The organism is Bradyrhizobium genomosp. I (2014), assembly GCF_000261685.1.
Classification (GTDB): Bacteria; Pseudomonadota; Alphaproteobacteria; order Rhizobiales; family Xanthobacteraceae; genus Bradyrhizobium.
The window spans coordinates 1-57,671 of sequence record NZ_AJQE01000192.1 but is presented as its reverse complement, the minus strand read 5'-3'; the positions used below and the strand labels follow the sequence as shown (position 1 = coordinate 57,671).

48 protein-coding genes and 1 pseudogene (1 of these 49 running past the window's edge) are annotated in these 57,671 nt (G+C 65.8%); 27 read left to right on the top strand and 22 right to left on the bottom strand.

Annotation, left to right across the window (positions count from 1 at the left end):
- Positions 1-1,668: the 5' portion of a caspase family protein gene (locus IC50_RS18595; protein WP_035707863.1), read on the bottom strand. The gene continues 54 nt to the left of window position 1, outside the view; the window shows 1,668 of its 1,722 coding nt (coding positions 1-1,668); it begins with the start codon at positions 1,666-1,668; its stop codon lies beyond the left edge, outside the window.
- A 165-nt stretch (positions 1,669-1,833) separates the two neighbouring features.
- On the opposite strand from IC50_RS18595, the gene IC50_RS18590 reads away from it, so the two are divergent.
- Complete coding sequence (locus IC50_RS18590) at positions 1,834-2,277, top strand: RbsD/FucU family protein (RefSeq protein ID WP_035707860.1); 444 nt, start codon at positions 1,834-1,836, stop codon at positions 2,275-2,277.
- A gap of 138 nt (positions 2,278-2,415) precedes the next feature.
- The gene (locus tag IC50_RS18585) at positions 2,416-2,775 is read left to right on the top strand and encodes a hypothetical protein (protein WP_035707858.1); all 360 of its coding nucleotides are present in this window, start codon (positions 2,416-2,418) and stop codon (positions 2,773-2,775) included.
- Positions 2,776-2,892: 117 nt separating this feature from the next.
- Here the strand turns inward: IC50_RS18585 and IC50_RS18580 are convergent, their stop codons facing one another.
- Entirely contained in the window at positions 2,893-4,260 is a 1,368-nt protein-coding gene (locus tag IC50_RS18580; RefSeq protein ID WP_035707855.1) for a hypothetical protein, read from the bottom strand.
- A gap of 75 nt (positions 4,261-4,335) precedes the next feature.
- Here IC50_RS18580 and IC50_RS18575 point away from each other — a divergent pair, with 75 nt between their 5' ends.
- Positions 4,336-5,532 (top strand): MFS transporter, encoded by a 1,197-nt coding sequence (locus tag IC50_RS18575; RefSeq protein WP_035707853.1) that lies wholly within the window; start codon positions 4,336-4,338, stop codon positions 5,530-5,532.
- On the opposite strand, the gene dgcA is transcribed toward IC50_RS18575, so the two are convergent.
- Positions 5,502-6,497 (bottom strand): N-acetyl-D-Glu racemase DgcA, encoded by a 996-nt coding sequence (gene dgcA / locus IC50_RS18570; protein ID WP_035707849.1) that lies wholly within the window; start codon positions 6,495-6,497, stop codon positions 5,502-5,504. The genes IC50_RS18575 and dgcA overlap by 31 nt on opposite strands.
- Positions 6,498-6,631: 134 nt before the next feature.
- Between dgcA and IC50_RS18565 the strand changes: the two genes are divergently transcribed.
- From IC50_RS18565 to IC50_RS18555, 3 genes are read left to right on the top strand one after another with little or no spacing between them, the layout of a single operon-like run.
- A complete protein-coding gene (locus IC50_RS18565) occupies positions 6,632-7,765 on the top strand; it encodes an MlaE family ABC transporter permease (RefSeq protein ID WP_035707847.1) in 1,134 nt (377 codons plus the stop codon).
- 2 nt (positions 7,766-7,767) lie between these two features.
- The gene (locus IC50_RS18560; protein ID WP_035707844.1) at positions 7,768-8,550 is read left to right on the top strand and encodes an ABC transporter ATP-binding protein; all 783 of its coding nucleotides are present in this window, start codon (positions 7,768-7,770) and stop codon (positions 8,548-8,550) included.
- Positions 8,551-8,579: 29 nt separating this feature from the next.
- The gene (locus tag IC50_RS18555; RefSeq protein WP_035707833.1) at positions 8,580-9,452 is read left to right on the top strand and encodes an MlaD family protein; all 873 of its coding nucleotides are present in this window, start codon (positions 8,580-8,582) and stop codon (positions 9,450-9,452) included.
- Positions 9,453-9,694: 242 nt separating this feature from the next.
- Here IC50_RS18555 and IC50_RS18550 read toward each other — a convergent pair whose 3' ends face one another.
- The gene (locus IC50_RS18550; protein ID WP_035707824.1) at positions 9,695-15,337 is read right to left on the bottom strand and encodes a negative regulator of septation ring formation; all 5,643 of its coding nucleotides are present in this window, start codon (positions 15,335-15,337) and stop codon (positions 9,695-9,697) included.
- Positions 15,338-15,763: 426 nt separating this feature from the next.
- Here IC50_RS18550 and IC50_RS18545 point away from each other — a divergent pair, with 426 nt between their 5' ends.
- Together IC50_RS18545 and IC50_RS18540 are read left to right on the top strand one after the other, a co-directional pair.
- On the top strand, positions 15,764-16,108 hold the full coding sequence (locus IC50_RS18545; RefSeq protein WP_035707904.1) for an Hpt domain-containing protein: 345 nt from the start codon (positions 15,764-15,766) through the stop codon (positions 16,106-16,108).
- A gap of 165 nt (positions 16,109-16,273) precedes the next feature.
- The gene (locus IC50_RS18540) at positions 16,274-16,594 is read left to right on the top strand and encodes a 2Fe-2S iron-sulfur cluster-binding protein (protein WP_035707822.1); all 321 of its coding nucleotides are present in this window, start codon (positions 16,274-16,276) and stop codon (positions 16,592-16,594) included.
- A 14-nt stretch (positions 16,595-16,608) separates the two neighbouring features.
- On the opposite strand, the gene IC50_RS18535 is transcribed toward IC50_RS18540, so the two are convergent.
- Complete coding sequence (locus tag IC50_RS18535; protein ID WP_035707819.1) at positions 16,609-17,076, bottom strand: acyl-CoA thioesterase; 468 nt, start codon at positions 17,074-17,076, stop codon at positions 16,609-16,611.
- A 184-nt stretch (positions 17,077-17,260) separates the two neighbouring features.
- Between IC50_RS18535 and IC50_RS18530 the strand changes: the two genes are divergently transcribed.
- The 3 genes from IC50_RS18530 (at position 17,261) to IC50_RS18520 (ending at position 19,643) form a co-directional block, all read left to right on the top strand.
- Positions 17,261-18,289, top strand: coding sequence for an NAD(P)/FAD-dependent oxidoreductase (locus IC50_RS18530; protein WP_035707815.1), 1,029 nt, complete (start codon positions 17,261-17,263; stop codon positions 18,287-18,289).
- A 105-nt stretch (positions 18,290-18,394) separates the two neighbouring features.
- A complete protein-coding gene (locus IC50_RS18525) occupies positions 18,395-18,985 on the top strand; it encodes a DUF2147 domain-containing protein (protein WP_035707812.1) in 591 nt (196 codons plus the stop codon).
- 301 nt (positions 18,986-19,286) lie between these two features.
- Positions 19,287-19,643, top strand: coding sequence for a hypothetical protein (locus IC50_RS18520; protein ID WP_035707809.1), 357 nt, complete (start codon positions 19,287-19,289; stop codon positions 19,641-19,643).
- Positions 19,644-19,923: 280 nt separating this feature from the next.
- Here the strand turns inward: IC50_RS18520 and garD are convergent, their stop codons facing one another.
- The 7 genes from garD to IC50_RS18485 form a co-directional block, all read right to left on the bottom strand.
- Positions 19,924-21,465 (bottom strand): galactarate dehydratase, encoded by a 1,542-nt coding sequence (gene garD, locus IC50_RS18515; RefSeq protein ID WP_035707808.1) that lies wholly within the window; start codon positions 21,463-21,465, stop codon positions 19,924-19,926.
- Between the two features lie 142 nt (positions 21,466-21,607).
- Positions 21,608-23,056 carry an aldehyde dehydrogenase family protein gene (locus IC50_RS18510; RefSeq protein ID WP_035707805.1) on the bottom strand — a complete coding sequence of 483 codons (1,449 nt, stop codon included), beginning with the start codon at positions 23,054-23,056 and terminating at the stop codon, positions 21,608-21,610.
- 18 nt (positions 23,057-23,074) lie between these two features.
- Positions 23,075-24,448, bottom strand: coding sequence for a glucarate dehydratase (gene gudD, locus IC50_RS18505; RefSeq protein ID WP_035707801.1), 1,374 nt, complete (start codon positions 24,446-24,448; stop codon positions 23,075-23,077).
- Between the two features lie 26 nt (positions 24,449-24,474).
- Positions 24,475-25,419: a 5-dehydro-4-deoxyglucarate dehydratase gene (gene kdgD / locus IC50_RS18500; RefSeq protein ID WP_035707793.1), complete on the bottom strand. Its 945-nt coding sequence runs from the start codon at positions 25,417-25,419 to the stop codon at positions 24,475-24,477.
- A gap of 127 nt (positions 25,420-25,546) precedes the next feature.
- On the bottom strand, positions 25,547-26,452 hold the full coding sequence (locus IC50_RS18495; protein WP_035707791.1) for a LysR substrate-binding domain-containing protein: 906 nt from the start codon (positions 26,450-26,452) through the stop codon (positions 25,547-25,549).
- A gap of 342 nt (positions 26,453-26,794) precedes the next feature.
- Positions 26,795-28,747, bottom strand: a complete 1,953-nt coding sequence (locus IC50_RS18490) for a hypothetical protein (protein WP_035707903.1) — start codon at positions 28,745-28,747, stop codon at positions 26,795-26,797.
- Positions 28,748-28,831: 84 nt separating this feature from the next.
- Positions 28,832-29,914 (bottom strand): lysylphosphatidylglycerol synthase transmembrane domain-containing protein, encoded by a 1,083-nt coding sequence (locus IC50_RS18485; RefSeq protein WP_035707784.1) that lies wholly within the window; start codon positions 29,912-29,914, stop codon positions 28,832-28,834.
- A gap of 423 nt (positions 29,915-30,337) precedes the next feature.
- On the opposite strand from IC50_RS18485, the gene IC50_RS18480 reads away from it, so the two are divergent.
- The 3 genes and pseudogenes from IC50_RS18480 to IC50_RS18470 all read left to right on the top strand — a co-directional run bounded on the left by IC50_RS18480 (position 30,338) and on the right by IC50_RS18470 (position 34,439).
- Positions 30,338-30,844, top strand: a complete 507-nt coding sequence (locus IC50_RS18480; protein WP_035707902.1) for a YciE/YciF ferroxidase family protein — start codon at positions 30,338-30,340, stop codon at positions 30,842-30,844.
- Positions 30,845-30,970: 126 nt separating this feature from the next.
- Positions 30,971-31,983 (top strand): annotated as a pseudogene (locus IC50_RS18475) (MFS transporter); the annotation flags it as partial.
- Between the two features lie 56 nt (positions 31,984-32,039).
- The gene (locus IC50_RS18470; RefSeq protein WP_035707781.1) at positions 32,040-34,439 is read left to right on the top strand and encodes a bifunctional diguanylate cyclase/phosphodiesterase; all 2,400 of its coding nucleotides are present in this window, start codon (positions 32,040-32,042) and stop codon (positions 34,437-34,439) included.
- A 3-nt stretch (positions 34,440-34,442) separates the two neighbouring features.
- Here IC50_RS18470 and IC50_RS18465 read toward each other — a convergent pair whose 3' ends face one another.
- Positions 34,443-34,877 carry a hypothetical protein gene (locus IC50_RS18465; RefSeq protein ID WP_035707779.1) on the bottom strand — a complete coding sequence of 145 codons (435 nt, stop codon included), beginning with the start codon at positions 34,875-34,877 and terminating at the stop codon, positions 34,443-34,445.
- Between the two features lie 47 nt (positions 34,878-34,924).
- On the opposite strand from IC50_RS18465, the gene IC50_RS18460 reads away from it, so the two are divergent.
- Complete coding sequence (locus IC50_RS18460) at positions 34,925-35,524, top strand: hypothetical protein (RefSeq protein ID WP_440588141.1); 600 nt, start codon at positions 34,925-34,927, stop codon at positions 35,522-35,524.
- 12 nt (positions 35,525-35,536) lie between these two features.
- Here the strand turns inward: IC50_RS18460 and IC50_RS18455 are convergent, their stop codons facing one another.
- Positions 35,537-36,880: an aminotransferase-like domain-containing protein gene (locus IC50_RS18455; protein WP_035707775.1), complete on the bottom strand. Its 1,344-nt coding sequence runs from the start codon at positions 36,878-36,880 to the stop codon at positions 35,537-35,539.
- A 187-nt stretch (positions 36,881-37,067) separates the two neighbouring features.
- Between IC50_RS18455 and IC50_RS18450 the strand changes: the two genes are divergently transcribed.
- Positions 37,068-37,304, top strand: a complete 237-nt coding sequence (locus tag IC50_RS18450; protein ID WP_035707772.1) for a DUF1127 domain-containing protein — start codon at positions 37,068-37,070, stop codon at positions 37,302-37,304.
- 1,223 nt (positions 37,305-38,527) lie between these two features.
- On the opposite strand, the gene IC50_RS18445 is transcribed toward IC50_RS18450, so the two are convergent.
- The 3 genes from IC50_RS18445 to IC50_RS18435 form a co-directional block, all read right to left on the bottom strand.
- Positions 38,528-38,743, bottom strand: coding sequence for a hypothetical protein (locus tag IC50_RS18445; protein ID WP_035707897.1), 216 nt, complete (start codon positions 38,741-38,743; stop codon positions 38,528-38,530).
- A gap of 83 nt (positions 38,744-38,826) precedes the next feature.
- Positions 38,827-39,237, bottom strand: a complete 411-nt coding sequence (locus tag IC50_RS18440) for a hypothetical protein (RefSeq protein WP_244429607.1) — start codon at positions 39,235-39,237, stop codon at positions 38,827-38,829.
- 321 nt (positions 39,238-39,558) lie between these two features.
- Complete coding sequence (locus IC50_RS18435; RefSeq protein ID WP_244429606.1) at positions 39,559-40,035, bottom strand: hypothetical protein; 477 nt, start codon at positions 40,033-40,035, stop codon at positions 39,559-39,561.
- A 129-nt stretch (positions 40,036-40,164) separates the two neighbouring features.
- Between IC50_RS18435 and IC50_RS40260 the strand changes: the two genes are divergently transcribed.
- Positions 40,165-40,374, top strand: coding sequence for a hypothetical protein (locus IC50_RS40260; RefSeq protein WP_085973833.1), 210 nt, complete (start codon positions 40,165-40,167; stop codon positions 40,372-40,374).
- A gap of 104 nt (positions 40,375-40,478) precedes the next feature.
- Positions 40,479-40,856 (top strand): hypothetical protein, encoded by a 378-nt coding sequence (locus IC50_RS18430; RefSeq protein ID WP_035707766.1) that lies wholly within the window; start codon positions 40,479-40,481, stop codon positions 40,854-40,856.
- 325 nt (positions 40,857-41,181) lie between these two features.
- Here IC50_RS18430 and IC50_RS18425 read toward each other — a convergent pair whose 3' ends face one another.
- The 3 genes from IC50_RS18425 to IC50_RS18415 form a co-directional block, all read right to left on the bottom strand.
- Positions 41,182-41,577 carry a hypothetical protein gene (locus IC50_RS18425; protein ID WP_244429605.1) on the bottom strand — a complete coding sequence of 132 codons (396 nt, stop codon included), beginning with the start codon at positions 41,575-41,577 and terminating at the stop codon, positions 41,182-41,184.
- 370 nt (positions 41,578-41,947) lie between these two features.
- Positions 41,948-42,373 (bottom strand): universal stress protein, encoded by a 426-nt coding sequence (locus IC50_RS18420; protein ID WP_035707892.1) that lies wholly within the window; start codon positions 42,371-42,373, stop codon positions 41,948-41,950.
- A gap of 55 nt (positions 42,374-42,428) precedes the next feature.
- Complete coding sequence (locus IC50_RS18415; protein WP_035707764.1) at positions 42,429-42,965, bottom strand: SixA phosphatase family protein; 537 nt, start codon at positions 42,963-42,965, stop codon at positions 42,429-42,431.
- 93 nt (positions 42,966-43,058) lie between these two features.
- On the opposite strand from IC50_RS18415, the gene IC50_RS18410 reads away from it, so the two are divergent.
- The 9 genes from IC50_RS18410 to IC50_RS18370 all read left to right on the top strand — a co-directional run bounded on the left by IC50_RS18410 (position 43,059) and on the right by IC50_RS18370 (position 56,735).
- Entirely contained in the window at positions 43,059-44,540 is a 1,482-nt protein-coding gene (locus IC50_RS18410; RefSeq protein WP_035707761.1) for an NAD(P)/FAD-dependent oxidoreductase, read from the top strand.
- Between the two features lie 87 nt (positions 44,541-44,627).
- Positions 44,628-45,140 (top strand): peptide-methionine (R)-S-oxide reductase MsrB, encoded by a 513-nt coding sequence (gene msrB, locus IC50_RS18405; RefSeq protein ID WP_035707758.1) that lies wholly within the window; start codon positions 44,628-44,630, stop codon positions 45,138-45,140.
- A 269-nt stretch (positions 45,141-45,409) separates the two neighbouring features.
- Complete coding sequence (locus IC50_RS18400; RefSeq protein WP_035707755.1) at positions 45,410-47,662, top strand: flagellar hook-basal body complex protein; 2,253 nt, start codon at positions 45,410-45,412, stop codon at positions 47,660-47,662.
- A 34-nt stretch (positions 47,663-47,696) separates the two neighbouring features.
- Positions 47,697-49,580: a flagellar hook-associated protein FlgK gene (gene flgK / locus IC50_RS18395; RefSeq protein ID WP_035707752.1), complete on the top strand. Its 1,884-nt coding sequence runs from the start codon at positions 47,697-47,699 to the stop codon at positions 49,578-49,580.
- 21 nt (positions 49,581-49,601) lie between these two features.
- Positions 49,602-51,485, top strand: coding sequence for a flagellar protein (locus tag IC50_RS18390; RefSeq protein WP_035707750.1), 1,884 nt, complete (start codon positions 49,602-49,604; stop codon positions 51,483-51,485).
- A 71-nt stretch (positions 51,486-51,556) separates the two neighbouring features.
- Complete coding sequence (locus IC50_RS18385) at positions 51,557-52,339, top strand: hypothetical protein (protein WP_035707747.1); 783 nt, start codon at positions 51,557-51,559, stop codon at positions 52,337-52,339.
- A 10-nt stretch (positions 52,340-52,349) separates the two neighbouring features.
- Complete coding sequence (locus tag IC50_RS18380; protein WP_193374133.1) at positions 52,350-53,978, top strand: hypothetical protein; 1,629 nt, start codon at positions 52,350-52,352, stop codon at positions 53,976-53,978.
- Between the two features lies 1 nt (position 53,979).
- A complete protein-coding gene (locus tag IC50_RS18375) occupies positions 53,980-55,233 on the top strand; it encodes an ATP-grasp domain-containing protein (RefSeq protein WP_035707739.1) in 1,254 nt (417 codons plus the stop codon).
- Positions 55,230-56,735 carry a pyridoxal phosphate-dependent decarboxylase family protein gene (locus tag IC50_RS18370; RefSeq protein ID WP_035707736.1) on the top strand — a complete coding sequence of 502 codons (1,506 nt, stop codon included), beginning with the start codon at positions 55,230-55,232 and terminating at the stop codon, positions 56,733-56,735. The genes IC50_RS18375 and IC50_RS18370 overlap by 4 nt, the downstream gene beginning before the upstream one ends.
- Positions 56,736-56,825: 90 nt before the next feature.
- On the opposite strand, the gene flbT is transcribed toward IC50_RS18370, so the two are convergent.
- Both flbT and IC50_RS42795 read right to left on the bottom strand, forming a co-directional pair.
- Positions 56,826-57,266 (bottom strand): flagellar biosynthesis repressor FlbT, encoded by a 441-nt coding sequence (gene flbT / locus IC50_RS18365; RefSeq protein ID WP_035707889.1) that lies wholly within the window; start codon positions 57,264-57,266, stop codon positions 56,826-56,828.
- 211 nt (positions 57,267-57,477) lie between these two features.
- Positions 57,478-57,671: hypothetical protein (locus IC50_RS42795; protein WP_210161542.1), on the bottom strand; the 194-nt coding region annotated here is incomplete at its 5' end.

The window sequence follows — 57,671 nt, the reverse complement described above, 5'->3', positions numbered from 1 at the left end:
GTTCATCGACTGCCGGAAGTTGTTGTTGCTGTTGACCATGCGGTTCGGCATCGCATTGAACTGCGGACGGTTGTTCAGCACTTTGTTCTGCACTTGCATCTTGTTCACCGGATTGCTGTTGGGCTTTACGATGCCGGTGTTGCCGTTGTTGATGCGGATCGGGTGGTTCTGCGTCTGAACATTGATCGGCTTCACGTCGACCTTCGTGCCGCCTTTGCCGACATTCACCGGCATGCTCACAATCTTGCCCGGCTTGGCGTTGCCGCTATTCTGCGTGGTGTTGGTTGCAGGCAAGGTCACGATCTTGCCGATCCCGCCATTGCCGTTGGTCGTGTTGGTCGGCGCGGGCAGGGTGACGATCTTGCCCGGGGTCTGCGACGGCGTGCCGTTCTGCGGGTTCGGCAGGTTGCCGCCGATCTGCGCGCCGCCATTACCCTGCTGCAAGGGCATGTATTTGGGCTGGCCGAGATTGCCGATCTTGAAGGTCGGCGCAATGTTCTGCGGCGCCAGGAACTTGGTCGCCTGCATCAGGGGGATCTGCTTCGGCTGCGCCTGCAGCTTCAGCGCGACCTGTGCATAGGGGCTGTTGCCGTAGCTGTCATAGAAGCTCTTGTAGGCAAGCGGCGAGTTCGTGAGCACCGCCTTGTGCCAGGCCTGCGAGACCAGCAGGTTCTTGAGCAGCCAGCGGACGTGGTCGCACAGCGGGTCGTGCGGGTACATCTGGATGAACTCCTGATAGTATTCCGGCCGGCCCTCGGACACGACGTAGTCATAGGCCTGACGCGTCGAGCGGCTGGGCAGGTTGGAGGCCATCTGCACCACTGGTGCATTCACCGGCGTGCGGTTGGCCGCGACTGCGGTGTCGCCGAAGAAGGTGAAGTCGCTCGTGAGCGAGGAGCTCTCCCACGGAATCTGCGCACCGCTGGTGCTCTGGTTCACCTGCAGGCGGACGCGCTTGAACAGCTGCTCGATCGGCACGTTGGGCTCGCGCGCGATGTTCAGGAACGCCTGCGTGTAGGGGCTGTGGCCGCCCGTGCCGTCGAGCGCTTCGGCGCCCGGCGCGGTCGAGTAACCGACGATCGAGCCGTTCGGCGCATCGACGATGGCGAGGCCCCGGCCGGCATCGTTGACTTGGGGGAACGGGTTGTTGCGGCAGGCATCGAGGATGACGATGCGCATGCGGCTCGGAATCGTCTCCAGCGTGGACATCACGTCGACGAGGCGCACCGAATTGTTGACGAGCTCTGTCGGGCTGGACACTTTCGCGTCCACGGGAATGAGATAGTTCTCGCCGGCGAGCTGCACGCCGTGACCGGCGTAATAGACCATCGCCACCGTGTTGGGACCGCGTGAGGCGACCTTTGCGGAAAAGTCCTGGACGACGCGGAGCATGTCGTTCTGCGTCAGGTCGGTCGCGGCGACCACTTCGAAACCGGCGGAGTTCAGGAACTGCGCCATCGATTGCGCGTCATCGTCGGGGTTCGCAAGTTGCGGCGCGTTCCGGTAGTTCGCATTGCCGATCACAAGCGCCACCCGCTGCTCCGGGCCCTGCAGGGCGGTGGGAGCCGGCGCGACCGGGGCGACTTGCGCGGAAACGGGCCCGCAGGCGAAGCCGAACAGGCTTCCCACGAGGCTAGCTGTCATCAGGAAAGGCTTCAGGCGGAACATGGCGTGCTCCTTTGGCACTCATCTCGATGCGAGATTGGTTGCGCTGAAGCTTGGCCGCGTTCGAGTTTGCGGTCCGTGATCCCTATCACCATGGCGGCGTACGTGATCTGAATCACGCTTGGAACCTGCTATGGTTTAGCGATCGATAAGGGGAGCTTCCGTCACATGCTGAAATCGATCGATCCGATCCTGACGCCCGACCTGCTCTGGCTGCTCGCCTCGATGGGCCATGGCGACGATCTCGTCTTCGTCGACGCCAATCATCCCGCGGCCCGGATCGCGCAGAGCACCTCCTCGCAGCGCCTGATCCAGCTGCCGGGCATGAGCATGGAGACCGCCGTCCGCGCCATCATGTCGGTCTATCCGCTCGACGATTTCGATCCCGATCCGGTGCGTGTGATGATGCCGGTGGACGATCCCGACCGCGTGCCCGAGGTGCAGCATGCGGTGCTGGCGGAGGTCGCGCGCGCCGCCGGTCACCCCGTCACACCTGGCAAGTTGTCACGAGCGGATTTCTATCGCGCGGCGGCGGCAGGTTTTGGCGTCGTGCAGGTCGGCGACAGCCGAGGCTATGGCTGCTTCCTGCTCCGCAAGGGCGTGATCAGCTAGCGGGGCTGCGTTCGATCGACGCACGGCTTGGTGCAAAGCGGATGCGATCATCGCGTGCGATGATCCTGCCCATGGCTACGTTCATCCAGCGATCGAATTTGAATGGCGTTCTCGCGGCCGATTGTCTAGGGTCAACGCATGTCGCGCCTTGTGTGTCTATCTGTTGCTATCATCCTGTCGCTGCTGCCGGCCGTCGCGCCCGCTGAGGCCGCGCAAAAGCGTCCCAAGCCGGTCTGGAAGGGCTACGGCTTCCTGCCGGGCTATCGACAGCCGCTGAGCAACGCCATTCCGCTCTACAAGCAGAAGGACGCGATGCGGCGCCTTGCGCGCAACGACCGGCGCCATTGGTACATCGACCCGGTTCCTCAATACTACCGTTGGGATGGCGAGTGGCATTATTTCGGCCGCCCCGGCTTCGGCGGCGGCCGCTACAATGGCGGCAGTTTCGGTCCGTGCTGGACGCGGACGCCGATCGGGCCAATCTGGAATTGCGGGTGAGCTGCTGATCGCGTCGTCATTGCGAGCGTAGCGAAGCAATCCAGACTGTCACCGCGGACAGATTCTGGATTGCTTCGCTACGCTCGCAATGACGATGTGGCGAGAGCGCGCGCTCGCCTACGAGAAGAACGCGATCTTCTCGGCCTGGGTCATGCGGCGGATCGGCGCGAGTGGGTCGTTGGCCGGCGCGCGGGGCTTCTGCAGGATGCCGCTGGCGAGGATGGTGGCGCCGAGCGAGGGCTCGGGCAAGGACGTGGACAGGGGTGAGGGCATGGGCAGCGTCGCGGTCGACGCTGCGGCGAATGTTGCGGTGGCCGCCATGGCCGGGGCCTGCTGCTCCATCACCTCGGCGGCGGCCTCGGCAATGGCATCGGTGAGGCGCGCGAGCGAGTCCATCGCGATCGGTGCGTCCGCGGCGGACTCTTCCGCAACGGCCGCGACGACCGGCTCGGGTGCAACCGGCTCCGGAAGATCGGCGGCAACAGGCGCTGCGACATCCGAGGCCATCGGTTCGGGCGTCGGCGCGGCCAGCTCGATCGGCTCGATGATCTCGTCGAACTCCGGATCAGGCGCGGCCATCTCCAGCGCGATGGCATCGAGTATGGCTTCGTCCTCGGCTTCCGCCGCGGCATCGGGCGAGAACGTGTCGGCGGCTTCCGCGAAGGCGGCGGGCCCGGCGGGCGGCTCCTCAAGAGCAACGTCTTCAGCTGCGACCTGGTCGGGCGCGATGTCGCGTTCGGCAGCCGTCTCCGGCACGGCGGCAGCGTCGACGGTCTGCCCGGCCATGGCGAGCGTTGCAGTGGTGCCGGCCTCCCCAGCGACTGCTTGGGGCTCGGGAGTTGCTGCGATGTCCTGCGGCGTGTCCGCAAGAGCCACGGGGGCTTCGCTGGCCGTCTCGGCGGCCCGCGCTGGCGCAGCATCGGCGGACGGCGCGGCCTGCGGCGTTGCGCCGCCGCCAAGCTGCTCGACCCGGTCCCTCAGCAGATCGAACGCGGCCTTGAGCTCGACGCGGGGGTCGATGGTCGAAATCTGTCCGCAGGCGGCCTCGATCGAGGCGAGCTGCGAATCAATGAGGTCGCAGATTCGCCCGTCGGCGCCGATCTCGCGCCAGCGCCAGGAGATCTCCTTGATGATGCGCACCCCGCGCGGGATCGGCGCGAGGCTCGCCTCGATCGCCGCGGGATCGAACGCCGCGATCGCGATCGTCTCGGCCTCGCGGATGGCGCGGCGGATATCGACCAGCGCTTCGGGCAGGCGGTCCTCGACGACGGGTTGTCGCTGTGCCGCAAGGGTTTCTTCGATTCTGGCGACCGCATCCAGCACCATGCTCGTGTCGGCATTGCGGTTGCGTTTGGCGTATTCGCCGAGGAACCAGCGGCCGCGCGCGGTCTCCATGAAGGCTTCGCGGATCGCGTCGTAATCCTGCTCGTTCGGCTCGGCCGCGCGGGCAGACATGGGCGAGAGGGCGAATGCTTCGTTGGCCATGACAATCTCGTCGCGCAAATCACCGCGCGTTACTGTAACGATCACCACGATATCGACCGAATCGCAATTGGTTTGATGCAGACCGAATCACAAATCCCCATCGCGGCAGCCGAGAAGCGGCGATTCGCGGTGAACCTCGCCCTGTTCTATTCGGCGGTCTTCGCGGTCCTGGGCACGCATCTGCCGTTCTTTCCGCTCTGGCTGAAGGCGATCGGCGTCGACGCGGCCTGGATCGGCCTCATCAATGCGCTGCCGGCGATCACGCGGTTCACAACGCTGCCGCAGGTCACCGCGTTTGCCGAGAAGCGACATGCGATTCGCGCCGCCATGATGGTGTCGGTGCTGGCGACCGCGATCGGCTTCACGGCGGTTGGATTGCAGCAGCAACCTCTGGCGTTGTTCCTGATCTATGCGCTGACTTGCATGATGTGGACACCGACGATGCCGCTGACCGACGCCTATGCGCTGCGCGGCGTCGCCCGTTACGGGCTCGACTATGGACCCCTGAGGCTGTGGGGCTCGGCGGCCTTTGCCGCGGGCTCGCTCGCTTGCGGCTATCTCGTCGACGTCATCGCGGCGCGCGATCTGATCTGGGTCATCGTCGCCTGGGCCGTCGTTGCGGTTCTCGCCAGCGCGCTGCTTCAGCCGCTCGACGATGTCAGGCACAGGACGACGGAGAGGCGTGCCCACACAGCGCTGCTGCGCGATGCCGGCTTCTGGGCGATCATCGCCTCGGCCGCGCTGATCCAGGGCAGCCACGTCGCCTACTACACCTTCTCGGCCATCAACTGGCAGCTCCATGGGATCAGTGGACTGACCATCGCGGAGCTGTGGACGCTGGGCGTGATCGCCGAGATTGTCGTGTTCGCGCTGTCTCCGCGCTTCTCGCTGCACCCGTCCACGATGATCGCGATCGGAGGGCTCAGCGCCGTGGTGCGCTGGATCGTCACCGCGCACGAGCCGCCGCTCGCGCTGCTCGCGATCGCGCAACTGGGGCATGGTCTCAGCTTCGGCATGACCATCGTCGGCACCATGAATCTCTTGGTGCAGCGCGTACCGGCGCATCAGATCGCGCGGGGTCAGGGTTACTATGCCGCCTGCAACGGGCTCCTGGGCGCGGCGACCTCGATCGCGTCAGGTGCGATCTACGCCCGCACCGGCGACGGCCTGTATTACGTCATGGCCGCGATGGCCGGCCTCGGCGCGCTCGTCATCTGGACGGCGCGGCATCGCCTCACGGCTCATCCCCACAACGCGGAATCGGGCGGATAGACCAGGCTGCCATCATAGCGCAGTCCATGGTCGCGATCGCGCGCCAGCAGCAGCGGGCCGTCGAGATCGACGAAGCGCGCCTGCGGCGTCACCAGCATGGCGGGCGCCATCGACAGCGATGTCGCGACCATGCAGCCGATCATGATCTCGAAACCGAGCGCTTGAGCAGCGTCGGCCATGGCGAGGGCTTCGGTGAGACCGCCGGTCTTGTCGAGCTTGATGTTCACGGCGTCGTAGCGTTCGCGCAACGGCGCGAGCGAGGAGCGGTCGTGCACGCTCTCGTCGGCGCAGACGGCGAGCGGGCGCTCGATCCGCGCCAGCGCTTCGTCCTTGCCTGATGGCAGCGGCTGCTCCACCAGGGTGACGCCGGCCGCGGCGCATGCGGCGAGGTTGTGCTCCAGGTTGGCCTCGGTCCAGGCCTCGTTGGCGTCGACGATCAGCTCGGATTTTGGGGCGGCCTTGCGCACCGCCGCGATTCGCTCCGGATCGCCGTCGCCGCCGAGCTTGATCTTGAGCAGCGGCCGGTGCGCCGCTTTGGCGGTCGCTGCGGCCATGCCCTCCGGGGTCCCTAACGAGATTGTGTAGGCGGTGATGCGCTCGCCGGGCGCCGGGCGGTTCAGCAGGTTCCAGGCCCGCTGGCCGGCTGCCTTGGCCTCGAGGTCGATCAGGGCGCAATCCAGGGCGTTGCGGGCCGCACCGGGCGGCATGGCGGCCTGGAGGGCCTGCCGCGTCAGTCCCTCCGCGAGGGCCTGCTGCATGGCCTGGATGGCCGCAAGCGTGGCTTCCGGCGTCTCGCCGTAGCGGGGATAGGGCACGCACTCGCCGCGGCCGGTCAGGCCGTTGCGGCTGACCTCCGCCACGACCGTGACGGCCTCGGTCTTGGCCCCCCGGCTGATGGTAAAGCTGCCGGCAATCGGGAAGCGCTCGATTCGCGCCGCCAAAGTTGCAAATTTCATGGAAGTCATTTCGAACTCTGGCGAAATCTGAACCTGCTAGTTACCTCTAGCAACTAACGTTAACCCCTTGGGGATACCTTCTCTGGGTAAGGGCGCGTGCGCAACTATCTGATTTTCTCCGCCCCGGCACGGGAGCGGACATCTTGAGCAGCGATCCGAAGCTGGAACGGATTGCGAAGGGCAACGCGCTGGCACTCTGCGCCACCGGGACCTGGACCGCGAGCTTTGCGCCGGTCCTGGAGCGGATGGTGGCTGACGCCGAGAAGCTCGCAGGCACCCCGCAAAGGATCTTCATCGACGTCTCCGAGGTCGCCAAGCTCGACACGTTCGGCGCCTGGCTGATCGAACGGCTGCGCCGTAGCCTGACCCAAGGCGCCGTCGAAGCGCAGATCGCGGGCCTCTCCGCCAATTATTCCAGCCTCGTGGACGAGGTGCGGCGGGTGAGGGCGACCCCCGAGCTCGACAGCAGCACGATCACCATCTCCGGCATGCTGGAGCAGATCGGCCGGACCGTGGCCGGCGTGGCCGGGACCGTGGCCGGCCTCGTCGACATGCTCGGCGCGGTGCTCGCGGCGGCATTTCGCGTCCTGATCCACCCGCGCTCGTTCCGCCTGACCTCGACCGTGCATCACATGGAGCAGGTCTGCTGGCGCGCGGTGCCGATCATCGTGCTGATCACCTTCCTGATCGGCTGCATCATCGCCCAACAAGGCATCTTCCATTTCCGCCGCTTCGGCGCCGACATCTTCGTCGTCGACATGCTCGGCGTCCTGGTGCTGCGCGAGATCGGCGTATTGCTGGTCGCGATCATGGTCGCGGGCCGTTCCGGCAGCGCCTACACCGCCGAGCTCGGCTCGATGAAGATGCGTGAGGAGATCGACGCGCTGCGCACCATGGGCTTCGATCCGATCGAGGTCCTGGTGCTGCCGCGCATGCTGGCCCTGGTGCTGGCGCTGCCGATCCTGGCTTTCCTCGGCGCCATGGCCGCGCTCTATGGCGGCGGGCTCGTCGCCTGGCTTTATGGCGGCGTCGAGCCGGAGGCCTTCCTGCTGCGCTTGCGCGACGCCATCTCGATCGATCATTTCATCGTCGGCATGGTGAAGGCGCCCGTCATGGCCGCCGTGATCGGCATCGTCGCCTGCGTCGAAGGGCTCGCCGTGCAGGGCAGCGCGGAATCGCTGGGCCAGCACACCACCGCATCGGTGGTGAAGGGCATCTTCTTCGTCATCGTGATGGACGGCGTGTTCGCCATCTTCTTCGCCTCGATCGGGATGTGACGATGGCAAAAGAAGCTCAAAGCGAGATTCAAAATCCCATCATCCGCGTCCGCGACATCACCGTGCAGTTCGGCGCCACGCGCGTGCTCGATGGGCTCAACCTCGACGTCAAGCGCGGCGAAATATTGGGCTTCGTCGGTCCCTCGGGCGCGGGCAAATCGGTGCTGACGCGCACCATCATCGGCCTGGTGCCGAAGGTGGCAGGCTCCATCGAGGTGTTCGGCGTCGACCTCGATTCCTCCAGCACGTCGCAGCGGCGCAACGTGGAGCGGCGCTGGGGCGTGCTGTTCCAGCAGGGTGCGCTGTTCTCCTCGCTGACCGTGCGGCAGAACATCCAGTTTCCGATGCGCGAATATTTGCGCGTCTCGCAGCGGCTGATGGACGAGATCACCATGGCCAAGCTCACCATGGTCGGGCTCAAGCCCGAAGTCGCCGAGCGTTTCCCGTCCGAGCTCTCCGGCGGCATGATCAAGCGCGTGGCGCTGGCGCGCGCACTGTCGCTCGATCCGGACCTCGTGTTCCTGGACGAGCCGACCTCGGGCCTCGATCCGATCGGCGCCGGCGACTTCGACGAGCTGGTCAGGACGCTCCAGCGCACTTTGGGGCTGACCGTTTTCATGGTAACCCACGACCTCGACAGCCTCTACACAGCATGTGATCGCATCGCCGTTTTAGGGAACGGTAAGATCATTGCGGCAGGGTCGATCGCCGACATGCAGGCCTCGCAGCATCCCTGGCTGAGGCAGTATTTTCATGGCAAGCGCGCCCGCGCGGTCATGGGTTGAAGAGCTGGGTTGAGTAGCCGGAGCACCTGATGGAAACGCGGGCGAATTACGTATTGATCGGCTCGTTCACGCTGACGGTGATCGCCGCGGCGATCGGCTTCGTGCTGTGGTTCCAGTCGTTGCACACCACCAAGCAGCGCAGCCCTCTGCGCGTCGTGTTCGAGGGGCCCGCAGCGGGCCTGCGCAACGGCGGCAGCGTCAACTTCAACGGTATCAGGGTGGGCGAGGTGGTCTCGGTGAAGCTGGACAACCCGCGGCGGGTTGTCGCACTCGCCATGATCGAGAACAACGCCCCGATCCGCAAGGACACCCTGGTCGGGCTCGAGTTCCAGGGCCTCACGGGCGTCGCAGCCATCTCGCTCAAGGGCGGCGACGAAGCCGCGGCCCCACCGCCGCTCGACCAGGATGGCATCCCGACGCTCACCGCCGATCCCAACAAGCTCCAGGACGTCACCGAGGCGATCCGCGGCACGCTGCAGAACATCAACAAGATCGTCGCCGACAATCAGGAGTCGGTGAAGAATTCGCTCAAGAACCTCGAGACCTTCACCAACTCGCTGGCGCGCAATTCCGAGAAGATCGATGCCGTGATGGCCAAGGTCGACGGCGTCATGCTCAAGGCCGACAATCTCATGCTCGGCCTCAACACGCTGGCCGGCGGCAAGGACGGTGGCGAGCTGTTCCAGGCGGTGAAGTCGATCCGCGAGCTCGCCGACGATTTCGACAAGCGCTCCGGCGCGTTGATGGCCGACGGCCGCCGTACGCTGGGCGACATCAGCCGCGCCGTGAACAATTTCGACCGCAACCCGACCCGCGTCCTGTTCGGCGCCAGCAACTCATCGCAGCCGGCCCCGCCGCCCGAGCCGCCGAGACCGGTGCCGTCCGCGAGCGGCAGGCGGTAGGAGGCGGGCGCGTTCGCGCTCTCGTGTCCCGGACGCGCTGCAACGCTCTTCGCGTTGCTGCGCAGAGCCGCGACCCGGAAGGCCTCACCGCGAAACACCTCGACATGGGCCCCGGCTCGGCATCGCACCGCCGAAGGGGCGTTGCGCTGCGTCCGGGGCACGAGAGCGTGGATGACATGCCCAAGCAAAAACGGAGGCCGTGAGGCCTCCGTTTTCATTCGCTACTCGTTGCTATCTGCCGCTCATCCCAGCCGTCCCGCCGCGTGCGCGAGCAGGGTGTACACGAGGCCCGTCTCCGAGATCAGGTGGCCGCGCAGCTCGTGCGGGCCACGGCCGTCGCGGGCGACTTCGTCGAGCAGGCGCTCGAACTCGGCGACGTAGCGGTCGACCGTGCCCTTGAAGTTGCGGTCGGCGCGGTACTTGCGGGCGACCTCGTCGAAAGCCTTCTGGCCGGCGGGCGTGTAGAGGCGCTTGGTGAAGGCCTTGTTCTCGCCGCGCTGGTAGCGGTCCCACATCTCGGCGGCGAGGTTGCGGTCCATCAGCCGGCCGATGTCGAGCGACAGCGATTCCAGCGGGTTGCCGCCACCCTGCGGAGCCTGCGGCAGCGGCGCGGGTGCGGGGCGGCCGCGCGGAGCCTCGCGACCGGCCGGGGCGCCCTGGTTGGCGTCGGTGCGGTTGAGCAGGTCCGACAGCCAGCCGTCGCGGCCCTGGTCGTTGCCGGCAGGCGCGACCGGCGGCGCTTCGGTGCGGCGCGCAGCCGGCATGCCGAGGTCCGGCGGCGGCAGCGTCGAGGCGCTGCCAGTGTCGCGCATGCGGGTCTCGGGAGTCCGGCCGCCGACTGCGGCCAGTGCTACCGGTTCCTCCTGGCGCTGCACGCTGGCGCGGCCCGCCGTGGTGACGTCGAGGCCGCGGCCGTGCTGGGCCACGATGCGGTTGAGCTCGGCGAGGGCCTCGATCTGGTCGACGATCACCTTGCGCATCTGCGCCGTGCTCTCGGCGGCCTCCTGCGGCATCTCGAGCACGCCGCGGCGCAGCTCGTTGCGGGTGGCTTCGAGCTCGTTGTGCATCTCGAAGGCCATCTGCTTCATGCTGGAGACGAGGTTGGTGAACTTCTCGGTCGACTGCTTGAACATCGCATCCGCCTCGTCCGTGGTCTGGCGGTAGATGTCGTGCATCGCCTCGATGGTCTGCCGGTGCTCCTCCTCGGACGCCGCGCGCACTGCCTCGAACTGGCGGGTGATCGCGGCCGATCCTGCGCCGGCGGTCTCGGCAACGACGCGGGCGATGTCGCGGGCGCGCTCCTCGGCCGCGGCCAGCGATTCATCGAGCAGTCCGGTGAAGCGCGACAGCCGCTGGTCGAGATCGGCCGTGCGCAGGTCGATCGTGGTGACGAGCGATTCCAGCGCCTGCTTGCGCTCGGCGAGCGAGGCGGTGGTGTTCTTGTTGCTCTGCTCGACGACCTGCGCGGCCTCGACCAGCGCCTGGCCGTGCTTGTCGAACTGGGTCGACAGCTCGCCGAGATCCTGCAGCGCCTTCGTGGTCTTGCTGTTGAAGACGTTGAGCTGCTCTTCCAGATTCTGCGTCGCCGCGCCGTTGCGCGAGGTGACGTCGTTCATCGCCGAGACGAAGTCGGCGACGCGCGTCACCAGCGCCCGCTCGAGCGAGTTGAGGTTGTCGTGCGCACCGGTCAGCACCTCCTGGAGCAGGATGTTGCCTTCGCGCAGGCGCTCGAACAGGGCTACCGTGTCGGTGCGCAGGATCTTGCTGGTCTCCTGCATCTCGGTGACGGCCGCGATCGAAACCTGGCGCGACTGGTCGATCGCGGAACGCGAGGCCTGCTCGAGGTCCTTGAGCGACTTGCCGACCGCGCTCGTGGCGATCTCGCTGGCCGCGTTGATGGTGCGGGCGACTTCCGAGCCGTTGCCCATCATGGTCTGCGAGAAGGCCTGGCCGCGCGTCTCGATCGACTTTAGCGCATCGGAGGTGACGCGGTCGATGTCGAGCGTGAGCTGGCTGCTCTTCGAGCCGATCGCGTCGACCAGCGCGCCGCGCTTGGCGTCGATCATGTTCGACAGACGGTCGGCCTGCTGCTGCACATAGGTGACGATCTCGTCGGTCTTGCCGGTCATGGCCTGGCCGAAGCTGGAGCTGGCGGCGAGCACCGAGCGCTCGACGTCGGCCGAGCTCGACTTGACCCGCGAGCTCGCCTCGTTGGAGGCCGATATCAGCGCGTTCTGGGCGTTGAGCGCGCTGGTCTGGATGTCGCTGGTCGCGTTGACGGTGGCCGCGTTCAGCGTCCGCTCGATCTCGGTCGAGATCGTGCGGATCTGGCTCGCGGCGTCGGCCGAGGTCGAGGTCAGCGAGATCTGCGCCTCGCGCGCGCTGTTGAGGATGGTCGAGGCGGTGTCGGCGCCGACCGCGGTCAGCGTGCGCTCGATGTCCGTCGTCAGCGACTTGATCTGGCTCGCCGCATCGGTCGAGGCGGAGATCAGCGAGCCCTGGGCCTCGCGAACGCCGCTGGTGAGCGCCTCGATGGTGGCGCCGCCGGCGGTCGCCAGCGCGCGCTGCATCTCGGCCGCGAGCGAACGGACCTGGCTGGTCTGTTCGGCCGAGACCGCGAGCAGGGTGCTCTGGGCGTCGCGGGCGCTGGTGGTGATCGTCTCGGCGGTCGACTGGCCGACCTGCGAGAGCGAGCGATGCACTTCGGCCGCGAGCGACTTGACCTGGCTCGCCGCATCCGACGACGCCGTGACAAGCGTGCTCTGGGCTTCGCGGGCACCGCTCATGATGGTCTCGGCCGTCGAGGTGCCCGCCATCGTGAGCGAGCGCTGCACGTCCGAGGACAGCGCCTTGATCTGGTTGGCGGTCTCGGTCGAGGCCGCGATCAGCGCGCCCTGCGCATCGCGGGCGCCGGCGGTGATCGATTCCGCCGTGGTGGTGCCGGCCAGCGACAGCGAACGCTGCACGTCGGCGGTGAGGGCCTTGACCTGGCTGGCCGCATCCGAGGAGGCGGTAACGAGGGTGGTCTGCACCTCGCGGGCGCCCGCCAGGATCGAGGCCGCGGTGGCCGAGCCTGCCGCCGACAGCGTGCGTTCGACGTCGGCCGCGAGCCCCTTGATCTGGTTGGAGGCCTCGCCCGATGCCGCGACCAGCGTCGACTGCGCTTCGCGGGCGCTGGTCAGGATCGAGTTCGCCGCACCGGTGCCGACCGCGGTCAGCGCCTGCTCGACCTCGGCCGAGGTCATCCTGAGCTGGGCGTTGACGTCGGAGGAGACCGTCAGCAGCGACTGCTGAGCCGTGCGCGCGCCGGTCTGGATCGTCTCGCTGGTGTTGACGACGAGGTTGGTGAGCGAGCGCTCGGCGTCCTCGACATGCGAGCGGATCGCGGTCGAGATCATCTCGGCGCGGGACATCATGTCCTCGCTGGCCTGGCGTCCGCTGCTTTCGATGCGGCCGGCGACGGCCTCGACGCGCGAGCCGAGCAGGTCCTCGAACTGCGCCACGCGCACGTCGATGTCGCTCGCGACAGAGCCGACCTTGGTCTCGATGGCCTGGTGGATCTCCTGGAAGCGCGCGGTGACCGTGTCGGTCAGATGCGCGGTGCGGCCGTCGATGATCTCGGTGACGCCGGTGATGCGGCGGTCGACCGCCTCGATCGCCTGCGCGGTGCCGTCCGTGAGCGTCGAGCCCAGAAGGGTGAGGCGCGTGTCGATCGACTGCACGGCCTGCGAGGCGCCGCTCGTCACGGCGGTGGTCAGGTAGGTGAGGCGGGAATCGATGGATTCGAGCGCCTGCGACGCGCCGCCGGCGAGCGTCGTCGTGAGGTGCGTCAGCCTCGTGTCGATCGACTGGATGGTCTGCGATGCGCCATCGGTCAGCGAGGTCGTGAGGTGGGTGAGGCGGGAGTCGATCGACTGGATCGCCTGTGCGGCACCGTCGGTCAGCGACGTCGCCAGCGTGTTGATGCGTCCGTCAATGGTCTCGGTCATGGACTCGGCGCGGGCGTCGAATGACTGTTCGAGCGCGGCGACGCGGCCGACGAGTTGCTCGTCGAAGGTCCTGATGTGGCCTTCGATGGTGCCGTCGAGGCTGGCGATCTTGCCGTTCAGCGAGGCGTCGAGATTGCTCACGCGTTCGCCGATCGTGGTCTCGAATTGCACGAGGCGCTGGTCGAGCACCGCCGTGATCTCGCCGCCGTTCGCCGTGAAGCGGGTGTCGAAATTGTCGACATAGGTCTTCAGCGTCTCGGCGATGTCCTGCGTGCGCTGGCCCATGCGCTCGACGATCTCGCCGCCGAAGGTCTTCACGGTGCGGTCGAACTCGGAGATGTGGCGCGTGATCAGCGCGCCCAGCGTGCCGGAATCGCGGGCGAACTTCTCGACCAGCTCGGTGCCCTGGTTCCTCACCAGCTCGTCGAAGGCGCTCATCTGCAGCGACAGCGAGTCGTGCGCGGTCTCGGTCTGGCTGACGACCTTGGCGACCAGGGTGTTGACGGTGGCGTCGAGCGCGTCGCTCGCCTTGTCGCCGGAGGTCATGATCTGGGTTGCGAGCCGGTTGCCGGCGTCGTCGATCTTGGCCGAGAGGTCGCTGGAGCGCAGCTCGAGCTCGAGCAGCAGCGAATCCGACGAATTCTTGAGGGAATCATGCACCTGCTCGGTGCGCTCGGAGATGCCGTCGACGATCGCGGCGGAGCGCTGCTCGAATTCGCCGGTGATGCGGTCGATGCGCTCGTTCAGCATCTCGTGGACGCGGTCGGCGAGGTCGACGAACTCGTCGTGGACGTGGCCGGTCTTGAAGTTGAGGCTGGTGGTCAGCCGCTCGCTGGCGTCGAGCACGGCGCGCGTGGTCTCGTTGCTGGCTTCCTCGAGGCGGTCGAGCAGGTCGCCGCCGCGCTCGCCGAGCGCCAGGATCATGTTGTCGCCGGCATTGCTCAGCGCACTGGTGATGTGGGCGCCGCGCTCTTCGAGCGCGCCGGTGATGGACTTCGCGACCTCGTCGACGCGCGAGGCGATCGCGTCGGAGATCAGCGCGATGTCGTGGCGCAGGTCGATCTGCACGCCGGAGATGGCGCTGCGGACCTGCTCGGCCTGGCCGACCAGATTGTCGCGCTGATGCGCGATGTCCTGGAGCAGGGCGCGGATGCGTACCTCGTTGTCGGAATAGGCGCGCTCCAGCGCGGCGACCTCGTTGGCGACCAGCGTCTCCAACTCGCCGGCGCGCGCAATCGCGCGCTCGATGCCGTCGCCCATCGCCGCGACCTCGCGGCGGATGGCCTGGCCGACGGTGACCATGGAATCGGAGGCAGAGCCTTCCGGCTCGGAGAAGCGGATCGCGACCTGCGCCATCGCCTGCGCGATCATGCGCATTTCCTGGCCGCGCCAGACGAGACTGGCGAGGAAGTAGAACAGCATGATCGGCGCGAAGAACATCGCGACGAGACCGGCGATGACGAGCACGCCGCCGCTCTGGCCCATGGCGGCCTGGATCGAGGGCAGGAAGCCGACGGTCAGCGCCGCGCAGGCGGCGAGCCAGATGCCGGCGAAGATGGTGGCGAAGGTGTAGACGCTGCGGGCAGGGCGGCCTTTCTGAAGCGCCTGGAGCAGCTGGCCGATGGTCTCGCGGTCGTCATTGGCGGCGCGGCGCGAGGCGCGCGGCTCCTCGACCGTGTCGAACACGGTTGCCCGCTCGTTGGCGGCCGGTCGCGGCTCGAAGCTCGGCTCGTCGAAGATCGGGGGCGCGGGCGGCGGCACCGGGGGCGCCGTCTCGTTGCGCATCGTGGCGTTGCGGCTGGTATCCGCAGCCGTGTCACTGATGTTCAGGGCTTCCTGGATCGCAGAAAGCGCAACTTCTGTGGGGTCTTTGACCTTTTTCGGAGTGTTCGCCATGTTCAGTCCGAGCCCTCGTTACTTGTACGCGTCCCCCCGCGAGCCCTGCGCGCCGCGCGAGCCCACAGACCGGATCATGCCGCTTGCGCGGATCTCCGAGCCGTCCCCACCCCGGACGGCTTGTCCGCCAATTTCCGCAACATCCTATTGGCAGAGCGTCGCGAATGAAATGCCCGCGATTAAGACAATCTTAATCATCGTTAACAGCATCGCGCCGTAACGCCTTAGCAATAAATACAATTCTCCACCGAACTCGGTCGATTGCGGCAACTTTCCGTCAACAAGCGGGCGGATCTGCGTCAAACGGCGCAAACATTTCGTTAACCATTTTCATGCTTGGGTGGGGGAACCTGACCGCCGGACCGGCGGCCGCCGCGCGACGCCGGGGCCTGCACCATGCTGCCTGAACTGCAACGGATGGACTGGATGCCTTCGCCCCCGCTTGCACCTTTCGACAGCCCGCTCGATCTCGATCATCTCTCCCGGATGACGCTCGGCGACGCCGACCTGGAGCAGGAAGTGCTGGCGATGTTTGCCGAGCAGGCGGTCCGCCTGCTCGCGGCGATGGCTGCAATGCCGGCCGAGACCGGCCCGCTCGCGCACAAGCTCAAGGGTTCGGCGCGCGGGGTTGGCGCCTTTGCGGTGGCCGATGCCGCAGCCAGCCTGGAGATGGCGGCCCGGACCGGCCATGGCCGGGCCGATGCCTTTGCCGCGCTGAAAGAGGCGGTGACCGAGGCCCGCGCCGCCATCGAGGCGATCCTGAAGCCGTAGGCCGATACGGTCGGAGCCGGGCTCTAGTCTTTTGTTTTGACGCGTTTTCTTCCCGCAAAGCGGGATTCATTTCGCATCAAAACGCTATGGCGCCGGGCTGACCGACCCGTTATAGGACAGCCCGGACCCTCCTTCATTCCCAGCACCGCGGCAGCACGAGCACACATGGCCAAGATTCACTTTGTCGACCACAAGGGCGAAACCCGCACGGTGGAAATCGAGAACGGCGCAACCGTGATGGAAGCCGCGATCCGCAACAGCATTCCCGGCATCGAGGCCGAATGCGGCGGCGCCTGTGCCTGCGCGACCTGCCATGTCTATGTCGACGAAGCCTGGCGCGAGAAGGTCGGCAGCCCGACGCCGATGGAAGAGGACATGCTCGACTTTGGCTTCGACGTGCGCCCGAATTCGCGCCTGTCCTGCCAGATCAAGGTCTCCGACGAGCTCGACGGTCTCATCGTCTCGACGCCGGAACGGCAGGCCTGATCTCTCCACTCGCGCTAGATGCTCGGCGGCGCGACCTCGATACCGCGCTTGTGCCAGGGTCCGAGCTTCTCGATCACCTCTGCGGTCAGCGGCGTCGGCCGCCGCGTCGCTTCGTCGATCATGACGCCGACCGACGTTGCCGACGCGATGCATTTTCCTTGTGAGAACACGACCTGCTCGAAGGTCACCGACGTCCGTCCGAGCTTCACCACGCCGAGCCCGAGCTCGATCGTGTTGGGCCAGTGCAGCTCGGCGCGGAAATGGATGTCGAGCCGCACCATGATCCAGGCGAGTCCCGGCGGCGTCAGGCCGTATTCCGGAAGCTTCATCAGCGTGACGCGGCCGGTCTCGAAATAAGTCGCGTAGACCGCGTTGTTGACGTGCTGGTTGGGATCGAGGTCGCCGAAGCGGACGTTGTCGCTGAGGCGGTAGGGATAGTCCTCCAGGCGCGGCGTCGTGTCGAGGCGGCTTGGTGCGTTCACCGATTGATCTCCGTCATATCCTTTGTCGTTACAGCTCAGTTATCCTGCGCCGGCAAGTGGGCGTGGCTGCGGGACGCTCCCGCTTTTATGCCTTCCCTGATCCATCCCCGTTGGCTAGACAGGCAGGGTCACCTCTGCCCAAAGGGCTCCGTCCAACCGATAACGACAGACAAAAAGAGACGACATGAGCGACGCGATCAAAACCGATGTGCTGATTATTGGTGCCGGCCCCTGCGGTCTGTTCGCCGCATTCGAGCTCGGCCTTCTCGACATGAAGGCGCACTTCGTCGATATCCTCGACAAGGTCGGCGGCCAGTGCGCCGAGCTCTATCCGGAAAAACCGATCTACGACATTCCCGGCATTCCGCATGTCTCCGGGCAGGGACTCACCGACGCGCTGATGGAGCAGATCAAGCCGTTCCATCCGACCTTCCATCTCGGCGAGATGGTCGAGACCGTGGAGAAGATCGGCGATCCCGCCTTCCGCTGTACCACGGATGCCGGCAAGGTGTTCGAATGCAAGGTGGTGGTGATCGCGGCCGGCGGCGGCTCGTTCCAGCCCAAGCGTCCGCCGGTGCCGGGCATCGAGGCCTATGAAGGCACGTCGGTCCATTACGCCGTGCGCAAGATGGAGACGTTCCGCGACAGGAATGTGCTGATCGTCGGCGGCGGCGATTCCGCGCTCGACTGGACGCTCAATTTGCATCCGATCGCCAAGCGCATCACGCTGCTGCACCGGCGCGACGAGTTTCGCGCCGCGCCCCACAGCGTCGAGCAGATGCGCGCGCTGGTCGCCGGCGGCAAGATGGATCTGCGGCTCGGCCAGGTCACCGCGCTCTCCGGCACCGAGGGCAAGCTCACCGGCGCGACCGTGAAGGGCAATGACAACAGCGTGAGCGAAATCGCCTGCGATACCATGCTGCCGTTCTTCGGGCTGACCATGAAGCTCGGCCCGGTCGCGAACTGGGGCATTGCGCTGGAGAACAATCTGGTGCCGGTCGAGACATCCGCGTTCGAGACCAACGTATCGGGCATCTTCGCGATCGGCGACATCAACACCTATCCCGGCAAGATCAAGCTGATCCTGTGCGGCTTCCACGAGGGCGCGCTGATGTCGCAAAAAGCCCATCGCTACGTCTATCCGGATAAGCGGCTCGTGTTCCAGTACACGACTTCGTCCTCCAGCCTGCAAAAGAAGCTCGGTGTCAACTGACGGAACGCAGCGGGGAGGCGATGCCCCATGTTTCTGGTGCTGGAACCGTTCGCGAAATCGCCGTAGTCTGCGGCCATTCCGGTTGTGGAATAGCAAGGTGATCTAATGCGGAATTTTTCCAGCTCTCGGCTGTTCTCCTTCGTCGCGCTCGCATTGTCGCTCGCGACGGTGAGCCCGTGTGCAGCGCAGAGCGCCGAGCCCACAGCGGCGGGCCTCTGGCAGAAGGTCGAAGACGGCAAGACGGTCGGATGGTTCCTCTTCGTCGACCACAACGGCGTCTTCGAAGGTGTGATCGCAAAGACCTTCCCGCGGCCAACCGACAATCCGAACGAGGTTTGCAGCAAGTGCACCGACGATCGCAAGAACGCGCCGGTGCTCGGCATCTCCTTTGTCCGCAACATGAAGCGCGAAGGATTGAAGTACGAAGGCGGCAACGTGCTCAATCCGCGCGACGGTCAGATCTGGAAGGCCAACATGCGGGTCAGCCCCGACGGCCAGACCCTGACGCTGCGCGGCTATCTCGGCATCGCGCTGCTCGGCAAGGACGAGACCTGGACGCGCCTGCCGGATGCCTACATCGCGCAGATCGATCCTGCCATCGTCGCGAAGTATCTGCCTGCGCAGGCCGCCGCTGCGAAGCCGCCGGCGCCCGCGACGAAGAAGGGCGGCGCGATGATAGCTCCGGCGAAACAGTAGGGCGTATTTCGCACGCTGCGCCGCCTCAAGGCCTGTAGCTTCCGCGCCCGCCAGCGGGGAAGCCAGTCCATATCAGTCTCTCCGTTTCCTCGAACGGCCTGTGCGGCGACGTTCGCCGAAAGGCGAACGCGTGCCGGACCCGCTCCAGTAGTTCCCCGGAATGCGCGCTGGCGCTGGATTTGCATAGCTGTCGGCAAAGCTGCCAGGGAGCGAGTCGCCGTCTCCACGCCTGCCGCACACCATGCGGAGGGGCGGACGGCGGCGTTTGCCTCGCGGCGGTCACTTCGACCGCGGAGACGACATGAGACCTGCCATATCAGGTGCGGCCACGCTGCTGGGGTTGACGACGCTACTCGCGGCTTCGGCGCTGGCGCGCGACGACGGCCGCTACGCCAATTCGCCCTTGAAACCCTGGTTCGAGAGCCTGCACAGCGAATACGGGCAATGCTGCTCGGATGCCGACGGCTACGTCATTGCCGACGTCGATTGGGAGTCCGAACGCGGCCACTACCGCGTGCGCATCGACGACGAATGGGTCGTCGTGCCCGACGGGGCGGTGATCACCGTGCCGAACAAGATCGGCCGCACCATGGTGTGGAAGCACTATATCGACGGCCATCCGCGCGTGCGCTGCTTCATGCCGGGCAGCATGACGTGAACGAACGCACCTCATTTCGCGCGCCGCGGAAGCGCCGTCATGACCGGCGCGGTGCCATCAATCTGCTACGGAGCGATCCGTTCAAGGAGCTGGTTCGTAGGGACGTCACGCCGCGGGGACTGGATGCGTATATCGTCATCACCCGGGCGAGATCGAAGCTTGGAAACCGCCGCAACGTCGAGGGTGTCGGGCTCGCCGAATATCGGACGCAGCCGGCCCCTCACGCTGGGCGACATGCACCTGATCGATCGCCAATGACAGGCCCCCGGCCCGTCGCCCCTCAGGTCACCGGCGCCGGATTGAACAGCGTGAGATCATTGTGGATGCCCCAGCGGTCCGACCACGGCTTGATGCGGCCAGAGGCGACATCGAGGATCAGGCGGAACAGGTCCCAGCCGCATTCCTCGATGGTCTTCTCGCCGGTGGCGATGCTTCCGGCGTCGAAGTCGATCAGGTCCTTCCAGCGCCGCGCGAGCTCGCTGCGGGTGGCGACCTTGATGACGGGCGCGGCGGCAAGCCCGTAGGGCGTGCCGCGGCCGGTGGTGAACACCTGCAGCGTCATGCCGGAGGCGAGCTGCAGCGTGCCGCAGATGAAGTCGGAAGCGGGCGTCGCCGCGAACAGCATGCCTTTCTGCGTCGCCTTCTCGCCGGGCGATAGCACGCCGGTAATGGCGCTCGATCCGGACTTCACGATCGAGCCCAATGACTTCTCGACGATGTTGGCGAGCCCGCCCTTCTTGTTGCCGGGCGTGGTGTTGGCGCTGCGGTCGGCGCCGCCTCGGGCCAGATAGGAATCGTACCAGGCCATCTCGCGCACCAGGGCGCGGCCGACATCCTCGCTGATCGCGCGTCGCGTCAGGAGCTGGATCGCGTCGCGCACCTCGGTGACCTCGGAGAACATCACGGTGGCGCCGGCGCGCACCAGGAGATCGGCGGCGAATCCGACGGCGGGGTTCGCGGTGACGCCGGAGAAGGCGTCGCTGCCGCCGCATTGCAGGCCGATAACGAGATCGGAGGCCGGGCAGGTCTCGCGCTTGCGGGCGTTGAGCACCTTCAGCCGGGCCTCGGCCTGGGTCATGATGGCATCGACGATGGCGCCGAAACCGTCGAAGGCTTCGTCCTGCATGCGCACGATGGCATCGCCCACGCCCTCCGGCACCAGCCGCTCGGGCGCGAGCTTCTCGCAGCCGAGACCGACGACCAGGATCTCGCCGCCGAAATTCGGGTTGAGCGCGAGGTTCTGCAGGGTGCGGATCGGCACCACCGCGTCGGGCGCGGTGATGGCGACGCCGCAGCCATAGGCGTGCGTCAGCGGCACGACGTCGTCGACGTTGGGATACTTTGGCAGCAGCTCGGTGCGGATGCGCTTGACTGCATATTCCATCGTGCCCTTGACGCATTGCACGGAGGAAGAAATGCCGAGGATGTTCTTGGTGCCGACCGAGCCATCCGGATTGCGATAGCCTTCGAAGGTGAAGCCTTCGAGCGGCGGCAGCGGGGCGGGGACGGCGGTCGAGATTTCAAGCTTGTCGAGGGCAGGGGCCTCCGGCATGCGGATGCGGGCTTCGTCCACCCACTCGCCGGCCAGGATCGGCGAGAGCGCGTGGCCGATGATCTCGCCATAGCGGATGATCGGCGCGCCTTCCGCGATGTCGACCAGGGCCGTCTTGTGTCCCTGCGGCACGAAGACGCGCAGCGTCAGGCCGCTGGCGAAGCGGGAGCCGGCGGGAAGCCCGAAATCATTGACCACGATCGCGACATTGTCGCGCTCGTTGAGCTTGATGTAGCGGGGCTGCTCTTTCGCTGCGACGTCCTGGTCCATGATGGACTCCGGGAGTTGTAGGGTGGGTTAGCCCTGCGATTGCGCAGAGCGCAATCGCTCGGCGTAAGCCACCAATGTCTTTATCCTTGGAGGCAGAAGAGGTGGGTTACGCTGCGCTAACCCACCCTCCGATATTGGCCTGTCAGCCCGGGAAGGTATAGGCCGTCTTCACCGTCGTGTAGAACTCGCGGGCATAGGAGCCCTGCTCGCGCGCGCCGTAGCTCGAGCCCTTCCGGCCGCCGAACGGCACGTGATAGTCGACGCCGGCGGTCGGCAGGTTGACCATCACCATGCCGGACTCGCTGTTGCGCTTGTAGTGCGAGGCGTATTTCAGGCTGGTGGTGCAGATGCCGGAGGCGAGGCCGAACTCGGTGTCATTGGAGATCGCGAGCGCCTCTTCGTAGTTCTTGGTGCGGATGACGGCGGCGACCGGGCCGAAAATCTCCTCGCGCGCGATGCGCATGTTGTTGCTCGCTTCAGTGAACAGCGCCGGCTGGAGGTAATGGCCGGGCGTTTCGCGCTTGAGCAGTTCGCCGCCGAAGGCGAGCCTGGCACCCTCGTCCTGGCCGATCTTGATATAGCGCAGGTCCTGGTCGAGCTGGCTCTGATCGACGACGGGGCCGATATGCACGCCGGCCTTGAGCGCGTCGTCCACCGACAGGCCCTTCAGCCGCTCGGCCATCGCCGCGACGAAGCGATCGTGGATGCCTTCGGTGACGATCAGGCGAGAGGAGGCGGTACAGCGCTGACCGGTCGAGAAATAGGCACCATTGACGGCAACCTCGACGGCGGTCTTGAGATCCGCGTCGTCGAGCACGACCAGCGGATTCTTGCCGCCCATCTCGAGCTGGAATTTCTTCATGGGGTTCGACAGCACGCAGGCCTGCGCGATCTTGCGCCCCGTCTGCACCGAGCCGGTGAAGGAGATCGCGGCGACATCCGGATGGTCGAGCAGCGTCTGCCCGACCACGGAGCCGGAGCCGACCACGAGGTTGAACACGCCGGCCGGAATCCCGGAGCGGGTGATGATCTCGGACAGCGCGTGCGCCGAGCCGGGCACCAGCTCGGCCGGCTTGAACACCACCGTGTTGCCGTAGCAGAGCGCGGGCGCGATCTTCCAGGCCGGGATCGCGATCGGGAAATTCCAGGGCGTGATCATGCCGACGACGCCGACCGGCTCACGGGTGAGCTCGACGTCGAGGCCGGGACGGACCGAGGCGCCCTTCTCGCCGATCAGGCGCAGCGCTTCGCCGGCAAAGAATGCAAAGATCTGGCCTGCGCGCGCGACCTCGCCGATGCCCTCGGGCAGAGTCTTGCCTTCCTCGCGCGCGAGCAGGCGGCCGAGCTCTTCCTTGCGGGCGAGGATTTCGGTCGAGATCTTGTTCAGTGCGTCATGGCGCACCTGCGGCGTCGACTGCGCCCAGCCGGGGAAGGCCGCCTTGGCAGCCGCAATCGCCTTCTCGGTCTGCGCCTTGTCGGCCTTGGCGTATTCGCCGACGAGATCGTTGGTGTTGGAGGGGTTGATGTTCTTCGTGACGCCGGAGCCGTCGACCCATTCGCCGCCGATGAAGTTCTTCAGGATCGCTGTCATGTATTCCTCCAGAGTTTCTTAGCGAACGAGGCAGGGACGCTTGTCGTCGAAGGTCCAGCCGGGGATCAGGTCCTGCATGGCCATAGCGTCATCCCGGGCGCCAAGTCCATGCTTCTTGTAGAGCTCATGCGCGGCCTCGATGGCGGCGCGGTCGATCTCGATGCCGAGGCCGGGGCGATCGGGCACCGCGATCCTGCCGCCCCTGATCCGGAGCGGCTCCTTCGTCAGAGCCTGGCCGTCCTGCCAGATCCAGTGTGTGTCGATCGCGGTGACCTTGCCGGGGGCGGCTGCGCCGACATGGGTGAACATGGCGAGCGAGATGTCGAAGTGGTTGTTGGAGTGGGAGCCCCAGGTCAGGCCGTTGTCGCGGCAGGTCTGGGCCACGCGCACCGAGCCTTGCATGGTCCAGAAATGGGGATCGGCGAGCGGGATGTCCACCGCGCCCAGGCGCAGCGCATGCGAGAGCTGCCGCCAGTCGGTCGCGATCATGTTGGTTGCGGTCGGCAGCCCGGTGGCGCGGCGGAACTCGGCCATGATCTCGCGGCCGGAGAAGCCGGCCTCGGCGCCGCACGGGTCTTCGGCATAAGCGAGGATGCCGTGCATGCCCTTGCAGAGCCTGATCGCCTCGTCGAGCGACCAGGCGCCGTTCGGGTCCAGCGTGACGCGCGCGTTCGTGAAGCGCTTCGCGATCGCGGTGACGGCCTCGATCTCCTGCTCGCCCCGGAGCACGCCGCCCTTCAGCTTGAAGTCGGCGAAGCCGTAACGGTCGTAGGTCGCTTCCGCGAGGCGTACCACCGTCTCGGGCGTCATCGCCTCCTGATGGCGGAGGTTGAACCATTCCGCCTTGCCGCTCTCGCCCGCGACATAGTCGAGCTTCGACTTGCGCCGATCGCCGACGAAGAAGAGATAGCCGAGCGTCTCGACGCTGGTGCGCTGCTGCCCTTCGCCGAGCAGCGCGGCGACGGGCAGCCCGAGATGCTGGCCGAGCAGATCGAGCAGTGCGGATTCGATCGCCGTGACCGCGTGGATCATCACGCGGAGGTCGAAGGTCTGCTTGCCGCGGCCGCCGGCATCGCGGTCGGCGAAGGCGGTGCGGACGTCTGCGAGGATGTTGTTCATCGCGCCGACGGTCTTGCCGATGACGAGATCGCGGGCGTCCTGGAGCGTCTGCCAGATCTTCTGTCCGCCCGGTACCTCGCCGGCGCCGGTGTGACCGGAATTGTCGGTGAGGACAACGATGTTGCGGGTGAAGAACGGCGCATGCGCGCCGCTCAGGTTGAGGAGCATGCTGTCGCGGCCCGCGACCGGGATCACCTGCATCGCCGTGACGACGGGTGCACCGGCAGCTTGCGCGCCGGCGACTGGCGCGCCGGAGATGTTGGTCTCGGCCATCGCATGCTCCTCCCTGTTGTCGTTCGCTATTCTGCCGCCTGTTGTGTCGATCGGATGGCGGGCAGATTCGTCACCAGCGCCGCCAGTTCCGCCATCTCCTGCTCGGTGAGATCGGTCAGCGGCGGGCGGACCGGGCCGGAGTCGCGGCCGATCACCTTCATGCCGGCCTTGATGATCGAGACCGCGTAGCCCTTCTTGCGGTTGCGGATCGCGATCAGCGGCAGGATGAAGTTCTTCAGGCCGGCATGGATGGTCTCATGGTCGCGCTTGCGCACCGCGGCGTAGAAGTTGGTGGCGAATTCCGGAACGAAGTTGAACACGGCCGAGGAATAGGTGGTCACGCCCATGTCGAGATAGGGCAGCGCGAAGGTCTCCGCAGTCGGCAGGCCGCCGATATAGGTGAGGCGATCGCCGAGCCTGGTGTAGACGCGGGTCATCAGCTCGATGTCGCCGATGCCGTCCTTGTAGCCGACGAGGTTCGGGCAGCGCTCGGCGAGGCGGGCCAGCGTGTCGGGCTGGAGGATGGCGTTGTCGCGATTGTAGACAATGACGCCTATCCTCACGGCGGCGCAGATCGCCTCGACATGGGCGGCGAGGCCGTCCTGCTCGGAATGGGTGAGGTAAGGCGGCAGCAGCAGCAGGCCGTCCGCGCCGGCCTTCTCGGCACCAACAGCGATCTCGCGAGCGATCGCGGTGCCATAGCCGGTGCCGGCAAGCACGGGCACGCGGCCCTTGGTCTCCTCGACGGCGATCTTGACCACTTGCGGAACCTCTGATGGCGTCAGCGAGAAGAACTCGCCGGTGCCGCCGGCGGCGAACAGTCCGGCGACGTCGTAGCCGCACAGCCAGTCCATGTTGGCACGGTAGGTCGCCTCGTCGAAGGAGTAGTCATCCTTGAACGGCGTGACGGGGAAGGACAGGAGGCCGGATCCGATCTTCTCGGCCATTTCCTGCGGGGTCATCTTGCTCACGGGCGCTGCTCCCTTCGTGCGTGTTGCGGAGGACGCAAGCCTGCGCGTCCATGCGCCGTGGTTTAGGAGACCGTTCGATGCGCGTCCAAGCCAAAGCCTATATCGATCGACCGATGCGGATCGAGCATCAATCCTCCGTCAGCTCCGCGGAGGACAATTCGCCGGCGATCTTAACCAGCGTCGGCAGCAGCGGATTCTCGTCCTCGCGGCGCCACACCATGAACAGCTCGACGGGCACGCGGGTGCGCAGCTTCAGGGGACGCAGGCGCACGTCGGAGATCTTCAGGCTCGCGGCTGCGGCCGGCACGATGGCAAGGCCGAGGCCGGCGCGCACCATCGCGAGGATCGAGTGGATCTGGCTGAGATGCTGGACGTAGCGTGGCAGCACGTCGGCGCGGGTGAACAGCGCCACCAGCAGGTCGTGGAAGTAGCGGCTCTCGTAAGGCGAGTACATCACGAAGGGCTGGTCGTCGAAATCCTTGATCGTGATGCTGTCGGCGTTTGCCAGCGGATGCTTCTTCGGGATCGCCGCGAGCAGGGGCTCGGCGACGACGCGGCGGCTGGCCAGTTCGGGACGCGCGATCGGCGGCCTCAGCAGGCCGGCGTCGATCTGGCCGGAGGTCAGCGCCTCGAACTGATCGCCAGACACCATCTCCTTCAGCGAGAAATCGACCTCGGGCAGCTTGGCGCGGCAGGCGGCGATGAGCTCGGGCAGGAAGCCGTAGGCCGCAGCCGCCGTGAAGCCGATCTTGAGAGAGCCGATCTTGCCGAGTGCGATGCGCCGGGCGACCTGCGAGGCGCTTTCCGCAAGCTTGAGGATGCGCCGCGCCTCCGGCAGGAAGCTGCGTCCCGCAGGCGTGAGGCGCACCGAGCGGCTGGTGCGTTCCAGCAGCGGGGCATCGATGATGTGCTCGAGCACCTGGATCTGCCGGGACAGCGGCGGCTGGGTCATGTTCAGCCGCGCGGCGGCGCGGCCGAAGTGCAGTTCCTCCGCCACCGTGACGAAACAGCGGAGCTGGTTGAGGTCGAACATCGATACATGCCTTAGATGGATAAGGCGCTTCCCCGGCACTTCTAGCATCGATCACCCCCAAAAAACAAAGACGGCGGCTTTCTGGGCCGCCGTTGAGTTGCCTGTCCCACTCCGCTTGTCCCGGAGCGCTCAGGAGGAACGTTTCAGCAGACCCGTTCGGTATTGCCGACTATTCACTGCGAGTCGTAGAGGCGCGCGCGGCAGGGTGTCCAAGTTGAAGGGGGTATCGATCGATGCCGTTTTTGGATTGATGGAGACAGTGCGTGGCCCGCGTGAGCCGGGCGATGGGCGGGGAGAGTGGTCCCGGATGTCGCTGCGCTCAGCCGGGCTCCGTCGTCCTTGCTACTGCTGCGCGCCCGGCAGCAGCTGCGGCAGGAATCCGCGGGTCACGTTCGGCGGCACGGCATCGAGCCCGAGCACGGCGCTCGCGGCCGGCAGTGCTGCATCCGCCATCGCGGCATGACCCTCGGCGCTCGGATGCACGGCGCCGCCGTAGACGGCGGAGAGCACGCCCCAGGTCGCGTCGTGAATGTCGGTCGGCTGGCTCGCCGCCGGCAAGCCTTGCGGATATGTCATCGCCGCAAAATAGCTGTCATTGGCGTCGCGGATCCAGCGCGCGCGGGGCAGGTAGGCGCGATATTCCGAAGCGCCGCGGCCGCACAGCATCGGCTGGCTCGCCGCGCTCACGATGTCAGGATTGAAGCTCTGGCCGTTCTCGGCAAAGCAGGTCCGGTCGAATTCGGGGTCATTGCCCGAATGGGCGCAGAAGCCGTGATCGGCGAACGCCGCCTGGTGCGCATCGACGAAGGTCATGCGGTCGGCTTCGGGATCGCGGCACAGCGCGCCGCGGGTGCAGGTGGCGAGGCCTTTGAGCTGCGGCAGGAATTCGGTGTCGACGTAGGTCGAGACGCGGGCAAGGCGCTGCGGATCGGCGTTGAAGGACGGATGGATGTCGAAGCCGGCCCTTCCGCCGCGGCAGGGCACGCCGCCGTCGGCGAGCGCGGGATTGGCGTAGGAGACATAGACCACGTGCGAGAGGTCGCCGCCGACGAGCGGCTTCAGCGCCTCGCGCAGCTTGACGAAGTTCTGCGGCAGCTCGCGCGCCAGCGCATCGCGGGAATCATCGACGCTCGCCATCACGCCGGAGCGGCGGAACAGCGCGCGCTCGGTCGCGGTATCGACGATGACGTCGGCGACGAGACCGGAGAAATAGACGTCGTTGGCGCCGACCGAGAGCAGCACGAGATCGAGCGTGCGGTCGGGCTGGCGTTTTTTTGCCGCGGTGAGCGCTTCGCGCAGCTCGGCGACCTGGGCGGACACGCTGGTGTTGCAGACGCCGGTCTTGCCGGGCGGGCATTCGCGGGCGCGCTGCGAGCCGAGCAGCCCGTCGCCAATGCTGGCGCCGGTGCAGGCGAGCGGCAGGTAGGTCACGGCGATGTGGGTGTAGCGCACCGCGAGCGCAAGCGCGGTGCGCGTCTGGTAGCTGTACAGCGAGCGGTGGCAGGGCGCATTGAACCAGAGTGCGCTGTAGCGTTGCCAGTTGGCGAGCGTATCCGGCGCCTCGCAGGCGCGGCCGCCCTTGAAGCCATGACGGCTCGGCCGGTAATACTGTGCGCCGGCGGTGCCGAGATAGGACCGGAAGCAAAAACCTTCGTCCGACAGCGCCAGCGGCCGGTCCGGATTGCCTTCGCCGGAGGCGATGCTGTCTCCGAGGCCGGCGACGAAAATGTCGCGGACCGCGATCTCGGTCTGGACCCGCTGGGTCGGGTCGGAGCCGGCGGAGACGTCTACGGTCGCGACCGTCTGCTTGCCGTAGCGGACGCGCAGATTGACCGGCTCGGCGCAGTCGAAGGTTGATTGTTGCGGCCCGTCGCCGTCGTCGAACGACCAGGCGCAGGTGGCGCCGACCGGGACCGCGCCAACGAGGCGCACGGTGACGGGGTGGTCGATCGGGGTGATGTAGTTCTCCTTGACGTTGTCGCGGGTGCAGGGCTGGTTGACCCGGCCCTGGAGGTCGATGCACAGGCGATTGACCATGTTGCGGGCCCAGCCGCGGCCTTCACTCTGGAGCTCCAGCGATTGTTCGGCGGCGAGGATGCTGCGGTTGCGCGCATTCTCGACATGGAGCAGGAAGTCGCGCTCCTCGCGGAACAGCCGGAAGCGGTTACGCACCTCCCAGCTGATCTGGATGGTGCCGGCGTCCTGAGCGGCGGCGCGCTGGGTCGGCAAGGCGGTCCAAAGCCCGGCAAGCAGCAGAGCGCCTGCGGCGAGAGTGCGAAAGTGTACAGGGATCATGGCCCGGGTCTTCAACGGTAAAGTTGAGGCGGAAATAAGAGAGCATTGCTCCGCCGCCCGCAACCTTTGTCTGCGCCGGCCGCCTTAGCGCTTATTGGCCTGCCGCAGCAACCGCTCGCGCTCCATTGGTGTCACCTCCTTGGGCAGGTTGGCCTGCGCGCAGGCCTCGGCCAGCCGCCGTCGCTCCTGCCAGGGCTCGACCACGTTCATCCAGAGCTCGCGCGTGCCCATGATGGAGATGGCGAGGCCGAACGGAATAACGAAATACAGGATGCGGAACACCAGCAGCGTTGCCAGAAGCTGCTCGCGGCCGAATTCGGGCAGTGCCACCAGCATGGCAGCATCGAACACGCCGATTGAGCCGGGCGCGTGGCTGGCAAAGCCGATCAGGGTCGCCAGGATGAACACGACCGCCAGCGACATGAAGTCGATCGGCGGATTGGCCGGCATCAACAGGTACATCGCCGTGGCGCAGAAGCCGAGATCGACGACGCCGATCAGGATCTGCACCAAGGTCAGCGGCGCCGATGGCAGCACCACTTTCCAGCCCTTCTGGCCGAGCTCCCGCCGCTTCTCGCCCATGCAGAGCCAGACCAGATAGGCGCCGATCGAAGCGAGGCCGCCAAGGGCGATCAGGCGGTTAATCGACGACGGGAGCTGATCCATCGCGGATGCGGCATCCGGATGGATGGCCATGCCGATCGAGAGCACGAAGATGTTACCGAGCCAGAAGGTCAGGCCGGACAGGAAGCAGATCTTCGCGACGTCGATCGCGTTCAGCCCGTAATCCGAATAGATCCGGAAACGGATCGCGCCGCCGGTGAAGACCGTCGCGCCGATGTTGTGGCCGATCGAATAGGACGTGAAGCTGGAGAGCGCCGCGATGCGATAGGGCACGTGCTTCTTGCCGATCGTTCGCAGTGCGAAAAAGTCGTAGAAGGTCAACGTGCAGAACGCGAAGAAGACGCAGATCGCCGCCAGCCCGATACTGCCGCGGGGAATCTCGGTCAACGCGGTCAGGATGACCCCGGTATCGATGCCCTTGAGGGTCCGCACCAGCGTAGTGATCGCGAAGGCGATGATGAAGACGCTCGCGGCAATTCCGAGCCGTCGCCAGCCGATCCATCTCTTGAAGCCACGCTTCAGCGCGGGCAGCAGTCCGTGCATTCATCCTCCCGGCAGGGGCAAAGACCGACCGGGCCAGGCATTGGCCAATCGGGTGCGATCACGGCCAAAGGCAGGCATCGACCGCAAGGCATGATCCAGCTCATTTAAGGCAAAAACAGCGGCTTGTGCAGCCCTTGACAACAATAGGTTCTGCGCTGGACCGGCCATTTTTGTCATACGCGGTTCATATCGGCTGCGCGTTAAGCATATGAGTCGTGAAACCGGCTCGGCGCGACCGTTTCGTGTGGTGACATGATTTCAGGTCCCGGCGCGGTCCACATTATTCCAGCGCAAGCGAAACCGTCTTGTTGGAACGTCGCTGCCGCGCACTCGTTGTGGCCCCATCAGCAACCGAACATGGCGGAGCGGCTTTTCGCGCAAGCCGCTGCCTTCGTGTTCCAGAAACCGATAGAGGACCGAACGATGGGACTGTTCACAAAAGACATCAAAACCATGAACGACCTGTTCGTGCACCAGCTTCAGGACATCTACTACGCCGAGCAGCAGCTGACCAAGGCGCTGCCGAAAATGGCAAGCAAGGCCACCGATCCGCAGCTGAAGCAGGGCTTTTTGACGCATCTCGAGGAAACCAAGCAGCACGTTTCGCGGCTCGAGGAAGTATTCAAGATGCAGGGCGTCGCCGTGAAGGCGGTCGACTGTCCGGCGATCGACGGCATTATCGAGGAAGCCGACGAGACCGTCGGCGAAGTCGCCGACAAGGCGGTGCTCGATGCAGCTCTGATCAACGCGGCGCAGGCCGCCGAACATTACGAGATCGTCCGTTACGGCAGTCTGATCGCCTGGGCCAAGCGGCTCGGCCACAACGACTGCGCCAGTGTGCTCGCCAAGACGCTGGAAGAGGAAAAGGCGACCGACAAGAAGCTGACCACGCTGGCTGAGAGCAAGGTCAATCTGCGCGCAGCGAGCTGATGGGAGTGTAGCGAAAGGCGCCGCGCGGTCATCCGCGTGGCGCTTTTTGCCACGCTACCGGGTGTCATGCCCTGCGAAGGCGGAACATCCAGTACGCCGCGGCGGTGATTGTGTAACCCAATCACCGCCGCGGCGTACTGGATCGCCCGATCAAGTCGAGCGATGACATCGGTGGACTCGGCGGGCACGTTTGTCCTGCATTCATCCTTCGGTCACTGGTCGGCTGGCGCGCAGTCTTCCTGGTCAATTTGCCGACCGGGCTCGCCGGCCTGTGGCTGAGCTGGCGCTACGCCAGCGAGACCACTCGGGCGCGCTCGCGCGAGATCGATCTGCCCGGCCAGCTTGCCGCGATCGGCGCGCTGGGGGCACTCGCCGGGGCGATCATCGAAGGCGGAGCGCTGGGCTGGGGACATCCGGCCGTGATAGCGGCCTTTGTCTGCGCTGCTGTTCTTGCCGCACTCTTCATTTGGCGCGAGGGGCGCGCGGCGCAGCCGATGCTGCCATTGTCGCTGTTCGGCCACAGGCTGTTCGCGCTGACATCGCTGGTCGGCCTGCTCGTCAACATCGCGGTCTATGGCCTGATCTTCGTGCTCAGCCTGTACTTCCAGCGGATCAACGGCCTGTCGGCGTGGTGGACCGGGCTCGCTTTCGTGCCGATGATGGGGGCGGTGCTGCCGGTCAATCTGCTGGCGCCGCGCCTTGCCGAGCGCATCGGCCCGTGTACGACCATCGTGGTCGGTGCCTGCGTGTCGGCGCTCGGCTGTCTCGGCCTGCTGTGGATCGCGGCCGAGACGAGCTATTGGATGATCTGCGTGCAGATGATCGCGATCAGCGGCGGCCTCGGGCTGCTGGTTCCGCCGCTGACCTCGACCTTGCTGGGCAGCGTCGAAAAGGCGCGCTCCGGTATAGCGGCGGGTGTCCTGAACGCGACGCGGCAGACCGGCAGCGTTCTCGGCGTCGCATTGTTTGGATCGCTGATCGCGGGCGCAGGCGCGTTCATGGAAGGCCTGCATTTGTCTTTGGCCATTTCAGCGGCGGTCCTGCTGCTCGCGGCCGGCGTGATCGGCCGCGGCGCGAGGATGAACAATGTGAGCGAACATACACATTTTCCATTCACCATTCCCGGAACAGGCTTGTAGCCGGTTACCGATTGTCCACCTCTGTCGGCTCAAGTGCGGGTCGATAGGGGCCGGCAATGCATCAAGTTCTCTACTGTCTTACCGACGAGCATGATTGGCGACTCGTTGCGCTTGGCGGCGCAGTGTGTCTGCTCGCCAGCGCGGCGGCGATCAGCCTGTTTCAGCGCGCACGCGCGGCACACGGCCCCGGACGTCTGGCCTGGATTGCCCTGGATGCGGCCGTCAGCGGATGCGGCATCTGGGCGACGCATTTCATCGCGATGCTTGCCTACGGGCCGGGCGGCGCCGGCGCCTACAACATCCCGGTGACAATTCTCTCGTTGATGCTTGCGATCTCCGTGACCTTCGTGGGGCTAAGCATCGCCGTATCGTCCTCGCGCCCGGTGTGGATCGTTCTGGGGGGCGCCATCGTCGGCACTGGTGTCGCGGTGATGCATTACACCGGGATGGCGGCGCTGGAGATGCCGGCACGGGTGAACTGGGTCGGAAGCACGGTCGCCGTCTCGGTGCTGTTCGGAATCGTCTTTGCAGCTTTCGCCTTGTTCATCGCCGCGCGGCGCGACGACCTCTCCCACGCGCTGATGGCGATCACCCTGCTGACGATCGCCATCGTCGCGCATCACTTCACCGCGATGGGCGCGGTGCTGCTGACGCCGGACCCGACGCTCGCGATCAGCGGGCTCTCCATCCCGCCGGCCTCGCTGTCCTTCCTCACGGCCAGCGCCGCCGTCGCGATCATCGCGATTGCGCTCGTGGCCGCGCTGCTCGACCGCCGCGCCAAGGGCGAATTGGGCCGCCAGCAGATCGTGCTGGACAGCGCGCTGGAGAACATGTCGCAGGGCCTGTGCATGTTCGATGCCGACGGCAAGATCATCCTGTTCAACGAGCGCTATGCCGCGATGCTCCGTCGCACCGACATCCTGCTCACCGGTCGGCTTCTGGTCGACGTGCTCAGGGAAGAGCAGGCCAAGGGCCAGTGGCAGGGCGACGCGCATGAATTCTTCGCGCGCCTCATCGCCGACGCACGCGAGGGCCGCACCACGACCGACGTCGTCAACCGGTTCGGCCGCTCCATCCGGGTCGTCAACCAGCCGATGCAGGGCGGCGGCTGGGTCGCGACCTTCGAGGACATCACCGAATGGCTGGAGGCGCAGGCCAAGATCTCGCACATGGCCCGCCATGATGCGCTGACCAGCCTGCCGAACCGGGTGCTGTTCCACGAGGAGCTCGAGCAGGGACTGCGTCGGACCAAGTCGGGCGACCAGCTCGCTGTGCTCTGTCTCGATCTCGATCACTTCAAGGACATCAACGACTCGCTCGGCCATCCCATCGGCGATGCGCTGCTCAAGGAGGTCGGCCGCAGGCTGAAGGCCACCGTCGGCGAGAACGACACCGTGGCGCGGCTCGGTGGCGACGAGTTCGCGGTGGTCCAGATCGGACGTTCCGAGGAGACTGCTGCGAGGGCCCTTGCCGGCCGCCTCGTCGAGGTGATCTCGGCGCCTTACGAGATCGACGACCATCAGATCGTGATCGGCGTCTCGATCGGCATCTCGCTGTCGCCTCAGGACGGCAGCAATCCGGACGAGCTGTTGAAGAACGCCGATCTTGCCCTGTACCGCGCCAAGGCGGATGGCCGCGGCACCTATCGCTTCTTCGAGACCGGCATGGATGCGCGCGCTCAAGCGCGGCGCCTCATGGAAATGGATCTGCGCGCGGCGCTGCAGCGCGACGAGTTTCATGTCTATTACCAGCCGATCCGTGACGTCGCCAGCGGTCGCGTCGTTGCCTTCGAGGCGCTCTTGCGCTGGAACCATCCGCAGCGCGGGCTGATCGCGCCCATCAGCTTCATTCCGCTCGCCGAGGAGACCGGGCTCATCGTTCAGCTCGGCGAGTTGGTGCTGCGCTCCGCCTGCACCGACGCAGCCACCTGGCCCGACGACGTCGATGTCGCCGTCAATTTGTCGCCGGTGCAGTTCAAGAGCCCGCACCTGATCGGGTCCGTGACCGAAGCGCTGGCCGCCTCGGGACTTGATGCGCGCCGTCTCGAGCTCGAGATCACCGAATCGGTGCTGCTCCAGAACAGCGAGGCGACGCTCACGACCCTCCACGAGCTGCGCGCGATGGGCGTGCGGATCTCGCTCGACGATTTCGGCACCGGCTATTCGTCGCTGACCTATCTGCGCAGCTTCCCGTTCGACAAGATCAAGATCGACCGCTCCTTTGTGTCGGAGCTGGCGACGCGCGAGGATTCCATGGCAATCATCCGTGCGGTGACCGGCCTCGGCCGCAGCCTCGGCATCATCACCACGGCGGAAGGCGTCGAGAACGATGTGCAACTCGAGCTGCTCCGGCGCGAAGGCTGCACTCAGGCGCAGGGGTATCTGTTCAGCAGGCCGCGGCCGGCTTCCGATGTGGCGATGATGCTGGACCGCCCGCGGCTGCGAGCGTCGGCCTGAGGGTCAGCCGCGACGCAGCGCGAAATGCGCGCCGCAAAACGCCATGACGGCACCGAGGCATAGCGCGGCAAGCCCGGCGAGCACGCCCGAGACGGTCGGGATCGGGCTCGGCGCCGAGGCCGCCTGGCCCGCTCCTGCAAGCAGCAGCACGCCGACCGCGATCAGGAATTGCCGCATCCGCTGCGGGATCTGGCCGGAGACGGCGCTCTGCATCAGGTTCGCCGTGAAATAGCCGCCGGAGAAGCCGACGGTCGCAATCAGCCACCAGGCGATCGCCGCGCCCGTCGGCATGAACTCGTGCGTTTCGGAGCGCCAGAGGCCGCCAAGGTCGAGACCATAGCGCGCCCCCAGCATGTGGACCGCAAGCGCGAGCAATACGCCGGAGATCATTGCGGCCCCGAGGATCAGGCGGCGCGGAAAAAATGTCGTCTCAGCCATGCCTCGCTTGTAGGATGGGCGAGGGCGATCACGCAAGCGGATCGCGGATGGGATCGATGATCGGCATGCGGGGAGCTGAAGCTGGTTCGGCCACGAGCTATGCCTACAGGGCCTCGCTGATAGGCTCGGCGCGTCGTTTCGAGCTGACGGAGCAGGGGCTGTCCTGGCAGATCGGGGGACGCTCCGGCCTGTGGCACTACGATGAGATCTCGGCGATCCGGCTGTCGTTCCGCCCGGTCTCGATGCAGCAGCACCGCTTTCGCGCCGATGTCAGCCGCACGGGTGGCGGCCGCATCGCGATCCTGTCGACGAGCTGGCAGACCGCGGCCCTGATGGCGCCGCAGGACAACGGCTTTCGCGATTTCATCGTCGAATTGCATGCGCGGATGGCAAGGGCGGGCAGCCGCGCCGAACTGACCGCAGGCCTCGGTCGCAGGACCTACGCGGCGGTGCTGGCGTTCCTGGTGGTGCTCGCTGTGGCGATGGCGGGGCTCCTGATCCGCGCGCTCCTGACCGGCGAATTCGCCGGCGTGCTGTTCATCCTCGGCTTTGCCGCGCTGTTCGCCTGGCAGGTCGGCGGCTTCGTGCGGCGCAACCAGCCGCGGAGCTACAGCTTCGACCAGCTACCTCGGTCAATGCTGCCTTAGGTGGACGGATCGCTACTCCGTCGAGTCGAAATCCTCTTCCTTGGTGCCGAGCAGCGAGGCGATCGTGCGCAGGCCGGAATCGAGTTGCTCGGGTGAAGGCGGGGCGAGGGCGAGCCGCACCGCATTTGGCGCATGACCATGCGCGATGGCGAAGGTCGAGGACGGCGTCAGCGCGATACCGCGCCTTGCTGCCGCGGCGACGAAGGTCTGCGAGCGCCAGTGCGGCGGCAGTGTCAGCCAGAGATGATAGGAGCGCGCGTCGGCGGCGAGCTGGTAGCCGGCCAGCAGCCTCGCTGCAGTCTGCTGGCGGCGCGCCGCGTCGATGCGCTTGAGGCGCGTCAGCTCGGCGACGGTGCCGTCGGCCATCAGCCGCTGTCCGGCCGCCAGCGCATGACCGGAGGCGATCCAGCCACCGGTGCGGACCGCGCTCATCACGCTTTCGCGCAGCTGCAGGGGCGCGACCAGGATGCCGAGCGCGAGGCCGGGCGCGACCTTCTTGGACAGGCTGTCGATCACGATGCAGCGGTCCGGCCCGAGCGCCGCCAGCGGCGTGTCGTCGGCCAGGAAGCCGTAGACGGTGTCCTCGATGATGGTGAGGTCGAGCTTTTCGGCGACGCGCATGATGTCGGCGCGCCGCGTTGCGTTCATGGTGACGCCGAGCGGATTCTGGATGATGGGCTGGAGATACAGCGCCGACAGGTGCGCCTCGCGATGTGCCTTCTGGATCGCATCCGGCCGCGCGCCGTGCTCGTCCATCGGAATCGGCACCAGCGTCACACCTAACCGCGCGGCGATGCTCTTGACGTAAGGATAGGTCAGTGCCTCGACGCCGCACCGGCCGCCGGTGGGCACGAGCGCCGCAAGCGCCGCCGCGAGCGATTGCTTGCCGTTGGCGGTGAAGAAGATCTGGTCGGCCTGCGGCGTGAAATCCTTGCGCGCGAGATAGGCGGCGGCCGCATTGCGCGCGCTCCTGGTGCCGGTGCTGGTCGAGACGCGCAGCGCGGATTCGAGCGCGTCGGTGCGTTCCAGCCCCGCAAGGCTCCTGGCGATCATCGCCCATTGCTGCGGCAACAGCGGGTAATTGACCTCGAAATTGATGCGCGCGTCGGCCGGCTCGCTCATCGTTTCGACTTCACGCCTGATGTCGCCGGAGATGAAGGTGCCGCGGCCGACCTCGCCGACCACAAGGCCGCGGCGGAGCAATTCCGTATAAACCCGGCTCGCGGTCGAGACCGCGATGCCGCGGTCATAGGCAAAATTGCGCTGCGGCGGCAGCCGGTCGCCGGGCCTTAACGTGCCGTTAGTGATATCGGCCGCAATGGCATCGGCAAGCTTCACGTACTCGAACTTGGACATTATTGCACCGAGAGCAATGTTTCGCTTGCTCCGAGCAGTGTACCGGAGCATTTAAGTTCCATCAAGGACCGCGATTGAGCCGAGGAGAGCGAGAGCAATCCGACGGCAAATGAGGTGCAGGCGCCCACAAAGCGTCCGCGCCAACGGCGCTGCTTCGCCGCGCGGGACGACAGGCCGGAGAAGAAGAATGACCACGATCTCGCAAACTGCCGGGCGGAGTTTTCGCCCATCCTCGCCGGGCGGATTTTTCGGTGCGCTCGCCAACGGCGTCTCTGCGCTGTTCGACCGCCTCGAGCGCCGCTCCGCCGTCAAGACGCTGAGCGAGCTCGACGATCGCGCCCTGCGCGACATCGGCATCACGCGCAGCCAGATCGAGGATGCGGTGTACGGGCAGTTCAAGACCGAGCTGACGCGGTATCTGTGAGGCGCTTCTGCCGCGCTCGTTCCTCCCGTGTCCCGGACGCGCCGCAACGCTCTTGGCGTTGCGGCGCAGAGCCGGGACCCAGGACGCCGTGTAACGCGCTGTTGCATGGACCCCGGCTCTGTAGCGCATCACTTCGTGCTGCGCAGCGTCAGGGGCACGAGAGAGGAGTTTGGCGTGAAACTGTTTCAGCATCGTCATTGCGAGCGGCTTGTCCGCCGAAGCTCGAAGGTCGGGCCATCCAGAATCCTTCCTCACTGACGGTGTCCGTCCCGTCATCCCGAGGTGCGAGGCGTGCGATGCGAATGCATCGCATGCGGAGCCTCGAAGGATGAACGGCCGAGATGCAGACGGGCTGTCGCCTTTCGAGGCCTCCGCTTCGCTCCGGCACCTCAGGGTTGGATGATGCTTGCGGCTGCATTCGGTATTCGCTTTTGGCGTGGAGACATACCTTCGCATCCTCGCGGCTCATCTCGCCCGAGCTTTGCCTCATTGCCTCACCCTCTGAAATGAAAGAGGGCGCAGGGAAGACCAGGCGCCGGCTGGCACCCGCGGTCCACTGTGCGAAAGGCAGTAGCGAAATCTGCACAGCGGCATACAGGTGTAGCCAGGACATCCCGGCCTTCCCTGCGCAGTGGTTTTACGGCTTATGTCGCGCTCTCCCCGGGGAGCGATGCACTATTGCCCCCGTCGCCTTGCGGATGACTGATGCGCGCGCCCGGTTGGGCAACACACATCACCGCAAGACTTGACGCACAGACCCCGGGCGCCAGGACCACACGATTTTGCCGTACGCCGATCACACCGGTCGTGTGCGCGACATTCTCGCTCACGGTTGCCCGCCCTGCGATGCCCTTCGCGCCGACGTGGACCTGCGTCCACCGCCGTCCGGCCCGCGTTCGTGACGATCGCGATACGCCCCTCTTCCTTGGGCCGGAGTGGGGTGAGACATACGCCGTTTCCGAATTTCGGTAAAGAAGAATATTTTCGCCGCCGCGCATTGACCCAGCGTTTGGGTGTTTTGCCCGTCGGCCGACGCTAGGTCTCGTACCCGAATGGCGCGAAGCTTGATCCCGGGCTCCGGATTGTGCTGCGCTCCAGCTTGCCGACGAGCTGGGAGTGGACCTTGCTTTTGAAAGACGACCTAAAAGCCAATTCGCCTGCAGGTCGGCTTGGGGCCAACAGCGGAAGTCATCCTCAGTGGGAATGTGGCCGAGGTTGACGGGCTAGTGCGCCAGCTCTGCCAACAGGCGGTTGCGGTCCTGCAAGTGCAGCCGCTGTGTTGCGCGCATGGTGGCGAGGAGCTTCAGAGCATCAGCCGTGTCGTGGCCGTCACGGTCCAGCTCCGCGATCAAAGCCTCTTGCTTCGCGAGGTGATGCTCACCGAGAGCGACGTGTCGCTCGGCCATCGCGAGGTGCTGTTGCAGCATGGTGCGGTCCATGGAAGCCTTTGTACCGCTCGGCGAAAGCAGCCGGTTGATCTGGATCAGACGTGGGACGTCGAACCGGCAGCCATGCCCGACTATCAAAGGCCTTGCGAGTTGATCTTCGCGCGCAAGCTGTGACAGAAATCCTCCAGCACGGTCTGAAGGTTTTCGCAGTTCACGAGTAGCCGCTCGGCCAGCTCGCGATCCGCTGTGCCGAAAGCAAAGCCATCCCGAGCGGCCCTGACGCAGCGCACGTGGTCGCGACCATTTGCGGCTTTCTGTTCGGCAAATTCCAGATGCTCCAGATCGTGGCTGAGCTTGTCCTCCTCCTCGATCAGCAGCTTGGTAATGCTCGTTCGATGGCCAGGCGCCAGATCACTTCCGTTTAGGAGGCCGATGTAATGATCCACGTTGGCCTTGGCGACAAACCGGTGCATGGCAACCCCCGCAGCCATCGCGTCTACAGCTCGACTATGCAATCGGACCGGGCTGCCGGAAAGATGTTTCATGTCGAGATTGTCACGTTGGCGTGAAGAAAAAGTGGACCCCCGGTGGGGGTCGCTGGCTTTTGCAAGTGTAGGGCTGCTCCGGGTGCTCGGAGGCCGAATGCATCCCCTTTCATAGCTGCCGAGGTTGCCCGTGTTGTCTGCTTGGGGTCCACAAGCCGCCGAACTGGCGCCGGCCGCAAACTTCCGGTCTGCCCCTGTGAACCGACATGCAGCGGCACCTCGCCATCGGAAGCTATGGGCCAGGCGAGGCTGAGAGTGGAAGTCCGCCACGGGCCATGAGCCGACATCGCTCCAATCAAGCGGCGATACTTGTCAGGCTCCTTAGCGGCCGTAGGGGAAGCAGCGGCTGCGATCGAGTGTGAGACCGAAATGCGCTCCCAGTGCAGCGATGGCCGCGTCCTGCTCAGGATAAGGATCGGCATTGGATGCGGCAACGATGATGATCCGGAACCTGCCGCGATCCTTGCCACCGGGTGGCAGCATCGCTGTAGCCAGTGCATTGCCCTCCCTGTCACGCAACGTGAGGAAAAGCGGCATCTCTCGCCGTACATGGGCCTCAAGGCCGATGTCGCGCTCGATCGCGTTGGGCCGCTCGGGACGCCAGGACTGGACTGCCTTCTCCCGCTCGTCGCGGAAATATTTCTCGACCGTGTGGTTCATCAGGCGCGACTCATGCGCCGCTTCACCTTCCGTCTCGATACGGAACCAGGTCTTACCCTTCGGCGCGTCGCAAACATACTGCATTTCGCTCGTCCTGCGATCGCCGCCGATTCTAGGGCGTCGGGCCTGCAAAGCCAACATGAGATTCGCTCCCGTGTGTAACGCCGCACGATCGGAGGGGCTAAGAGTTCTTGATTGGACGTTGAAGTTTTCGTGAGCCCAAACAATACTGGGTCGACCGGAATATCCTCTTCAAGGAGCGTCCCGATGCCTGACGTAAGGGAAAAGCAACGCGAAGCCCGCCGAAAGATCATTCGCCAATGGGCGAAGCTTCCGAAGGATAAACGGCAGTCTATAGAGGGGATTTCTGAATTCGCCAGGACCGCCGCTCAGCAGAACGAGAACGCATTCGTCCGCAGTCGTCGCGATCCGTATCAGAAGATCATGGGATGGCTATTGCCGCGTGCTCATCTCTGAACGACCGAGTCCTCTGCACATCACACCGAAATTTCGGCAAGGTCATCGAATGTCCTGCCGTGTCCGACCCCCGGCAGGGCCGTCACAGAGCGACGAGATAAACTGTGAAGCTGAAAGCAACCATCATCGTCGCGGCGCTGCTAGCTGCAATGGCTGCACATGCCGAGACGATCGATCTGAAATGCTGGGCGCGAGGCCTTGCGGGTGACGAGCGCAACCCGGTCTACATGAACGGAGAACAGGTCATCATTAATCTGGACGAGGGGACGATGCACTCTCGGACATTCGGAAGCAATTTGGCCGTCCACGTCACGGATGCGCACTTATTCTTTGAGACGGCGCTGACGCTCGGCAACATTTGGCAACATCTGTTCGACCCGACCGCTGTCTGGCAAGGTTTCATCAACCGCGTCGACGGCACGCTTAAGGCGCATAAACGCGACGGTACTGTCATCCGCGGCTACTGCCAGCCGGTCGGCTGAACCTGCCCATGTCGCAGATGGGTCAAAAGCGGTCGAACATTGCTGAGCCAAGCAACCTCCCGCTTCGCCCTGGGAAGCGGACCTTTATCAGTACACGCTCAATTCGCAGCCTCGCTGATCGAAAGCGAGCCGGGCTTAACGTCAATTCGAAACAAGTGGGAACCGCTCAGCGTATCGCTGGACATACTGCGCTGTTATCGGCTGGAGATGTCTTCGACATCCAGCCTCTTACGAATCTACGCCGAGAAGTTTGAAGTCGCGTAGTCTTGTAGCCGGGACTACGCTTCGCTCCATTCCGGCTACAAGCTGGTGCCTTATTGTCGAATCAGGCGACCAAGACTTGGTCCCACACGCCGCCATAGGCCCAACCGTCTGCGGGCTGATCGGGTTTGCGGCGGGGTCTCGTCGGTGCGCCGCGTTGGCGTCGATGCCTCGTGTCCAGGCGCTGCGCATGCGCGACGACCCTGCCGGCGAGCAGGGCGATGCGCGCCGCCGACTGTTTGACATCGAACAGGATCGTCGTGACGCGGCTCATCATGCCGAGCAGGATCAATGCCGAGAAGACGACGATATAGGCGAGGAAGTCACCGATCAACATCAGTTCCGGCGGAATCGGGATCCTGTGGTAGTAGGCCAGAACGAGGATCGCGATGGGGATGAAGGCGATGACCTTTCGCACTGTCAGCCTGTCCAGCAGTGCGGCCAGTTGCACGACCAGCACGTCCCACAGCGCATCGCCGATCGCGAGCGGGACCTCGTAGCTCCACCTCCGTCACCATTGCTTCATGACATTGCTCCGAGCCAGTGCTTGACCCCCTGTCTTGCAGCCAAAATGAGCGAAGCGATATCCGGAATTCTCACCGCGAGCGGGCCCCGGGTGTCGCTTTGCTCACCTGGCAGCGCGACTCGCGTGTCCCGGACGCGCTGCAACGCTCCTGCGTTGCTGCGCACAGCCGGGACCCAGGAATCCGCAGCGCATGCTGATGCATGGGCCCCGGCTCTGCAGCGCACCGCTGAAGAAGCGCTGCGCTGCGTCCGGGGCACGAGACCATTGGTCGCGCACGCGGTGCCTCCATAGTTTGCCTGCGCCCCTAGTGCCTCACCACCAGCACCGAGCATTTGGCGTAGCGCACGACGTGTCCGGCGTTGGAGCCGAGGAAATAGGTGCGCATCGCCGGCCGGTGCGAGGTCATCACGATCAGATCGGCCTTCATCTGCGCGGCTTCCTCCAGGATCTCGTGATAGATGCCGCCCTGGCGCACCACGCTGGAGATGCGGGAAGGCTCGATGCCGGATTCGCGCGCGACGATGGCAAGGGCCTCCTCCGAGGTCTGGCGCTGCTGCTCGTCGAAATCGGCCGGTACGTATTCGGCCAGCATCACCGGCGTCATCGGCAGCACGTTGAGCAGGCGCACCGTGCCGCTCCAGGTCTGCGACAACGTCGCCGCGGTCGCGATCGCCGGCTTGGCGAGGTCGGTATCGGCGAGGTCGATGGGCACGAGGATGGACTTGAACATCTGCGCCTCCCTGTTGACCAAGCTGATCAACCAGTCGAGACGGCGCCCGCGCGTCTCAGGCGGATCGAAGCAGCTTGGGGCTGACGAACAGCACCAGTTTGCCGTGGCGGTAGGCCACGTCACCCCAATCCTTGACGTCAAAGTCGAAGATCGCAAGCCCCGCTGTGGGCAGGTTGTGGCCGAGCGCCTTGGCACCGGCCGGATCGCCGCCGCCGATCAGCATCAGGGCGACCTCGTGCATGCCGGGATTGTGGCCGATCAGCAGCAACCGCTTTGGGTCCGCCGGGGCGGTTGCAGTACGAATGGCTTCCAGGATCTCCGCGGGATCGGCGCCGTAGAGTTCCGGCAGGACCTCGACCTGCGGCGCGGGGACGCGGTCCTTCATCGCCTCCCAGGCGATGTCCCAGGTCTGCCGGGCTCGCACGGCGTGCGACACCAGCACGGTATCGGGGAAGGGTGGATGGGCGGCGATCCAGTCGCCGATCTGCGCGGCATCCCTGTGCCCGCGGTCGTCGAGCCGGCGGTCCTGGTCACGGCCGCTCGGCGCGTCGGTCTCGGTCTTGGCGTGACGCAGCAGCATCAAACGGCGCATGGCATTCTCGAATCGTTACACGTCCACGATAATCTACAGACGCCGGTTGAGGACAAGGTGACAGGCGCCCAGTTGGTATCTTAAGAAAACGCCATGACCGAGACTTTCACAAGCGTGTCCCAGGAAGAAGCCGGCTTTCGCGATCGCGTGCGGCTGTCGTTCGATCTCGATGCCGACATCTGCGTCATCGGTGCAGGGCTTGCCGGCCTTTCCGTCGCGCTGGAGGCGGCCCGGATCGGAGCCAGCGTCGCGGTGCTCGAGGGCCGTCATATCGGCTGGAACGCCTCCGGCAACCAGCTCGGCACCGTGATGCCGGGTTTCGCGTTGCCGCTCGCCGACCTGATCGAGCGCATCGGCTTCGAGGACGCCCGCGAATTGTGGGCGCTGTCGAAGGAAGGCGCCGAGTTGGTCCGCGCCAACGCCACGGAAGAGAACATGCCGGGAATCGGCCTCAGCGATGGTGTGCTGGAGGTCTCCAACGTCGATGCCGGCGACCGGCTGATCAGCCGGTTGCAGATGCTGAACGAGGATTTCGATACCGAGGTCGAGGGCTGGCAGGTCGATCGCGTCCGCGAGCTGCTCAGGACCGATCGCTACTTCCACGGCGTGTACTATCCAAAAGCGTTTCAGGTCGACGGGCGCAAATATGTGCATGGCCTCGCGGCCCTGGCGCGGCGGGCAGGCGCCCGCATCTTCGAGGACACGCCGGTCGTCAGCATCGATCATTCCGGCATCCGCAAGCGCATCGTCACACCCACGGCGCGGCTGCGCGCGACCCATATCGTGCTTGCCGGCAACATTCATCTCGGCGCGCCCTTGAGGCGCCTGTCGGAGACGCTGCTGCCGGTCTGGCGCTATGCCGGCGTCACCGCGCCGCTCGGCGAGCGCCTGCATGAGATCATCGCCTTCAGGGGATCGGTGATGGATTCCGATGGCGTCGACCATTTCCGGATCGTCGATGGCGACCGGCTGATGTGGGAGAGCCCGGAGACCACCTGGGCGGCGCGTCCGCAGCGCTTCGCGGGTGCAGTGAGGCGGCGGATCCGCACGATCTTTCCCGAGCTCGGCAATGTCGAGATTACCGATATGTTCGGAGGCGCCACCGGCCAGACCGTGCACGGCATGCCGCAGATCGGCCAGTTGCGCAAAGGCCTGTGGGTGGCGAGCGGGTTCGGCCGCCAGGGCATGAACACCTCCGCCATGGCAGGACAGATGATCGCGCGCAGCATCCTGTGGGGCGACGAGCGCTGGCGGCTGTTCTCGCCGTTCGAGCTGGTCTGGGCGGGCGGCGCCACGGGGCGCGTCGCGGGGCAGCTGGTCGGGATGTGGGGCAGGGCAAGTTCCGCCGTGGCAGGCTCGCTCGCCCGCTATCGCGAACATGCCAGGGCCAGGGACAGGGTGCGCGAGGCCCGCCTCGCCGAAGCCAACCGGGCCGCCGGCACCGGTCCGCGCCGTCCACCGTCCAGCGTTCGGCCGCGGCCGGTCCCGCCGCCGAAACCGGCGGCCCAAGACACAGAACAGGGTGGAGAACAGGGCACGGAACCGGCTGCTCACGAAGCCGGCATCTCGCGATAAGCCCAGGAAAAATCCCGCCCGGAAGTGTAACGTCGGCCGTTAGAGCCCGTATCTCAGGGCGTGGATTGCCCGCGCACGGAGAATGAGATGGTTGACCGCCGCATCCTGCTAACGACTGTTGCCGGCCTGTTCGGCCTTTCGGCCTTCCGCTGGCTGAGAGGAACCCCTGCCGAGGCTGGCGAGAAGGCCGCGGAAAAGTTCGAGATCACCAAGACGGAGGCTGAATGGCGCGCCCAGCTCACGCCGCAGCAATATGAAATCCTGCGCAATCACGGCACCGAGCGCCCCGGCTCCAGCCCGCTGCTGAAGGAACATCGCAAGGGCATCTTCGCCTGCGCCGGCTGTGACCTGCCGCTGTTTGCGTCCGAGACCAAGTTCGAGAGCGGCACGGGCTGGCCGAGCTTCTACCAGCCGATCGAAGGCAATGTCGGCAAGACCGAGGACCGTACCTACGGCATGCTGCGCACCGAGGTGCATTGCCGGCGCTGCGGCGGCCACCTCGGCCACGTCTTCGACGACGGCCCCAAGCCGACCGGCTTGCGCTACTGCATCGACGGGTTCGGGCTGGTCTTCCATCCGGCTGCGGCTTCGGCGACTTAGGCAATCAAGCCCTCATTCCGGGATGGTCCGAAGGACCAGACCCGGAATCTCGAGATTCCGGGTTCGGTCCTGCGGACCGCCCCGGAATGACCTCATGTCCCGGCAATTGTTGCCGGTCCCGGCAATTGTGCCCCGGTCATCAGGCCGGGGCTTTTTCATTAAGTCATTGATTTACTGAAGATACCCGCATTGGCATAGCCCTTGCGACGTCTCTCCCGATTGCGGCCATGGTCGACCGGCCGCCGAGATCGGGATTTGGAGACAAAGTTATGGGTATCTTCGATGCAATGAACACCTCGGTGGGTGGCCTGCAGGCGCAGTCCTACGCGCTTCAGAACATTTCCGGCAACATCGCGAACTCGTCCACCACCGGTTACAAGGGCATCGGCACCAGCTTCGTCGATCTCATTCCCGACTCCTCGGTTCCGAGCAAGCAGGTCGCGGGCGGCGTGACGGCCAATGCGAAGGCCACCATCACCACGCAGGGCACGATCTCGGGCTCTACCGTCGCCACCAACATGGCGATCACCGGCGACGGCTTCTTCTCGATCCAGAAGGCGAGCGGCGTCGTCGACAACGTGCCTGTTTTCACGGGGGTGACCTACTACACGAGGCGCGGCGACTTCCAGCTCAATGCCAACGGCAATCTGGTCAACGGCGCCGGCTATTACCTGATGGGCGTCACGGTCGATCCGAAGACCGGCAACCCGACCGGCAGCGTCGCGAACGTCCTGCAATTCCAGAACAACTTCATTCCGGCGCAGGCGACCACCTCGATCCAGTACGCGGCGAACCTGCCGACCCAGCCGAACACCGTGGCGAAAACGACCGCGTCGACCGGCACGCTGCTGGCGGCCGGCGGGCTGAACCCGTCCGATTTCGCCGCCAACCCGCTGCCGGTCGGCACGCCGCCGGCGCCTTATGCCAATGCAACGGTGTCAGGCGCGGCTGCAACCGGCAACATCCGCTCGGCCTACTCGTCGACGACGGCTACGGGCACGGTCGCGCTTCAGAACAATTCGTCTGCGGTGGCCTCGACCACCACATCGCTCGACAACACGGTCGGCACGCATCTCGCCTCCAGCATTCTCACCGCGCTGAGCGGCCAGACGCTGACCATCAACGGCAACACCATCACCTTCGACGGCAGCACCACGGTCTCGACCGTCGGCAGCAACACCACGATCGGTCTCGGCGCGGGCACGACGGCCACGGTGGCAGACATCCTGAACGCGATCCAGACCGCCGGCGGCGCCGGCGTCACGGCCTCGCTCTCCGCCAGCGGCAATATCCAGATCTCGACCGGCACCGGCACCGACGTGGCGGTCGGCAGCGGCACGGCGGCGACCGCGCTTGGCATCAGCAGCGTGACGCGCGGCGGCAACGTGCTGTCCTCGCCGGCGATCTCGGGCGCAACGGTGCTGAGCGGCTCGGCCACCGCCGGCGGCGCCCAGGTGCTCACATCCGGCTTCTCCGCCGGCGATACCATCACCGTCAACGGTCAGACGCTGACCTTCATGGCCTCGGGCGCCTCGGGCCCGAACCAGATCAACGTCACCGACAACGTCACGACCCTGCTCGGCAAGATCGATGCGCTCTCCGGCGCCTCGGGATCGTCGGTCAGCAGCGGCGGCGTGATCACGCTGAACACCGGCACCGTCTCCAACCTCTCGGTGTCGAGCTCCAACAGCGCGGCCTTTTCCGCGCTCGGCTTCACCTCGACCATCACCAAGAACCGCGACGGTGGCGGCACCGCCGGCACCGGCGGCGTGATCGGCAACGACATCGACACCTTCACCAAGGAATCGATCAGCGGCGGCGCGGTGACCGCGTACAACGCCGCCGGCACGCCGGTGAACCTGCAATTGCGCTGGGCCAAGACCGACAGTGCCTCGCTGGGCGCGGGCCATTCGGACAGCTGGAACCTGTTCTACCAGACCGATCCGAACGCGACCGGCACCACCGTCGGCTGGGTCAACACCGGCCAGACCTTCACCTTTGCCGCCGACGGCTCGCTGACCTCGCCGAGCGGCTCGGGCATCACCATCAACAACGTCACCGTCAGCGGTCAGTCGCTCGGCTCGGTCGCCTTCAACATCTCCTCGGGCGGGCTGACGCAATATGCCAGCACCAGCGGCGCGGTGACCATCAACACCATCACCCAGAACGGCTATGCCGCCGGTCAGCTCCGCTCGGTCGCCGTCAACAACAACGGCGTCGTGGTCGGCACCTTCTCGAACGGCCAGAACCTCAACCTCGCACAGGTCTCGTTGTCGCACTTCAACGGCACCAACTACCTCAAGGCGATGGACGGCGGCGCCTATGCCGCGACCGAACAGTCGGGAGACGCCATCGACGGCGCCTCGGGCACCATCAGCGGCTCGTCGCTGGAAGGCTCGAACACCGACATCGCCGACGAATTCACCAAGCTGATCGTGACCCAGCAGGCCTACTCGGCCAACACCAAGGTGATCACGACCGCGAATTCGATGGTGCAGGACCTCCTGAACGTATTGCGCTGATCGGCGCGTGACGTAACCAAAGGCGGCAAGTAACATGGGTTTGAGTTCAGCCCTCGCCAGTGCGATGAGCGGCCTGCGTGCCAACCAGGCCGCGCTCTCGATCGTCTCCTCGAACGTCGCGAACTCGCAGACGCCGGGTTACGTCGTCCAGACGCCGAACCAGATCGAGGTCACCACCGGTGATTTCGGCTCGACCGTGATGACGACCGGCGTCAGCCGGGAGCTCGACGCCTTCGTGCTGAACCAGCTGCGCACCGAAACCGGCGGCAGCGGTTACGCCGACCAGATGGCCAACATCCTGAAGCAGCTTCAGAATGTCTACGGCACGCCGGGCAACAGCGGCACGCTCGAAACCGCGCTGAACAACTTCACCACCGCGTTGCAGGCGTTGTCGACGAGCTCGGGTGCGTCGTCGGCGCAGACCGTTGCGCTCGGCGCGGCGCAGGCGCTGGCCACCCAGCTCAACGTCACCACCAAGGGCATCCAGTCGCTGCGCTCCAATGTCGAGCAGGATCTCGGCACCTCGGCGCAGGCCGCCAACGCGGCGATGCGGCAGATCGCCGACATCAACACCAAGCTGCAGGGCCTGTCGGCCAACGATCCCTCGGCCGCGACGCTGATGGACCAGCGCGACCAGGCCATCAACACGCTGTCGAAATATGTCGACGTCCGCGTCACCACCGACAACTCGAACCAGGCCAACATCTACACCACGACCGGCATCCAGCTGGTCGGCGCCGGGCTCGCCTCGGAATTCTCGTTTGCCTCCGCCGGCGCGCTCTCGGCGACCTCGCTCTACAACATCGACCCGTCCAAGTCCGGCGTCGGCGCGCTCACCATCAAGCTGCCGAACGGCTCGCAGCTCGACGTCGTCGCCAATAGCGTGGTCTCGTCCGGCCAGATCGCGGCCGATCTGAAGCTGCGCGACCAGACGCTGGTGCAGGCGCAGAACCAGATCGACCAGCTCGCCGCGACGATGTCGAGCGCGTTGTCCGACAAGACCACGGCCGGCACCGGGGTGTCCGGTCCGCCGGCCGGCTTCGACATCGACCTCGCCGGTGCGCAACCGGGCAACACCGCGACCATCACCTACACCGACACGGCGACCAACACCCAGCGCCAGATTACGCTGGTCAACGTGACCGATCCGGCGGCGCTGCCGCTCCAGAATGCGACCAACGCGAACCCGATGCGGATCGGCGTGAACTTCTCCGGCGGCATGGGTGCGATCGCCTCGGCGCTCAACACGGCGCTGTCCGGCTCGCATCTGACCTTCGCCGCTGCCCCGTCACCGGCGACCGCCACGACGCTGCGGATCACGGATGACAACACCGGCCTTGCCAAGATCGGTTCGACCTCGATCAGCAAGACGATCTCGTCGCTGACCTCGGGCAATCCGCAATTGCCGCTGTTCACCGACGGCGGACAGGCGCTCTATACCGGCGCGATCACCGCCTCGGGCTCGCAGCTGACCGGCCTTGCCGGACGCATCGCCGTGAACACACAGCTGGTCGCCGACCCGACCAGGATGTCCGTGTACAACACCTCGCCGGTGACGCCTGCGGGCGACACCACGCGTTCGGACTATCTCTACTCGCAGCTCACCTCGGCGGTGTTCACCTATTCGCCGCAGAGCGGTCTCGGCTCGGCCAGCCAGCCCTTCACCGGCAGCGTCTCGAACTATCTCCAGCAGTTCCTGAGCGTGCAGGCCAACGCCGCGACGCAGGCCACCCAGCTCCAGCAGGGCCAGAGCGTCGTGGTCTCGACGCTGCAGGCCAAGTTCAACTCGACCTCCAGCGTCAATCTCGACTCGGAGATGTCGAACCTGATCCAGCTTCAGAATGCCTATGCCGCCAACGCTCACGTGATGTCGGTGGTGCAGAGCATGATGAACACGTTGCTCCAGGCTCAATTGTAACTGGTAACAGGGCTCTGAAACATGTCGATCAGCAGCATCAACTACTCCTCGTCGGTTCTCGGCGCGCAGATCCGCAACATCAATCAGCAGCTCACCGACCTGTCGACGCAGCTCTCGACCGGCAAGCTGTCGCAGAACTATTCCGGCATGGGCACCAACGAGGGCTTTGCGATCGCCGGGCGCGCGCAGCTCTCCAACATCGCCGCCTATACCGACACGATCACCAACGTCAACGTGAGCATCAACCTCGCCAATACCGCGCTGCAGTCGCTGACGACGATTCGCAACACGGTGCAGACCGGCTCGGCCAACACCGCGCAGGATCTCAACGTCAACGGCCAGACGATCGCGCAGAACACCGCCGCCGCCCAGTTCGGCTCGATGGTCGGCGTGCTCAACACGCAGTCGGGCAACCGCTATCTGTTCTCCGGAACCGCCGCCAACACGCAGCCGGTCGCGGATGCCGGCGACATCATCAATGGCACCACGACGCAGGCGGGCTTCAAGACCGTGATGGCGGAGCGCCAGGCCGCCGATTTGGGGGCCAACGGCATGGGGCGGCTGGTGCAGACGCAGCCGACGCCGAGCTCGATCCAGGTCTCGGAAGACGTCGCAGGCTCGCCGTTCGGTCTCAAGCTCAAGGCGGTCTCCTCGACGTTGACGGGCGCGACCGTCACCGGCCCCAGCGGCTCGCCGGTGTCGTTCTCGGTCGACCTCAACGGAAACAATCCCGGCAACGGCGACAAGCTCAGCATCCAGTTCACCCTGCCGGACGGCACGACCGAGCAGATCGACCTGACCGCCTCGACGGCGACGCCGACGCCGGTCGGCAGCTTCGCGATCGATGCGAGTGTCCCGGTCAACCCGGACAATACCGCCGCGAACCTCAACACGGCGCTGAACACCGCGATCACCAAGCTCGCCAACACCTCGCTGGTCGCAGCGTCCGCCGTGACCGCCGGCGACAATTTCTTCAATACCGCGAGCTCTGCGATCGGCACGCCCGTCAACAGCCAGGCGGCGCCGCCGGCGCCCGTCACCGGCGCGACGGCGTTGTCGGGCGCGAGCCCCTCGGATTCGATTTCGCCGGGCTTCGTCGCCGGCGATACGATCACCATCAACGGCACCACGCTGACCTTCGTGGCCTCGGGCGCGACCGGCGACCAGCTCAACGTCGGCGACAGCATCCAGACCCTGCTGACCAAGATCGACCAGATCACGGGGACATCGAAGCCTTCGACGGTTCATGGCGGTTCGATCACGATCAACACCGACGATGCGGCGAGCCTGAACATCAACAGCTCGAATACCGGCGCGCTTGCTTCGCTCGGCTTCGGCTCGACGCCCGTGACCGCCGCGCAGCCGCCGCTGCGCGTCGGTTCCTCGCCGGCGAACTCGGCGACGACGCTGGTCAACGGCTCGGCCAACACCGTGAAATGGTACCAGGGCAATGACGGGCCCGGCTCGGCGCGCTCCACCGCGATGGCGCGGGTCGACGATTCCGTCACGGTGCAGTATGGTGCCCAGGCCAACGAGGACGCGATCCGCCGGCAATTGCAGGCGATCGCGGTGTTCGGGACTTTCTCGACCTCGCCGACCGGGCAGTATTCGGGCGGGCAGGTCGCCGCGCTGAGCCTGCGGGTGACGCAGGCGCTGACCCAGCAGCCCGGCCAGCAGCGCATCGAGGACATCCAGACCGACATCGCGATGGCCCAGAACACGATGAAGGACGCCTCCACGCGCCAGACCCAGGCCAAGGCGCAGCTCCAGACCATCATCGACCAGGCGGAATCGGCTTCGCCGGACCAGGTCGCGAGCGAGATCCTGGCGCTCCAGAATGCGCTGCAGGCGTCCTACCAGGTGACCTCGAACCTCGCACAGCTCTCGCTCGTCAAGTTCCTGTAAGGGCGCGTTAAGGCGCCGTTAACCATGCCTCTTTACCTCTTGGTGAGGATTGGAGCGGGGCGGGGCGGTCGATGTCGGACAGGATGCAACTGGTGGTGGCCACGCCATGCTTTGGCGGGCAGGTGTCGAGCATCTATGCGAGCTCGATCTTCGCGCTGCAGCGCGCCGTGCACGGCATGTCCAATCTCGAGCTCAAGGTGCATCTGCGCGACGGCGACGCGCTGATCACGCGAGCGCGGGCCAACCTGGTCGCGATGTTCCTGGACGATCCCAAGGCGACGCATTTCCTGTTCATCGATGCCGATATCGGGTTCAAGCCGGAGCAGGTGTTCCGGCTGATCGAATGCGGAGCGGACGTCGTTGCGGGCTGCTATCCGATCAAGCGGGTCAACTGGGACAAGGCCGCCCGTGCGATCCAGTCGGGCCGGACCGACGTGCCGGCGGCCTCGCTCGACTACGTGCTCGAGATCGAGGATCCCGACCGCATCGTCGTCGTCAACGGCTTCACCCGCGTGCGCTATGCCGGCACCGGCTTCCTGATGATCCGGCGCCACGTGCTGGAGGCGATGTGCCGCCACCCGGACTATGCCGGCCTGCAGTTCTTCCGCGAGCATTCGCATGACACGCTGGCCGCGAGCCAGAACCGCTTTGCGTTGTTCGAATGCATGATCGATCCGGCGACCGGCACGTATCTTTCCGAGGACTTCGCCTTCTGCAAGCGCTGGACCAATATCGGCGGCGAGATCTGGGCCGACATTCACAGCTCGCTCGATCACGTCGGGCCGTCGGTGTTCCGCGGCGACATCGCCTCGCAATTCGCAGTCGTGCCTGCGACGGCCGATGCCGCGGCGTGAGCCCTCCGGAATGAGCGGCGGCGCATCCCGCGTGTCAGAACCGGGACGCGCGTCCGACGGCGGTTCGCGCTACCGCCTGCGCGATCTCTTCACGCCGCTCGACATGCTGCTCGTCTCCGGCGGAGATCCGCGGCTCGCGCTCGATCCCAAGGGTCGCGCCAACGCCTATGGCTGCGCGGCCTCGCCGGACCCGGAGATCTGGAATTTCGCCTCCTCGACCGCATCGACGATCTCGCAACGCGCCTATGACCGTGCCGCGCAGGCGCGCGAAGAGCTGATGCACAAGTGCCTGTTCGACGAGGTCGAAGTCGCTTTCGACGCACGCTGCGAGGACATGCGCGACGAGCTACGCGGTCATCTCCAGCTCTCGCCGCGCGTCGATGTGGTGTTCTCGCCCTCCGGCACGGACTCGCAGCTCCACGCCCTGTTCCTGGCGCGCACGATACTCGGCGCACGGCCGGTGACGATCGTGGTCGGCGCCGACCAGACCGGAAGCGGGACGATCCATACCTCCCGCGGGCACCATTTCAGCTCCATGACGGCGAGCGGCCTTGCGGTTCGCAAGGACGGCGCTGTTGCCGGGCTCGCCGGCGCCAGTGTTGCGTTGCCGTTGTGCGAGGCCGCGCGCGGGATCGCGACGCGCGCGGACGCCGATGCCGCGGTGCTGCATGCGGTCGAGGCGACGATCGCGCAAGGCGCGCCCGTGCTGCTTCAGATCATGGATTCCTCGAAGCTCGGATGGCGCGCGCCGAGCGCGGCCTGCCTCGACGAGATCGCGCGGCGCTGGCCGCGCAAGGTCCAGATCGTCGTCGATGCCTGCCAGGCCCGGCTCGGCCGCCGCCGGCTGCGCTCTTATCTCGACCGCGGCCATATGGTGCTGATCACCGGCTCGAAATTCTTCGGTGGGCCCGCCTTCAGCGGTGCGCTGCTGGTGCCGAAAGGGCTCTCGCGGTCGCTCGACCGCGGCGAGGGGATCGCGCCTGGTATCGTCGACTACGCCGGCCGTTGCGATTGGCCGGTGGCCTGGACGGAGCTGCGTTCGCGCTTCGAGCGCCGGCCGAATTTCGGTCAATGGCTGCGCTGGGAGGCGGCGCTGACCGAGATCGGCAGCTACTACGCAGTGCCCGCAGTTTTCCGCGCCGAGATGCTTGCTGAGCTCGCCGCCGGCATCGACAGCATGATCGCGCTGTCGCCGTCATTTCGCTCTGTTCCAGCCGCGATCAACATGACCGATGCGGACGACGAGGAATTCGCGCAACCCACCATCTTTCCTTTCGCGCTGCTGCGCCAGGGCAAACCGGTCTCGATCACCAAGACCTCCGCCGTTCATCGTGCGCTGGCGCGCGACATGGGCGAAGAGATCAGCGGCAGCACGGCGGACCGAGAGGTCGCCGCGCAGCGCTGCCTGATCGGCCAGCCGGTCCGGCTGGAGCGGCAGGACGAGACGCCGCAGGCCGCGCTGCGCCTCTGCGTCGGCGCACGGCTCGTGACCGAAAGCTGGTCGCCGGACACGATCAAGGCGCGACGCAACGTGCAGCACGTCCTCGACCGCATCGCTCATGTCCTGGTGAAGATCGAGCTGCTGCTCGACCGTGGCGCAACCGCGGCCGTGCCGGCAAAGTCCGCGTTCGAGGTGTGAGATGCAGCATCCAGTTTCCGCGCCGATCGGCCTGACTGCGGCGAACTATGCCGACCGCATCGGCTTTGCGCAGCTGACGCGCCAGGCTTTCGAAGGCGTCGATCTGCATCCGTTGCGCGACCAGCTCGTGGCGCGGATCGCGGCGGGGACGGCGCTGGCGGGCGAAGGGCTGGATCTGTCCTTGATCACCCAGCTTCTGGGCGACAAGGATCAGGGGCTCGCGATCCAGTCCGAGGTGCTGACGTTTCATCAATTGTTTCGTACGGCCAGCGCGGCTCCGCAGCCGGGCTTGCGCGTGCTCGCGCTTGCGGCCGACATCGACATGGGCGGCAACACGCCGATCGAATTCCTGCTCGAAGGCTCCGACATCGAGCTGTTGACCCTCTATGTGGTCAAGGGCACCGGTCTGCCGGAAAACTTGCCCGAGCACGACGTTGCCATCGTGGTCGCATCCGATTCCGAGGAATGCCGCGAGGCGCTCGCGCTGATCGAAAGGGCCGCGCCGCACTGGCCGCGGCCGCTGCTCAACCGCCCCGATCGCATCGGCAATCTCGATCGCGACAAGCTGTACCGGCTGCTGGCTGGCGTGCCGGGTCTGGACATTCCCGCGACCATCCACGCGACGCGCGCGCAATTGTCTGAACTCGCCCAGGGCCGGATCGCCTGCGAGGACATCGCGCGCGAATTGCGCTTTCCGATCATCGCGCGGCCGCGGGGCTCGCATGCCGGCGTCGGACTCGCGAAGCTCGATGATGCGGCGGCGCTCGCGGCCTATCTCGCTGAACGAAAGGAGCAGGGCTTCTTCGTCGCGCGCTTCGTCGACTATGTGAGCCCCGACGGACTCTACCGCAAATACCGTCTCGCCATGGTCGACGGCAAGCCTTACGCCTGCCACATGGCGATCGCCGACCGCTGGGACATCTGGTATCTCAACGCCTACATGGCATTCAGCGAGGAGAAGCGGGCCGAGGAAGCCGTCTTCATGCGCGACTTCGACCACGCCTTCGCCGCGCGCCATAGAAGCGCGCTCGAAGAGATGAGCCGGCGCGTCGGGCTCGATTACTTCATCGTCGATTGCGCCGAGAACGAGCAGGGCGAGCTGCTGGTGTTCGAAGCCGACAACACCGCCGTCGTGCACAACATGGATTCGCCAGTCGTGTTCCCTTACAAGCCGCCGCAGATGCGCAAGATCTTTGCCGCGTTCACGGCGATGCTGTCGCGATACGCAAAGGCGGGCAGGGAGAGCGCAGCATGAACGAGATCGTCCGCAACACGCAAAGCTCCGTCACGAGCACCTCGCTCGATCCGCAGGACTGGAGCGAATTTCGCGCGCTGGCCCATCGCATGCTGGACGAGGCGATCGACGGCATCGCCAACGTTCGGGCGCGGCCCGTCTGGCGGCCGATCCCCGATGACGTCCGTGCTGCATTCAGGGCCGACGTGCCGCGCGAGGCGAGCGACCTCGCCGAGGTCTATCGCGAATTCGCCGAACATGTCGCGCCGTATGCGACCGGCAACGTCCATCCCGGCTTCATGGGCTGGGTGCATGGCGGCGGCACCGCGGTCGGCATGCTCGCGGAGATGCTTGCGGCAGGCCTCAACGCCAATCTCGGCGGGCGCGACCACATGCCGGTCGAGGTCGAGCGCCAGATCGTCGACTGGATGCGCCGCCTGTTCGCCTTCCCCGACAGTGCGAGCGGCATCTTCGTCACGGGCACGTCGATGGCCAATCTGATGGCGGTGCTGGTAGCGCGCACGAATGCGCTCGGCACGCTGGCGCGGCAGCACGGCATCGGCATTGACGGTGCGCTGCTCACGGCCTACACGTCGCGGGCTGCGCATGGCTGCGTCTCCAGGGCGATGGACGTTGCCGGGGTCGGTACCGATGCGCTGCGCAAGATCGGTGTCGATGCCGACCATCGCATCGACGTTGCCGCGCTGCGCGCGCAGATCGCCGTTGATCGCGAGGTCGGCTTCAAGCCGTTCCTGGTGGTCGCGTCCGCCGGCACCGTCGATATCGGCGCGATCGACGATCTCCGCGCGATCGCCGAGCTGTGCCGCGAGGAAGGAATCTGGTTTCATGTCGACGGCGCTTTTGGTGCGCTCGCGATCCTGTCGCCCGAGCTTGCGCCGCTGCTCGGCGGCATCGAGCTCGCGGATTCCATCGCACTCGACTTCCACAAATGGGGACAAGTGCCTTACGACGCAGGCTTCCTGCTGGTGCGCGACGGCGAGCGGCATCGGCAGGCCTTTGCGCAGCCGGCGGCCTATCTACGCCGCGAGGCGAGGGGGCTTGCAGCGGGCGCAGTCTGGCCCTGCGATCTCGGCCCCGATCTGTCGCGCGGCTTTCGCGCGCTGAAGACATGGTTCACGCTGAAGACGTTCGGCACCGACCGGCTTGGAGCGGTGATCGCACGAAGCTGTGCACTCGCAAAATACCTTGAGGCGCGCGTGCTGGCCGAGCCGCGGCTGGAATTGCTGGCGCCGGTCAATCTCAATATCGTCTGCTTCCGCTATCGTGCCGATGATGCGGTCAATCGCGAGATTGTCGCCGATGTCCAGGAGTCCGGCGTCGCAGCGCCGTCGAGCACGACGCTGGACGGCAGGCTTGCGATCCGTGCCGCGATCGTCAATCACCGCACCATGGAGGCGGACATCGATGCGCTGGTTGCGGCCGTGCTGGAGTTCGGCGGACGGCGGAGCTGCGGCGGACTGATCGAGGTCGAGGCACCGCCGCTCGCGGCGCAGCAGCATTGATGCATGCCTGAAACGACGACGGCCCCGGAGGCGATCCGGGGCCGTTGTCGTTCGCTCGCGCTCGCGGCTTGGGCGCGCGAAAGCGTGTGGTCAGGCGGCGGAGCTCACGTCGGCCTTGTCCGCTTCCGCCTGGGGATGCGCCGCCGCGTACTGATCCCGCAGCTTCTCTTCATAGGCAATCAGCTTGCGGGCGTCCTTCAGCGCCCGGTAGAGGTCGCCGTTCAGGATGTTGTTGTTGATGCCTTCGATGATCGGCCAGGAGCTCGGCACCGCAGTGACGATGTCGCGCACCAGGTTGAAATAGGTGCCGTGCTGGGTCTGCGGATCCGGTGAGATGTACATGAGCTGGACCGCGAGATAGACCAGCTTGGCGGGCGTATTGGCGGTCTCCGGCGTGAGGATGTCGCGCTCGCGCAGGATCGGCACGTTGTCGCCGTCGATCAGCAGGCGGGCGCGCTGGTCCGTGTTGGTAATCACGCAGTTGCCGACGATGATGCGTTCGTGCGGTCTGAGCTCGACCTTGAGGGCCATGCTGTTCTCCATCAACGCTTTCGTAACCGAGCGTTCGTTGCGGCTCATCAAGGCGTGATTCTCGCTCGGAATTAGTTAACGAGCTGTAAATCTCCGGCATTCGCGAGAAAAAGCCCAATCTTCACAATGGCATGTCTGTGCGGCGGTGGGACGACGTGCGCGGCTTTCGCGCCCGAATCACGCGCGACCCGGCAAAAGCGCGGGTTTCATTTCATGCTTCGTTAGAAGTCTCGACGCCACGGTCCGGCGGTCGCTGGGTCAATCTCGATCCAAGCAGACGCGTAACAGTAGCGTCGTTTACCAGAAAGGTAACAGAGTCATGTCCGGTATCGTCCTCTCCTCGTCGGTTCGCCAGAACCTGCTCTCTCTCCAGTCCACCGCCGATCTGCTCGCCACCACGCAGAA

Bases quoted from the DNA above. Each gene is read 5' to 3' on its own strand.
- IC50_RS18490 (WP_035707903.1), bottom strand. From the start codon at position 28,747: ATGATCCCTGTACACTTTCGCACTCTCGCCGCAGGCGCTCTGCTGCTT.
- IC50_RS18560 (WP_035707844.1), top strand. From the start codon at position 7,768: ATGGCAAAAGAAGCTCAAAGCGAGATTCAAAATCCCATCATCCGCGTC.
- IC50_RS18485 (WP_035707784.1), bottom strand. From the start codon at position 29,914: ATGCACGGACTGCTGCCCGCGCTGAAGCGTGGCTTCAAGAGATGGATC.
- IC50_RS18440 (WP_244429607.1), bottom strand. From the start codon at position 39,237: ATGAAACATCTTTCCGGCAGCCCGGTCCGATTGCATAGTCGAGCTGTA.
- IC50_RS18370 (WP_035707736.1), top strand. From the start codon at position 55,230: ATGAACGAGATCGTCCGCAACACGCAAAGCTCCGTCACGAGCACCTCG.
- IC50_RS18530 (WP_035707815.1), top strand. From the start codon at position 17,261: ATGAGCGACGCGATCAAAACCGATGTGCTGATTATTGGTGCCGGCCCC.
- IC50_RS18400 (WP_035707755.1), top strand. From the start codon at position 45,410: ATGGGTATCTTCGATGCAATGAACACCTCGGTGGGTGGCCTGCAGGCG.
- flgK (WP_035707752.1), top strand. From the start codon at position 47,697: ATGGGTTTGAGTTCAGCCCTCGCCAGTGCGATGAGCGGCCTGCGTGCC.
- IC50_RS18555 (WP_035707833.1), top strand. From the start codon at position 8,580: ATGGAAACGCGGGCGAATTACGTATTGATCGGCTCGTTCACGCTGACG.
- gudD (WP_035707801.1), bottom strand. From the start codon at position 24,448: ATGGCCGAGACCAACATCTCCGGCGCGCCAGTCGCCGGCGCGCAAGCT.
- garD (WP_035707808.1), bottom strand. From the start codon at position 21,465: ATGGACCAGGACGTCGCAGCGAAAGAGCAGCCCCGCTACATCAAGCTC.
- IC50_RS18410 (WP_035707761.1), top strand. From the start codon at position 43,059: ATGACCGAGACTTTCACAAGCGTGTCCCAGGAAGAAGCCGGCTTTCGC.
- IC50_RS18375 (WP_035707739.1), top strand. From the start codon at position 53,980: ATGCAGCATCCAGTTTCCGCGCCGATCGGCCTGACTGCGGCGAACTAT.
- IC50_RS18415 (WP_035707764.1), bottom strand. From the start codon at position 42,965: ATGCGCCGTTTGATGCTGCTGCGTCACGCCAAGACCGAGACCGACGCG.
- flbT (WP_035707889.1), bottom strand. From the start codon at position 57,266: ATGGCCCTCAAGGTCGAGCTCAGACCGCACGAACGCATCATCGTCGGC.
- IC50_RS18575 (WP_035707853.1), top strand. From the start codon at position 4,336: ATGCAGACCGAATCACAAATCCCCATCGCGGCAGCCGAGAAGCGGCGA.
- IC50_RS18590 (WP_035707860.1), top strand. From the start codon at position 1,834: ATGCTGAAATCGATCGATCCGATCCTGACGCCCGACCTGCTCTGGCTG.
- IC50_RS18495 (WP_035707791.1), bottom strand. From the start codon at position 26,452: ATGTTCGACCTCAACCAGCTCCGCTGTTTCGTCACGGTGGCGGAGGAA.
- IC50_RS18550 (WP_035707824.1), bottom strand. From the start codon at position 15,337: ATGGCGAACACTCCGAAAAAGGTCAAAGACCCCACAGAAGTTGCGCTT.
- IC50_RS18420 (WP_035707892.1), bottom strand. From the start codon at position 42,373: ATGTTCAAGTCCATCCTCGTGCCCATCGACCTCGCCGATACCGACCTC.
- IC50_RS18540 (WP_035707822.1), top strand. From the start codon at position 16,274: ATGGCCAAGATTCACTTTGTCGACCACAAGGGCGAAACCCGCACGGTG.
- IC50_RS18470 (WP_035707781.1), top strand. From the start codon at position 32,040: ATGCATCAAGTTCTCTACTGTCTTACCGACGAGCATGATTGGCGACTC.
- IC50_RS18390 (WP_035707750.1), top strand. From the start codon at position 49,602: ATGTCGATCAGCAGCATCAACTACTCCTCGTCGGTTCTCGGCGCGCAG.
- IC50_RS18480 (WP_035707902.1), top strand. From the start codon at position 30,338: ATGGGACTGTTCACAAAAGACATCAAAACCATGAACGACCTGTTCGTG.
- IC50_RS18445 (WP_035707897.1), bottom strand. From the start codon at position 38,743: ATGGACCGCACCATGCTGCAACAGCACCTCGCGATGGCCGAGCGACAC.
- IC50_RS18585 (WP_035707858.1), top strand. From the start codon at position 2,416: ATGTCGCGCCTTGTGTGTCTATCTGTTGCTATCATCCTGTCGCTGCTG.
- IC50_RS18450 (WP_035707772.1), top strand. From the start codon at position 37,068: ATGACCACGATCTCGCAAACTGCCGGGCGGAGTTTTCGCCCATCCTCG.
- IC50_RS18545 (WP_035707904.1), top strand. From the start codon at position 15,764: ATGCCTTCGCCCCCGCTTGCACCTTTCGACAGCCCGCTCGATCTCGAT.
- IC50_RS18460 (WP_440588141.1), top strand. From the start codon at position 34,925: ATGGGATCGATGATCGGCATGCGGGGAGCTGAAGCTGGTTCGGCCACG.
- IC50_RS18455 (WP_035707775.1), bottom strand. From the start codon at position 36,880: ATGTCCAAGTTCGAGTACGTGAAGCTTGCCGATGCCATTGCGGCCGAT.
- msrB (WP_035707758.1), top strand. From the start codon at position 44,628: ATGGTTGACCGCCGCATCCTGCTAACGACTGTTGCCGGCCTGTTCGGC.
- IC50_RS18510 (WP_035707805.1), bottom strand. From the start codon at position 23,056: ATGACAGCGATCCTGAAGAACTTCATCGGCGGCGAATGGGTCGACGGC.
- IC50_RS40260 (WP_085973833.1), top strand. From the start codon at position 40,165: ATGCCTGACGTAAGGGAAAAGCAACGCGAAGCCCGCCGAAAGATCATT.
- dgcA (WP_035707849.1), bottom strand. From the start codon at position 6,497: ATGACTTCCATGAAATTTGCAACTTTGGCGGCGCGAATCGAGCGCTTC.
- IC50_RS18385 (WP_035707747.1), top strand. From the start codon at position 51,557: ATGTCGGACAGGATGCAACTGGTGGTGGCCACGCCATGCTTTGGCGGG.
- IC50_RS18380 (WP_193374133.1), top strand. From the start codon at position 52,350: ATGAGCGGCGGCGCATCCCGCGTGTCAGAACCGGGACGCGCGTCCGAC.
- IC50_RS18520 (WP_035707809.1), top strand. From the start codon at position 19,287: ATGAGACCTGCCATATCAGGTGCGGCCACGCTGCTGGGGTTGACGACG.
- IC50_RS18580 (WP_035707855.1), bottom strand. From the start codon at position 4,260: ATGGCCAACGAAGCATTCGCCCTCTCGCCCATGTCTGCCCGCGCGGCC.
- IC50_RS18525 (WP_035707812.1), top strand. From the start codon at position 18,395: ATGCGGAATTTTTCCAGCTCTCGGCTGTTCTCCTTCGTCGCGCTCGCA.
- IC50_RS18465 (WP_035707779.1), bottom strand. From the start codon at position 34,877: ATGGCTGAGACGACATTTTTTCCGCGCCGCCTGATCCTCGGGGCCGCA.